The 55,815-nt window shown below is 70.6% G+C and carries 51 protein-coding genes and 4 pseudogenes (1 of these 55 running past the window's edge); 29 read left to right on the top strand and 26 right to left on the bottom strand.

Annotated features, from left to right (window positions below; translation table 11 throughout):
• Window positions 1-1,040, bottom strand: the 5' portion of a protein-coding gene (locus tag ACFVHI_RS13020; protein ID WP_380338598.1) for a hypothetical protein. It extends 466 nt beyond the left edge of the window; 1,040 of the gene's 1,506 nt are visible here — the first part of the coding sequence; its start codon is at window positions 1,038-1,040; its stop codon lies beyond the left edge, outside the window.
• 2,701 nt (window positions 1,041-3,741) lie between these two features.
• On the opposite strand from ACFVHI_RS13020, the gene ACFVHI_RS13015 reads away from it, so the two are divergent.
• From ACFVHI_RS13015 to ACFVHI_RS13005, 3 genes and pseudogenes are all read left to right on the top strand, one after another.
• Window positions 3,742-4,023: a hypothetical protein gene (locus ACFVHI_RS13015; protein WP_063352811.1), complete on the top strand. Its 282-nt coding sequence runs from the start codon at window positions 3,742-3,744 to the stop codon at window positions 4,021-4,023.
• Between the two features lie 761 nt (window positions 4,024-4,784).
• Window positions 4,785-5,041: pseudogene (locus ACFVHI_RS13010) on the top strand (IS5/IS1182 family transposase); the annotation flags it as partial.
• Window positions 5,042-6,323: 1,282 nt separating this feature from the next.
• Entirely contained in the window at window positions 6,324-6,752 is a 429-nt protein-coding gene (locus tag ACFVHI_RS13005) for a hypothetical protein (RefSeq protein ID WP_380338595.1), read from the top strand.
• A gap of 321 nt (window positions 6,753-7,073) precedes the next feature.
• Here the strand turns inward: ACFVHI_RS13005 and ACFVHI_RS13000 are convergent, their stop codons facing one another.
• Both ACFVHI_RS13000 and ACFVHI_RS12995 read right to left on the bottom strand, forming a co-directional pair.
• Window positions 7,074-8,366 (bottom strand): MFS transporter, encoded by a 1,293-nt coding sequence (locus tag ACFVHI_RS13000; RefSeq protein ID WP_380338592.1) that lies wholly within the window; start codon window positions 8,364-8,366, stop codon window positions 7,074-7,076.
• A 79-nt stretch (window positions 8,367-8,445) separates the two neighbouring features.
• Complete coding sequence (locus ACFVHI_RS12995) at window positions 8,446-9,039, bottom strand: transcriptional regulator (protein WP_063352539.1); 594 nt, start codon at window positions 9,037-9,039, stop codon at window positions 8,446-8,448.
• A 545-nt stretch (window positions 9,040-9,584) separates the two neighbouring features.
• Here ACFVHI_RS12995 and ACFVHI_RS12990 point away from each other — a divergent pair.
• Window positions 9,585-10,004 (top strand): hypothetical protein, encoded by a 420-nt coding sequence (locus tag ACFVHI_RS12990; RefSeq protein ID WP_380338589.1) that lies wholly within the window; start codon window positions 9,585-9,587, stop codon window positions 10,002-10,004.
• 15 nt (window positions 10,005-10,019) lie between these two features.
• Window positions 10,020-10,439: pseudogene (locus ACFVHI_RS12985) on the top strand (M4 family metallopeptidase); the annotation flags it as partial.
• Window positions 10,440-10,723: 284 nt separating this feature from the next.
• Here the strand turns inward: ACFVHI_RS12985 and ACFVHI_RS12980 are convergent.
• Window positions 10,724-11,119 carry a hypothetical protein gene (locus ACFVHI_RS12980; RefSeq protein WP_380338587.1) on the bottom strand — a complete coding sequence of 132 codons (396 nt, stop codon included), beginning with the start codon at window positions 11,117-11,119 and terminating at the stop codon, window positions 10,724-10,726.
• A gap of 131 nt (window positions 11,120-11,250) precedes the next feature.
• Window positions 11,251-11,862, bottom strand: a complete 612-nt coding sequence (locus tag ACFVHI_RS12975) for a TetR/AcrR family transcriptional regulator (RefSeq protein ID WP_380338585.1) — start codon at window positions 11,860-11,862, stop codon at window positions 11,251-11,253.
• Between the two features lie 224 nt (window positions 11,863-12,086).
• On the opposite strand from ACFVHI_RS12975, the gene ACFVHI_RS12970 reads away from it, so the two are divergent.
• The 3 genes from ACFVHI_RS12970 to ACFVHI_RS12960 all read left to right on the top strand — a co-directional run bounded on the left by ACFVHI_RS12970 (window position 12,087) and on the right by ACFVHI_RS12960 (window position 15,509).
• Window positions 12,087-13,085 carry an alpha/beta fold hydrolase gene (locus ACFVHI_RS12970; RefSeq protein WP_380338582.1) on the top strand — a complete coding sequence of 333 codons (999 nt, stop codon included), beginning with the start codon at window positions 12,087-12,089 and terminating at the stop codon, window positions 13,083-13,085.
• A 499-nt stretch (window positions 13,086-13,584) separates the two neighbouring features.
• A complete protein-coding gene (locus ACFVHI_RS12965; protein WP_279634975.1) occupies window positions 13,585-14,223 on the top strand; it encodes a ParA family protein in 639 nt (212 codons plus the stop codon).
• A complete protein-coding gene (locus tag ACFVHI_RS12960; RefSeq protein WP_380338577.1) occupies window positions 14,223-15,509 on the top strand; it encodes a ParB N-terminal domain-containing protein in 1,287 nt (428 codons plus the stop codon). Before ACFVHI_RS12965 ends, ACFVHI_RS12960 begins: the two co-directional genes overlap by 1 nt.
• Window positions 15,510-15,624: 115 nt before the next feature.
• Here ACFVHI_RS12960 and ACFVHI_RS12955 read toward each other — a convergent pair whose 3' ends face one another.
• Window positions 15,625-16,305, bottom strand: coding sequence for a hypothetical protein (locus ACFVHI_RS12955; protein WP_380338574.1), 681 nt, complete (start codon window positions 16,303-16,305; stop codon window positions 15,625-15,627).
• A gap of 152 nt (window positions 16,306-16,457) precedes the next feature.
• Window positions 16,458-17,459: an RNA polymerase sigma factor SigJ gene (sigJ, locus tag ACFVHI_RS12950; RefSeq protein WP_380338572.1), complete on the bottom strand. Its 1,002-nt coding sequence runs from the start codon at window positions 17,457-17,459 to the stop codon at window positions 16,458-16,460.
• A gap of 168 nt (window positions 17,460-17,627) precedes the next feature.
• On the opposite strand from sigJ, the gene ACFVHI_RS12945 reads away from it, so the two are divergent.
• The 5 genes from ACFVHI_RS12945 (at window position 17,628) to ACFVHI_RS12925 (ending at window position 22,498) form a co-directional block, all read left to right on the top strand.
• Window positions 17,628-18,035 (top strand): hypothetical protein, encoded by a 408-nt coding sequence (locus tag ACFVHI_RS12945; RefSeq protein ID WP_380338569.1) that lies wholly within the window; start codon window positions 17,628-17,630, stop codon window positions 18,033-18,035.
• Window positions 18,036-18,439: 404 nt separating this feature from the next.
• Entirely contained in the window at window positions 18,440-18,664 is a 225-nt protein-coding gene (locus ACFVHI_RS12940; RefSeq protein WP_063352531.1) for a hypothetical protein, read from the top strand.
• Window positions 18,665-18,896: 232 nt separating this feature from the next.
• Window positions 18,897-20,702: an ABC transporter ATP-binding protein gene (locus ACFVHI_RS12935; protein ID WP_380338566.1), complete on the top strand. Its 1,806-nt coding sequence runs from the start codon at window positions 18,897-18,899 to the stop codon at window positions 20,700-20,702.
• Window positions 20,703-21,167: 465 nt separating this feature from the next.
• Window positions 21,168-21,728, top strand: a complete 561-nt coding sequence (locus ACFVHI_RS12930; RefSeq protein WP_380338563.1) for an SMI1/KNR4 family protein — start codon at window positions 21,168-21,170, stop codon at window positions 21,726-21,728.
• Between the two features lie 128 nt (window positions 21,729-21,856).
• Window positions 21,857-22,498, top strand: coding sequence for a nucleotidyltransferase domain-containing protein (locus ACFVHI_RS12925; RefSeq protein WP_380338560.1), 642 nt, complete (start codon window positions 21,857-21,859; stop codon window positions 22,496-22,498).
• Between the two features lie 100 nt (window positions 22,499-22,598).
• Here ACFVHI_RS12925 and ACFVHI_RS12920 read toward each other — a convergent pair whose 3' ends face one another.
• Both ACFVHI_RS12920 and ACFVHI_RS12915 read right to left on the bottom strand, forming a co-directional pair.
• A complete protein-coding gene (locus ACFVHI_RS12920) occupies window positions 22,599-23,171 on the bottom strand; it encodes a dihydrofolate reductase family protein (protein ID WP_331744967.1) in 573 nt (190 codons plus the stop codon).
• 146 nt (window positions 23,172-23,317) lie between these two features.
• Window positions 23,318-23,527 (bottom strand): annotated as a pseudogene (locus ACFVHI_RS12915) (SDR family oxidoreductase); the annotation flags it as partial.
• Between the two features lie 249 nt (window positions 23,528-23,776).
• On the opposite strand from ACFVHI_RS12915, the gene ACFVHI_RS12910 reads away from it, so the two are divergent.
• A complete protein-coding gene (locus ACFVHI_RS12910; protein ID WP_380338556.1) occupies window positions 23,777-25,915 on the top strand; it encodes a HelD family protein in 2,139 nt (712 codons plus the stop codon).
• 78 nt (window positions 25,916-25,993) lie between these two features.
• On the opposite strand, the gene ACFVHI_RS12905 is transcribed toward ACFVHI_RS12910, so the two are convergent.
• Window positions 25,994-28,075 carry a BTAD domain-containing putative transcriptional regulator gene (locus ACFVHI_RS12905; RefSeq protein ID WP_380338553.1) on the bottom strand — a complete coding sequence of 694 codons (2,082 nt, stop codon included), beginning with the start codon at window positions 28,073-28,075 and terminating at the stop codon, window positions 25,994-25,996.
• A gap of 163 nt (window positions 28,076-28,238) precedes the next feature.
• Between ACFVHI_RS12905 and ACFVHI_RS12900 the strand changes: the two genes are divergently transcribed.
• A complete protein-coding gene (locus tag ACFVHI_RS12900) occupies window positions 28,239-29,117 on the top strand; it encodes an alpha/beta fold hydrolase (RefSeq protein ID WP_380338550.1) in 879 nt (292 codons plus the stop codon).
• A 127-nt stretch (window positions 29,118-29,244) separates the two neighbouring features.
• On the opposite strand, the gene ACFVHI_RS12895 is transcribed toward ACFVHI_RS12900, so the two are convergent.
• The 9 genes from ACFVHI_RS12895 to ACFVHI_RS12855 form a co-directional block, all read right to left on the bottom strand.
• Window positions 29,245-30,552 (bottom strand): nucleotidyl transferase AbiEii/AbiGii toxin family protein, encoded by a 1,308-nt coding sequence (locus ACFVHI_RS12895; RefSeq protein ID WP_380338547.1) that lies wholly within the window; start codon window positions 30,550-30,552, stop codon window positions 29,245-29,247.
• Window positions 30,549-31,229, bottom strand: a complete 681-nt coding sequence (locus ACFVHI_RS12890; protein ID WP_380338544.1) for a hypothetical protein — start codon at window positions 31,227-31,229, stop codon at window positions 30,549-30,551. The genes ACFVHI_RS12895 and ACFVHI_RS12890 overlap by 4 nt, the downstream gene beginning before the upstream one ends.
• Window positions 31,230-31,550: 321 nt before the next feature.
• Complete coding sequence (locus ACFVHI_RS12885; RefSeq protein WP_380338541.1) at window positions 31,551-32,738, bottom strand: hypothetical protein; 1,188 nt, start codon at window positions 32,736-32,738, stop codon at window positions 31,551-31,553.
• A 187-nt stretch (window positions 32,739-32,925) separates the two neighbouring features.
• Window positions 32,926-33,738: a phosphotransferase gene (locus tag ACFVHI_RS12880; protein WP_380338538.1), complete on the bottom strand. Its 813-nt coding sequence runs from the start codon at window positions 33,736-33,738 to the stop codon at window positions 32,926-32,928.
• 193 nt (window positions 33,739-33,931) lie between these two features.
• Complete coding sequence (locus ACFVHI_RS12875) at window positions 33,932-34,858, bottom strand: hypothetical protein (protein WP_380338535.1); 927 nt, start codon at window positions 34,856-34,858, stop codon at window positions 33,932-33,934.
• Window positions 34,859-35,219: 361 nt separating this feature from the next.
• Entirely contained in the window at window positions 35,220-35,864 is a 645-nt protein-coding gene (locus ACFVHI_RS12870; RefSeq protein ID WP_244293826.1) for a restriction endonuclease, read from the bottom strand.
• Window positions 35,865-36,066: 202 nt separating this feature from the next.
• The gene (locus ACFVHI_RS12865; protein ID WP_380338633.1) at window positions 36,067-36,423 is read right to left on the bottom strand and encodes an arsenate reductase ArsC; all 357 of its coding nucleotides are present in this window, start codon (window positions 36,421-36,423) and stop codon (window positions 36,067-36,069) included.
• Between the two features lie 52 nt (window positions 36,424-36,475).
• Complete coding sequence (arsB, locus tag ACFVHI_RS12860; protein ID WP_380338630.1) at window positions 36,476-37,480, bottom strand: ACR3 family arsenite efflux transporter; 1,005 nt, start codon at window positions 37,478-37,480, stop codon at window positions 36,476-36,478.
• Between the two features lie 119 nt (window positions 37,481-37,599).
• Entirely contained in the window at window positions 37,600-37,998 is a 399-nt protein-coding gene (locus tag ACFVHI_RS12855) for an ArsR/SmtB family transcription factor (protein ID WP_380338532.1), read from the bottom strand.
• A gap of 80 nt (window positions 37,999-38,078) precedes the next feature.
• On the opposite strand from ACFVHI_RS12855, the gene ACFVHI_RS12850 reads away from it, so the two are divergent.
• Window positions 38,079-38,537 carry an ArsI/CadI family heavy metal resistance metalloenzyme gene (locus ACFVHI_RS12850; protein WP_380338529.1) on the top strand — a complete coding sequence of 153 codons (459 nt, stop codon included), beginning with the start codon at window positions 38,079-38,081 and terminating at the stop codon, window positions 38,535-38,537.
• A 312-nt stretch (window positions 38,538-38,849) separates the two neighbouring features.
• The gene (locus ACFVHI_RS12845) at window positions 38,850-39,302 is read left to right on the top strand and encodes a hypothetical protein (RefSeq protein ID WP_380338526.1); all 453 of its coding nucleotides are present in this window, start codon (window positions 38,850-38,852) and stop codon (window positions 39,300-39,302) included.
• A 403-nt stretch (window positions 39,303-39,705) separates the two neighbouring features.
• On the opposite strand, the gene ACFVHI_RS12840 is transcribed toward ACFVHI_RS12845, so the two are convergent.
• Window positions 39,706-41,055 carry an LGFP repeat-containing protein gene (locus ACFVHI_RS12840; RefSeq protein ID WP_380338523.1) on the bottom strand — a complete coding sequence of 450 codons (1,350 nt, stop codon included), beginning with the start codon at window positions 41,053-41,055 and terminating at the stop codon, window positions 39,706-39,708.
• Between the two features lie 209 nt (window positions 41,056-41,264).
• Here ACFVHI_RS12840 and ACFVHI_RS12835 point away from each other — a divergent pair, with 209 nt between their 5' ends.
• The 4 genes from ACFVHI_RS12835 to ACFVHI_RS12820 all read left to right on the top strand — a co-directional run bounded on the left by ACFVHI_RS12835 (window position 41,265) and on the right by ACFVHI_RS12820 (window position 44,276).
• The gene (locus ACFVHI_RS12835) at window positions 41,265-41,654 is read left to right on the top strand and encodes a hypothetical protein (RefSeq protein ID WP_380338520.1); all 390 of its coding nucleotides are present in this window, start codon (window positions 41,265-41,267) and stop codon (window positions 41,652-41,654) included.
• 47 nt (window positions 41,655-41,701) lie between these two features.
• Window positions 41,702-42,136: a hypothetical protein gene (locus ACFVHI_RS12830; RefSeq protein ID WP_380338517.1), complete on the top strand. Its 435-nt coding sequence runs from the start codon at window positions 41,702-41,704 to the stop codon at window positions 42,134-42,136.
• Between the two features lie 171 nt (window positions 42,137-42,307).
• Window positions 42,308-42,910 carry a hypothetical protein gene (locus ACFVHI_RS12825; protein WP_380338514.1) on the top strand — a complete coding sequence of 201 codons (603 nt, stop codon included), beginning with the start codon at window positions 42,308-42,310 and terminating at the stop codon, window positions 42,908-42,910.
• 382 nt (window positions 42,911-43,292) lie between these two features.
• The gene (locus ACFVHI_RS12820; protein ID WP_380338511.1) at window positions 43,293-44,276 is read left to right on the top strand and encodes an alpha/beta fold hydrolase; all 984 of its coding nucleotides are present in this window, start codon (window positions 43,293-43,295) and stop codon (window positions 44,274-44,276) included.
• 84 nt (window positions 44,277-44,360) lie between these two features.
• Here ACFVHI_RS12820 and ACFVHI_RS12815 read toward each other — a convergent pair whose 3' ends face one another.
• The gene (locus tag ACFVHI_RS12815) at window positions 44,361-45,107 is read right to left on the bottom strand and encodes an SDR family NAD(P)-dependent oxidoreductase (protein WP_380338508.1); all 747 of its coding nucleotides are present in this window, start codon (window positions 45,105-45,107) and stop codon (window positions 44,361-44,363) included.
• Window positions 45,108-45,224: 117 nt separating this feature from the next.
• Window positions 45,225-45,530 (bottom strand): GNAT family N-acetyltransferase, encoded by a 306-nt coding sequence (locus tag ACFVHI_RS12810; protein ID WP_063352507.1) that lies wholly within the window; start codon window positions 45,528-45,530, stop codon window positions 45,225-45,227.
• A gap of 199 nt (window positions 45,531-45,729) precedes the next feature.
• On the opposite strand from ACFVHI_RS12810, the gene ACFVHI_RS12805 reads away from it, so the two are divergent.
• On the top strand, window positions 45,730-46,500 hold the full coding sequence (locus ACFVHI_RS12805; protein ID WP_380338505.1) for a maleylpyruvate isomerase N-terminal domain-containing protein: 771 nt from the start codon (window positions 45,730-45,732) through the stop codon (window positions 46,498-46,500).
• A gap of 4 nt (window positions 46,501-46,504) precedes the next feature.
• Here the strand turns inward: ACFVHI_RS12805 and ACFVHI_RS12800 are convergent, their stop codons facing one another.
• Complete coding sequence (locus tag ACFVHI_RS12800; RefSeq protein WP_380338502.1) at window positions 46,505-47,581, bottom strand: mechanosensitive ion channel family protein; 1,077 nt, start codon at window positions 47,579-47,581, stop codon at window positions 46,505-46,507.
• A 298-nt stretch (window positions 47,582-47,879) separates the two neighbouring features.
• On the opposite strand from ACFVHI_RS12800, the gene ACFVHI_RS12795 reads away from it, so the two are divergent.
• On the top strand, window positions 47,880-48,332 hold the full coding sequence (locus ACFVHI_RS12795; RefSeq protein WP_380338499.1) for an SRPBCC family protein: 453 nt from the start codon (window positions 47,880-47,882) through the stop codon (window positions 48,330-48,332).
• 129 nt (window positions 48,333-48,461) lie between these two features.
• A complete protein-coding gene (locus ACFVHI_RS12790; RefSeq protein ID WP_063352503.1) occupies window positions 48,462-48,830 on the top strand; it encodes a hypothetical protein in 369 nt (122 codons plus the stop codon).
• A 286-nt stretch (window positions 48,831-49,116) separates the two neighbouring features.
• On the opposite strand, the gene ACFVHI_RS12785 is transcribed toward ACFVHI_RS12790, so the two are convergent.
• Both ACFVHI_RS12785 and ACFVHI_RS12780 read right to left on the bottom strand, forming a co-directional pair.
• On the bottom strand, window positions 49,117-49,590 hold the full coding sequence (locus tag ACFVHI_RS12785; RefSeq protein WP_363377016.1) for a nucleoside deaminase: 474 nt from the start codon (window positions 49,588-49,590) through the stop codon (window positions 49,117-49,119).
• A 182-nt stretch (window positions 49,591-49,772) separates the two neighbouring features.
• Window positions 49,773-50,171: a VOC family protein gene (locus ACFVHI_RS12780; protein WP_380338495.1), complete on the bottom strand. Its 399-nt coding sequence runs from the start codon at window positions 50,169-50,171 to the stop codon at window positions 49,773-49,775.
• Window positions 50,172-50,267: 96 nt separating this feature from the next.
• On the opposite strand from ACFVHI_RS12780, the gene ACFVHI_RS12775 reads away from it, so the two are divergent.
• Together ACFVHI_RS12775 and ACFVHI_RS12770 are read left to right on the top strand one after the other, a co-directional pair.
• Entirely contained in the window at window positions 50,268-51,335 is a 1,068-nt protein-coding gene (locus ACFVHI_RS12775) for a helix-turn-helix transcriptional regulator (protein WP_380338492.1), read from the top strand.
• A 118-nt stretch (window positions 51,336-51,453) separates the two neighbouring features.
• Window positions 51,454-52,368, top strand: coding sequence for an NAD(P)H-binding protein (locus tag ACFVHI_RS12770; protein WP_380338490.1), 915 nt, complete (start codon window positions 51,454-51,456; stop codon window positions 52,366-52,368).
• Window positions 52,369-52,395: 27 nt separating this feature from the next.
• On the opposite strand, the gene ACFVHI_RS12765 is transcribed toward ACFVHI_RS12770, so the two are convergent.
• A complete protein-coding gene (locus ACFVHI_RS12765) occupies window positions 52,396-53,382 on the bottom strand; it encodes a LuxR C-terminal-related transcriptional regulator (RefSeq protein WP_380338488.1) in 987 nt (328 codons plus the stop codon).
• Between the two features lie 293 nt (window positions 53,383-53,675).
• Here ACFVHI_RS12765 and ACFVHI_RS12760 point away from each other — a divergent pair, with 293 nt between their 5' ends.
• The 3 genes and pseudogenes from ACFVHI_RS12760 to ACFVHI_RS12750 all read left to right on the top strand — a co-directional run.
• Window positions 53,676-53,933, top strand: a complete 258-nt coding sequence (locus tag ACFVHI_RS12760) for a hypothetical protein (protein ID WP_380338485.1) — start codon at window positions 53,676-53,678, stop codon at window positions 53,931-53,933.
• Between the two features lie 5 nt (window positions 53,934-53,938).
• On the top strand, window positions 53,939-54,214 hold the full coding sequence (locus tag ACFVHI_RS12755; RefSeq protein ID WP_363377010.1) for a hypothetical protein: 276 nt from the start codon (window positions 53,939-53,941) through the stop codon (window positions 54,212-54,214).
• Window positions 54,215-54,249: 35 nt separating this feature from the next.
• Window positions 54,250-55,815 (top strand): annotated as a pseudogene (locus ACFVHI_RS12750) (hypothetical protein); the annotation flags it as partial.

Raw genomic sequence — 55,815 nt, 5'->3', positions numbered from 1 at the left:
ACTCGGCGCAGCTGAGGATCCGCGGACGCGGCGCACGCCTCGTACCAGCTCGTCCCCGGCTCGACGAACATCTCGCCGACAGCACCGACGTTCTCGACGGCGTGGCCGAAGACCCGGTCGATGGCGGCGCGCTGCGGCCAGGTCCGCGGCAGTGGGTGCAGCTGGGCCCGGGCCCGTACGGCGCTGTCCGGGTCCTGGGCCAGTTCCGCCAGGAGTGGCGGGTCCAGGTCGGCTCTGGCGGCCACCTGCTTGCGCACGTCCGGATCGGGGTCGTGGGCGAGGCGGGCGACGATGTCGCCGGGCGTGTGGGGGTTGCGGGCAAGCGACCACAAGTCGCGCCGTTCGGCGAGGCACTGCTCGGCCACGGCGTGGGAGACGGCGTAGCTGATGAGCAGAAGATTCCGGGCGTGGCAGTCGCGTTCCGGCAGCTCCGCTTCCATCGCCGCCGGGTCCAGGATCCGGCGGTGGTCACGGGCGGCCTCCGCGACGGTGGGATCCGGGTCGGCCAGGAGCGCGTCGCGTTGGCCAGGAGTCAGCCACAGCCACAGGCCGGCGGCCTGGGCCCGAAGTACGGGGTTCGGGTGGGCGAGCATCCTGCGGTGGAACGATGCACGGATCTGCCCGGAGAACGCCAGCTCCTGCCGGATCTCGTCCGCGCTGAGCAACTGGTCCCGATGGTGTTCGTCGCGGGTGGTCAGCAGGATTTCCAGGACGTCGTCGGGCAACGGCTCGGCCCTGCTCAGGCGCGGACGCGGACCTGCGGTAAGGCTCGCGCGGACGAAGGCATCGGGGTCGTCGACCAGCCGGCCGCGCTGTTCGGGAGCAGCGTGCCGGTTGCGGGCGAAGGCGCGGCGGACCGTCTGCTCGGGGTGTGCGAGCACCGCCTCGACGACCTCTGGGGGAAGGGTACGTTCCTGGCAGAGGGCCATCCAGGCTGCCCGCCCCTGCGGGGCCAGTAGACGCAGCAGAACCTCGGACGGCGCAGCCCGGTTGGCCGCGACGCCTCGCAGCCACGGTTCCGCGAGAAGAGAGGAGGACATCGGGACATCGTGGCAGCGAGTACGGCACCGCGTCGACAGGTTCGCTGAACCTGACGGCCCACCGAACCGAAGCTGCCGACTTTGATCGACCATTTGCTGCCTCCTGAATTTTCCGCGGAAAATTCAGGAGGCAGTGAGCGGGTGGGGCTGACGTGTCATCTGGATCGGGCTGCCGCTCCCCCGCTGGCTCAGCTCTCCACCGCTGAATTTTCTGCGGAAAATTCTGCGCCTTCGGACTGGGCGCTGCGGAATCGGAGGCCCGCTGGCGGACCTTCGGTCGTGCTTCGGCCGCAGTGGATCAGGTCGACTGACACGGCCTGGGGCAGTCGTTCTCGACGGCGCGGGCGAGGCGGGGGCTCGTGGTGATGAGCATCCGGCGGGCCGTGCGGAGTGAGTCACGGGAAGCCGATCAATCCCCCGGGCCGTCCCGGTGTCCTCTCTGAGGCTCCGAATTTTCTGCGGAAAATTCCGAGATGCGGTTCAGCAGTCCGGGCTGTCGAAGCGGCCGGTTTGGCGGAGGAGGAAACGGGATGTCTATCTCGACCCGGATGGCGCGGTTCAGGACGGATGGTCGTCATCCTGGCAGCGCCCGCCGTCGTCGCCTACCAGAACCAGTGCGGTGGGCGCTCCTGCCCTCGGCGCGGGCCTGCGGGCAATCGCTGCGCAGTGAGTTCGGAGCAGGCGATTTTCCGCAGAAAATTCTCCATGTCCAGGGCAGCAGCCAAGGGGCAGAAGCTTCTGCCGCTTCTTGCCCCGGCGGCGGATGATGGGCAGAGCAGCTGTGTGTCCTGGGGGTCATCGGTCTGGTGGATTCGCGCGCTTTCTGCCGTTGGCACAGCACGGCGGACACGCGCCGTTGGAGTGGGGTCCGGACGGCGTGTGACGTCATCACGGGGAACCTGTCAGTCCCCCGGGTCGTCCCGGTGTTCTCTTTGAGACCCCCGAATTTTCTGCAGAAAATTTCGTGGTGTGGTTCAGCAGTCCGGCTGTCTGGTCCATGGCGGTCTGAAGGGAGCGGCACTCGGCTAGCTGGCGAACGACCCCGAGGGCGAGCCCGAGCAGACCGTGTCGGTCCTTTCCGACGGAGGGTCCCGGTATCGGCTTGCGGTTGTGGTGGGGCTCAGCTGTGTGTGAGGGAACTGTCGAGGCTGCCGGTTCGGTGGCGAGGAAACGGGATGTGTGTTCCGACCTGGACGGGCGCGGTTCAGGATGGATGGTCGTCATCCTGGCAGCGCCCGCCGTCGCGGCCTACCAGAGCCAGTGCGGTGGGCAATCGCCGGGCAGTGAGCTCGGAGTAGGCGATTTTCCGCAGAAAATTCTCCATGCTCAGGACAGTCGTGGGGCAGAAGCTTCTGCCGCTCCTTCCCCCGCCAGCGGATGATGGGCAGAGCAGCTGTGTGTCCTGGCTGTCATCGGTCTGGTGGATTCGCACGCTCTCTGCCGTTGGCACAGCACGGCGGACACACGCCGTTGGAGTGGGGTCCGGACGGCGTGTGACGTCATCACGGGGAGTCGATCAATCCCCCAGGCCGTCCCGGTGTCCTTTCTGAGGCCCCGAATTTTCTGCGGAAAATTTCGCGACGCGGTTCTGTAGTCCGGCTTCCTGGTCCACCGCGATCCGAAGAGAGCGGTACTCGGCCGGCTGGCGAACGACCCTGCGGGCGATCCCGGGCAGACCTGTCGGTTCTTTCTGGTGGAGCCGTACCATCGGCCTGCGGTCGTGATGGGCACTCAGCCACGTGTGGGGGAGTCGTTGAGGCGACTGATCCAGCCTGAAGTAGATGGCGCGTCTGTCTCGACCTGGACGGGTATGGCTCGGGATGGACGGTCGTCATTCTGCAGCGCCCGTCGGCGTCGTCTACCAGATGGCGCTTCTTCGCTTGGCGCTGGCAGGCAATCGTCGCGCAGCGAGCCTCGGAGGGCGCGTCGCGTCATCAGGGAGAACCCAGCAATTCCCCGGGCCACCCCAGCGCCCTACCTGAGGTCCGCCGAATTTTCTGCGGAAAATTTCGTAGCGCGGTCCACTGCAGTCCGAAGGGACTGGCACCCGGCCGGCTGGCGAACGATCCTGTGGGCTTGCTCGGCCGGACCGTGTGGGGCGGGCCTGCGAGTCGCATCATTGGCCTGCAGCTGTGACGGGGGCTCAGTCGTGTGTGGGGGAGCTGTTGAGGTGACTGATTCAGCATGGAGGAACAGCGCGTCTACCTCGGACTGGATGGGTGTGGCCCACGATGAATGTTCGTCATCGTGGCAGTGTCCATCGGCGTCGCCTACCAGAACCTGTGCGGTGAGCGCTCCTGCGCTTGGCATAAGCAGATGGGTAGTCGTCGCGCAGCGAGCTTTGGACGGCATGGCTGTGTCCGGGGCCAGGGGGTCGCGGCTCGGTGATTTTCCGCAGAAAATTCGGCGGCGGTCGGGCAGGGGCAGAGCCGCTGTTGGTCTTCGCCTCGGTAGCGGATGACTGGGTACGCGTCCTGCCACGGCCCGCGTCGACAGGCTCTACGACTCCGGCGAACCGGCCTACCTGTGCAGGCGCGGCATCCGTCGCACCATCCTGGAGAAGACCTACCAGATCCGTAGCCGAAAGAAGCTCGGCGGCGGCGACGGGGTACGACGAGTTGGCTGTCCGCTACGAGGCAACCGTGTTGATCGCCGCCATATCCGAGTAGCTGCGAAACGCCCCCGCTGCGATCATGTGGCGGTGAACGATGGACTGCCCGACGGCTGGACGATCGAGCGAGTGCGCTCCGCATCAGAGGATCCTGAAGCCGCCTTGCTCACCCTCGAACGACTGGTCGTGGTCGAGGAGCACGGCCGCGCGGACTATGTCTCACTCCGACCCGACGTCATCCTGTCCCTCCACGGCCTGTGCCTCGTGCGAGCGGACGACGACTGGTACATGGGCGAGCTCGACTCCGACGGCTCAGTCATCTGCTGGGTCGCCTACGGTCCGGACCTGGGCGAAGTCATCCAGGGGTTGTGACGTATCAGGCGATCGGCTTGATCACTTTCACAGCGTGCCTCAGTGGGGGAGAGGACCACCCCGACTTGCCGTGATAGGCGCTCCCCCGTAGGAGGCCGCAGGGGAGTCGAAGCCGTCGGCAATTCCTGTGTCGCGAGGGTGGGGGGCCGCTTGCTGGGAACCGGCACACAGCGCTCACGCCAATCGGAGCCCGATCTGTCTAGCAGTCAGCCGACGGATTTTCCGCAGAAAATTCGAGGGCTTCGATGGGGGAGCAGCATCAGCATCCGGACCAGCCGACTGGCAAGCGCACGCTCACGTGCTGCACAGCCACGACTCGGACCCGGGTTCGGGTTCGGGTTCCGGCTCATCAAGGGGCTTCCGTGCCGCCGATCCATGCCGTCCGGGCTGGCTCTTCCGAGCTTCTCCGTGAAGGCCGGCCATAGTTCTCGACGGACATCCATCGTGCCCACGGCAATGGCAACGAAAGAGGCTGGCAACGGACGATGCCGGGGACGGCCGATCCATGGGCCTTCGTCGAGGGACTCTGAATTTTCCGCGGAAAATCCGATGCGCCATCGGCCAAAGCGATGCTCTGGACATCCACGGCGGCGTCGAGTTCGCCACCTCTACGTCCGCCGTTTGACCTGCTCTACGGTGCCTCTGCCTTCACGATCGAACCAGCAGCTCGTATCCGACCGGACCGATGGTCCCGGAAGTGCTCACCGGGACAGGACCGCCACCTCCCGATCTCGACCGTACGGCTCATACCTCGGAGAGAACCCGGCCAGTGGGGCAGCGGGCCACAGCTGATGCCGGTCGTCGAACGCATTGGGGTCAAGGGCCCCGGCATGGTCATCCGCGCACACCCCCGACTGCCGCGGCAACTGTCGCTACCTGCGAAGGCGCCAGATTCAAGCACACCATTCCGGAGAAGCAGGATCAGCGGGCCAACCGTCGGCGACGAGGCAGCTGAGGAGATTGGCCGGGCTTCGACAAGGAGATGTACAAGCGCCGGAACGAGGTCGAGCGCACGGTCAAATCGGCTCGGTGTCCTAGATCCGCCTGTGGCCCAGGTCGAGGGTCGGTTCGATTTCAGGACGTGGGCCCGTTCGGTCAGGCCCGTCGCGATGTCGTCCCAACCCGGGCAGTGCAGCCACAGGGCTCTGCGTTGCCTTCCGCATCAGTGCCGGCTCGCCCGGCCGTGGCAGAGGTATGAGCCGGTACGCCAGACTCCGTATTTGCACCGGCAGGCAGCTCCGTCAGCTGGGTGCGGGCACAGCTCCCGCAGCATGGCGAGGATTGCATTCGCGTCGGCGAAGGCCAGCTCCCCGGCGAAGTAGTGCTCGTCATCGCCGTAGCCACTGAAGCGATGCCTCGTGACGGGCTTTCCGACGGCGGCGGCAGCCGTGGCCAGCCTGGCGATGGCGCCGACGGCCGGTATCTCGGTGCTGCCACGAACCCTGGCCTACCGTGAGGCGGAGGACCGGAGGGGAAGGGCAGAGGGTGAAGGTCCAACTTGCCGCGCTGCCGCGGCGAGCTGCGGTACGCCTGAGGTCGAGCTGGCCGGCCAGGAGACGGCGGAGCCGGGGGCAGGCTTCCGGCGGAAGGAGAAGCGAGCGCGATGTTCGGCACCCGTCCGGCGTGGGTGTGAGAGCGAGTGGCCTCTTCGAGGCCTCGGAAGCCGACTCCTCAGCGGTCAGAGGCGATTTTCATGCCGTAGGCCACTTCACGTTCAAGGGCCTGAACACAAAAGACATCAGAAGACCCCTAATAAACAAATCCCGATACAGCGCTGTTCTCGGACGACGTGGTGCTAGGTATGTCGACCCGTAGCCTTCCGGTAGCGCCCGAGCCCTTCGATATTTAGTTCGCACACACAAGAGAGGAGGCGGTCGTCCGGATGAGTGGTGCGGACGCGGTGGCCGAGGTGAGCCACGTCGACGGTCGAGACTTCGCGACGTGTCAGGTGATCGACCCGACGAGTCCGGATGTGGGGGAGAGGGCAGGACGCGGCCTGGGGGAGTGGCGGAGCGTCGTCCACCAGAGCCGGACGCCTCGCGCGGACGGGAGCCCGGTGCGCGGGGATGACTCCCGTCGTCGTGGTGTCACGGGACTCTGTGAGTCGGTGACCGAGTCCTGGAACCTCATCGACGCTTGGCTGGCGAAGAACGTACCGGCCAGCCTGCCGAGCTTCGTTCGCCCGCATCGCCCGAAGCCGTCGGGCGCACCGAGGAGCGGCACGAGCTCGGGATCCCCGCTGATCTGCGCGCGTCGCTGCTATGCCATGACGGAGACGACGCCTACATCGCTGTCCTTCCGTGCGGCCCCTGTACTCCACGGAGGGGATCGTCGAGATCCGCACCATGCGGATGAGGATCTGGGGCACCGATGATCCGGACCAGCGGGACGACCCGTGGTGGGGAGCGCCGTGGGTCCCGTTCGCCGGCCGCGACGGCGACGAGCACTTCATCGACGTCGGGCCCGGCCTGTGGCACAACCACCTCGGAAGGGCCGCCCACGACGACTCCGCCCACTTCACCGGCTGGCCGAGCCTTGCCACCTGGCTCCATGCCGTCACCCAGGCGATGCTGCACCACGACGACCGCGACCACGTCGAACCAGTCAGGTCGCCAATTCGCTTTTGTGTCAGGGTAGTTGAACGTAGATCTCGCCGAATGAACGGAACTCGGTTGAACGACAAGCCCTTTGTGAGAGTCCCGCTCGGGCGTCGGGAACCCAACAACTGAACTGGGCGGGCCGGTCTTCGGTGTTGCCCACTACCTGGTTGAAGAGCCCGCGATGCGGTGTGTCATCACATCCCGCACGAGGCCCGCCGTGAAAGCCAGTTGCAGGTGTCTGGTCATCGGACGCGACATGACCGTGGCGAGTGCGGTGCCGGACACCGGCCGAACTCCGCTGCCTACACGAGAAGTTCGGAGCCTGTCGGCTGGAAGTCGCCTACGAATGGCTCCCGATAGCGGAGGCCTTCGCGAAGCCGTCCACGGTGCCCGGAGGGCAGTGCCGTCAGTGGCGCCGCAGGTGACGTGAGTGGGTCGCTGCCCGGCCGGTCACACCTGGTGCCGTCGGGGCAGTTCGGCGTGCCTGACCGGGGCGGAGGCCAGGGCGAGGGCCGCGCCCAGGCCGGCGACGGCGCCACAGCCGAGGAACACCGGTGCGGCGCCCCAGGTGCCGATGGCGGCGCCGACCAGCGGGTAACACAGGGGCGCGAGACCGACCATGGTGAGCATGACGACGGAGGTGACCCGGCCGAGATAGGCGGGGTCCGCGGCGGCCTGGATGAGGGCGTTGTCCAGGGCGCCGGAGACGCCCAGGCTCAAGCCGACAACTGCGGCCAGCACCGCGGCGGTCCACAAGGTCGGGACCAGTGCCATGGCGGCCGCTCCCGTGCAGCCCACGAGCAGTGTCGCGGCCAACACGAGGCCCGCGCGCGGCAGCCACCCGACGACGGCGAGCAGCGCGGCGCTGACCGCCGCTCCGGCGCCGAAGGAACCGACGATCCACCCGTAGCCGGAAGGCCCCCAGCCGCGTTCGGCGTTGAGCAGCACCATGCCGACGTTGAGGGTGCCGGTGAGGCCGAGTTCGCAGACGGCTCCGGCGGCGACGAGCGGGCCGATGAGGCGGTGGCGGCGGATGTAGCGCAGCCCGTCGAGGAGATCGGTGCGCGCGCTGCCGGGTTGCGGAGCGTCCTCGCCGCGTGTTCCGAGGGGACGTATTCGTACCGTCAGCAGAAGCGGCAGGGAGAGGGCGAAGAGCAGGCCGGCGGTGGCGAAGGCGGCGGCCGCACCGCCGAGGCCCATGGCGAGGCCGCCGATCGGCGGGCCCGCGATCTGGCCGAGGCGCATCGACAGGGACCGCAGACCGGTGACGCGGGCAAGCTGGTCGGGGCCGGTGATCCGCGGCGGGAGGGCCCCGACGGCGGGGATGAACAGCGCGTCCACGGCGCCGAAGACGAGCGCCACCGCGACCAGGACCCACAGGACCGGCGCGGTCAGCGAGATGCCGGCGGCCACCGCGAGGATGAGCAGGCAGCGCAGGGCGTCGCTGCCGAGGATCACCCGACGGGGGTCGGTCCGGTCGGCCAGCACGCCCCCGCCGAGCATGAGCAGCGCCCGCGGGAGCGCCCCGGCGGCCATGACGAGGCCCACCTCGGTCGGGCCGCCTGCCTTCTGGGCGGACCAGCCGAGGGCGACGAAGTACACGCTGTCGCCGACGAGCGAGGCGGTGTACGCGGCGAGCCAGCGCAGCATGTTGCCGTCACGGAAGGCCGGGATGCCGACGCGTTCGGGCGGGGCCGTTTCGGGCGGGGCCGTCTCGGGTGGTGCTGTCTCCGCGGTGGCCATGATGGGCTCCAGCAGGTCGGGACACATCCGTGTCAGGTGCGGGACGGGAAGAGGCGGAAGGGGCACAGAGGAGGAGGCGTCAGGGGCGGAAGGGGAAGCCGTAGAGGTGCACGGACACGTGCTCGCGGTCCTCGGTGTCGCCGGCTGCCTTGGCGGCCTTGCCGCGCTCCCGCCAGCGTCGCCCCAGCGCCACGAGTTCGCCGTTAAGCTCGGCGAGTTCGGCCGGCGTCAGGTCGAGCATCCACTCGGAGCTGAACGCAGAGTCCGTCCACACCTTGCCCCAGGCGGCGCCCTGGTCCAGGTAGGCGCGGTACTGGGAGGCCCGGGTCTCGACGATGCCGCGGGTGACCGCGCCGACTGCGGCGGCTCCCTCGGGCGTGCCCGCGAAGTTCGAGTCCTGAAAACCCCAGCCCTCCTCGGAAGCCACCTGCCACCACCGTTCGCGGCCGTCCGCACTGCGGCCGCTCGCCGCGGTCACGAAACCGTGTTCGGCCAGCTTGCGCAGGTGGTAGCTGACCAGCGACGGGGCCGCGTCGACCTGTTCGGCGAGCTGGGAGGCGGTCGCGGTGCCTGCGGCGTACAGCAGCCGGTAGAGCTGCATCCGTAGCGGGTTCGTGAACGCCTTCAAGCGGGACAGGTCGGTGATCTGGTCGGGCTCGCGCTCGGGTTGCATGTCCCGACCGTAGGTCTGAAGGGAAAATTGCGCAATAAAGTTTTCAGATCTTCGGAGGAGCGATTCCCCAGAGGGGTGATGCCGCCACCGCGTGGCCCGCTTCGGCGGTCGCCAGCCGACCACCCCGTCGGCGCGCGCAGTTCGGCGATCTCACAGTGGAAGCGCCGCGCGACCTGGACTCGGCCGCTCTCGCTCCGGCCGGCGCCGACGGCGGGGCGGGGGTGGGTGCCGGGCAACGGCCTGGTCCAGATCGTGCTGCTGGCATCGGCGGTGACGTCCGGGCGTTGGTGCCTGACGCTGTCGGAGATCTCGGAAATCAAGTGTCGGGGCATGATCCGATCGGCCTGATGACAGAGCGTCTCCCCCAGCGCGGGATCTGTCCGTCCGGCGGGACCTCCGGGTGGGATCGCCGAGCCTGTCGCTCAGGGGCAGTTAGCCCCAGCATCTGTCACGAATACTCAGGAAACGGCTCGGAACTGCTGAAAGCGCCGCAGCCGGGATGGCCGGTGATCATACTGGATTGCATGGATGCATAAGACACGCCCGTGCCCCGCCGTGAGATCTACGACGCCAGGAACAAAGAGAGCCTCCCGGGCGCCCTGGTGCGCTCCGAGGGCGAGGCTGCGAGCAAGGACGAACTGGTCAACAGCGTCTACGACGCGCTCGGCACCACCTTCGACTTCTTCCTCACCGCGTACGGCAGGAACTCCCTCGACGGCGAGGGCGGCCCACTTCGGGCGACCGTCCACTACGGTGACAAGTTCGCCAACGTGTTCTGGAAGGGCGGGCGGCTGGTTCTCGGCGACGGCGACGGCGAGTTCGTCCAGCTGCGTCCACGCGACCTCCTCGACGTCGTCGCGCCCAGCGTGAGCGGGCAGATCCTGAACCCGCAGCTCATGTACTTCGGTCAGTCGGGGGCGCTCTCCGAGTCCATCAGCGACGTCTTCGCCTCCCTCGTCAAGTAGTACTCGCTCGGCCAGAGCGCCGACCGGGCCAACTGGCTCCTCGGCGCCGGAATGCTCTCCCCTGGTCTCAAGGCCAAGGCGCTGCGCTCGCTGGCCGCACCCGGCACCGCCTACGACGATCCCCGGCTGGGCAAGGACCCCCAGCAGGCCCACATGGGCGGCTACATCGAGACCCAGCAGGACAACGGTGGGGTGCACATCAACTCGGGCATCCCCAACCACGCCTTCTACCTCACGGCCACCGCCATCGGCGGAAACGCCTGGGAGAAGGCCGGCCGGATCTGGTACGACGCCGCGACCGGCGGCAAGCTCGCCGCCGACGCCACGTTCGCCGACTTCGCCAAACTGACCGCGACCATCGCCGAGGACCTCTACGGCACTGGGACCGAACTGGACGCCGTCAACAACGCCTGGAAGTCGGTCGGCGTCCTCTGACCCCTTCCTCACTAACAGGTCGTCCGGCGGGGCCCACAGCACAGGGCCCCGCTGGCCGAACGCGCAGAGCCGTTCGGTGCCCTCCGTCGCGCCGCTGAGTTTTCCTCGGCCGGGGTCCCCCCGGTGGCTTCGAGGACGATCAAGTCAGCCCGCAGGGTGGGTGGCGGGGCGCCAGGACCACGGCCCTTGGACGCCCTGCCAGTTGAGGAGGTCCTGCAAGGCCATCGGCTGCGGCCCGGGCACAGGTGCCGGTGCGGTTGGGGGAGTGGCCGGGGATGGGCCGGTCAGGCCAGCCAGCGCAGCACGGTCCAGGGGCCGGCGGGCAACGGGGAGAAGACGAGCGTGGGTACCAGGAGCAGTCCGGCACTCACCCACCAGTAACGCCGGCCCCGTAGGCCGGTCAGGCTGCGGAGCCCGAGGTTGACCAGCCACCACAGCAGGCCGAAGACCGTCCAGACGACGACGCCGGCCACCACCCACACCATCGGGCCGTCGTTCTCGGTGGGTTCGCGATGCCCGAGCCCGAGCCAGACCAGGGGGTAGTTGAGGAAGAACACCAGCGTGAACATCAGCGGGACCATGGCGGCGAACCCCAGCGTGACGTTGACCAGCACCGGGGCCGCCCACGCCGCCCACAACGCCCGCCTCGTCCGGGCCTCAGGCGCTGCGCAGGGGTGCATGATGCTTCTCCAATGCCCGGTAGAGCTCGGTCAGTTCGACGCCGTGTTTGCCGCGCGGCCGGGCCCGTGACCGGGCCGTCGTAGCGTCGGGAAGTCGATGGTGGGGGTGTTGCATTCGTCCTGCGCGCTGGTCAGCCGCGGGCGAGGTCCTCGGGCGCCGACCGGGCGAGGGTGTCGGCCACCGTCGTGCAGGCGAGCCGGGCCACGGAGCGCAGTTCGGCGTCGGGGGTGCCTGCCCGGCTCAGTACGGCCAGCGACTGGTTGACGGCGACGACGAATACGGCGAGCTCGTCGAGCGTCCGGGGGTCGGCCGAGGAGTCCGCCAGTGCTGTGCGCACCCGTTGGCGCTGCGCGTCGAGCAGACGGCGCACCTGCGCGTTGTTCTCCTCCTTCAGCGTCGGCGACTGTGCGGCGGACTGGGCGATGAGGCACCCCGCAGGGACCGACGGGTCGGCGATGCGGTCCAGGACGACGCCGAGGAACGCCTCGACCGCGCGCACCGGATCACCGGGGTGCGCCGCGAGCGCCTGCTCGTACTGCGTGCCGTAGATGGACGCGTAGCGGTCGAGGCACTGGCCGAAGAGGGCGTCCTTGTTGCCGAAGGCGCCGTAGAGGGAGCCGCGGCCCAGGCCGGTGGCCGAACCGAGGGCATCGAGTGAGGCGTCGGCGTACCCGCGCTGCCAGAACACCTGCATGGCCTGGTCCAGTGCCGCGCTGATATCGAACTGCTTCCGGCCGGACACGGCGTGCACCTCTCCTGCTTCTCTGCTGTCCCACGTCTGTGGCGAGCCTACCCGCATCTTGGACCGATCGGTCAGTTCATCTTTGACTGATCAGTCCAAGATGGCTAGCGTGCAGGCAGGCGGTTCCCGGACCCGAAGGCCTGCCGGCGGCCGGCCGCCAGTCGAACCGGGCGGTTCCCGCCGTCTCGGCGAACCCGTCAACCCTGTGCCTCCGAAGGATGATCATGAGTCTGTCGCCGACCCGCCCGCCCACGCCTGAAGGCCGCGGTTCCGTCTCCCGGGTGCCGAACCTCCCGGCCGGCTTCACCGACACCTTCACCAGCCGCTACGTCGACACCGGCGAACTGCGCCTGCACGCCGTCACCGGCGGCGAAGGGCCTGCGCTGCTGCTGGTCGCCGGCTGGCCCCAGACGTGGTACGCCTGGCGCCTCCTGATGCCGGCGCTGGCACAGGACTTCCAGGTCGTCGCGGTCGACCCGCGCGGCGTCGGACTGTCCGACAAACCCCTGGGCGGGTACGACACCGGCACGCTCGCCCGCGACCTGGTGGCGCTGATGGACGCGCTCGGGCACCGGCGGTTCGCCCTGGTCGGCCACGACGTCGGGATGTGGACCGGTTACGCCCTGGCCGCAGACCACCCCGACCGGCTCAACCGCCTGGCCGTCGCCGAGGCCGCGATCCCGGGGTTGTCCCCCGCGCCGCCCCTCCTCGGCAGCCGGGAAGTCAACGACCGCCTCTGGCACTTCGCCTTCAACCGCCTCGCCGACGTCAACGAAAAGTTGGTCAGCGGGCGCGAACACCTCTACTTCGGCCACCAGTTCGCCACGAAGTCCGCGAAGGCACTGCCCGACTACGCCGTCCAGCACTACATCGACACCCTCGCCGCCGACCCGGCAGCCCTGCGGGCCAGCTTCGAGTTCTACCGCGCACTCGACACGACCATCGCTCAGAACCAGGAGCGCAGGACTCGACGGCTGGCCCTGCCCGTTCTGGCGATCGGAGGAGCGGAGAACCTGGGCGCCTCCGTCAGCGAGACGATGGAGCTCGCCGCCGACGACGTGCAGGGCCTCGTCCTCCCCGACTGCGGCCACTACCCGGCCGAGGAGGCCCCACAGGCGATGCTGGCCGCCCTGACCGCGTTCCTGGCCCCGTACCGGGACGGGGAGACCGCAGAGGGCGCCCCCACGGCCCGCGTCGGCCCCACCACCCCGGTCTGTGACTGACCCCCGTGCTGGCGGGGGAGGGGCTTCTTTCTGGCCTGCGCGGAGCAGTGATGCCTTTGCCGTTTCTTGATCAGGGCTCACGCTGCCGGATATAGCGAACTATGGTGATCTGTTGAACTGTCAGGAAACGGCAGGGAGGTGTTCCATGCACCAGGGCTGCGTGTGGGCGCACGGCTGTTCGGGGCGGCCGGTGAAGGCGAATGCTTCCCGGTAGCGGTGCCGTCCCTATGCCGCTGCCCGTGCGTCATGCCCTCTCGCGATGGCGGGATTCGGGGCCGGGTCGTCGGGGATATCCGGGGGTTCTCGGAAATCAGGGGCTCAGAGAAACGGACATTGTGCTTCATGACACGCGGGTCGTGTCGGCATCAGGCCTGATCATCTGGAATGCTGTTCCAGTCCGCCGTCACCGGCTTTGATCGGCGGGCATCCGCAGTACCGGGCAAGCGGCCCGGGAAGCCCACGGAGAGAACGGAACATCATGAAGCCATCTGTACTTGTCGTGTCCACTGACCCTCAGGGATCGGCCGTCGTCTGGGCGGAGCGGGTGGGGGACAACCTGCCCTTCGATTTCATGGCGGCGCACGACCAGGCCGATCAGCTGCTCCACCTCAAGAACACCGGTGCCAAGGTCCACGTCATCGCCAACCAGAAGGGCGGCGTCGGCAAGACCACGACCACGGTGAACCTCGCGGCGTGCACCTTCGACGTCCTCGGCGAGAAGGACGAGTACGAGCACATCTTCATCGACACGCCGGGCACCCTGGCCGATGAGGAGATCCTGCGCAGTGCTCTGGAGATAGCGGATGACGTCCTGGTCCCGATGATCACCGAGCCGTTGTGCTTCGACCCGACGGCGCGGACGATCCAGAAGGTCATCGAGCCGATGGACATCCCCTTCCGGGTCGTCATCAACAACTGGGACCCCCGGGACGGCCGCGCCGACCTGGAGGACACCGAGGCGTACATCGCCGCGAAGGGGTGGCCGCGGGCCAAGACGGTCCTGCGGCGTTACAAGATCCACTCCCGGGCGGTGGCCGAGGGAACGGTCGTCACCCAGTACAAGGAGAGCGGCACCGCCTACCGGGCCCGCGAGGACTTCTTCCGGCTGTCCCTCGAGCTCGGATACGGGGGTCGCTGATGGCCGGCCGTCGTGTTTCCTTCGCCTCGATGGCGGCCGACCCGGTCGTCGACGCCCCCGGGGTGGTCAGCAACCAGGAGACTCCGGCCCGGTGGGTCCCCACGGGGCCGGACTCTCCGGCCCGGTGGGTTCCCACCGCCAACTGCCTCCCCAACCCGCGCAACCCGCGCGACGACCTGGGTGACCTGTCGGACCTGGCGAGCATCAAGGACCGCCAGCTGCAGAGCTGCCTCGCCGTCACCCCGGACGCGTACCTCCGGCTCTGGCCGGAGGACGAGGGCCTGCTCGCTGCGGGCCCGCAGGACGTGGTCATCGTCAACGGCAACCGGCGCCGGGCCGCTGCCGCGCTGTACGGGCGCGAGCAGCTGCTCGTCGTCGTCGACGACTCGGTGGCGGACTCCAAGGCGACCCTGCTGCGTGCGGCGCTCGACGAGAACATGGCGCGCAAGGACTTCGACCCGATCGAGGAGGCCAACGCGGTCCTGCTCATCGTGGCGCAGTACGCCACCGCCAAGGAGGCCGCCGAGGCGGAGGGCTGGTCGCAGAGCTGGATCTCGCACCGCAAGAACCTGCTCAAGCTCCACCCCGAGCTGCAGCGGCAGGTGCGGGCCAAGGCGCGGGGCGAGGAGGGCGTCTCCATCAACGTCGCCCGCCGTCTGGGATCGGTCAAGGGCATCGAGGCGATGTCCCTGGCCGAGCAGACGGAGCAGCTGGAGCAGCTGCTCCAGGCCGACGCCGACGCCGTCGCGGCCAAGCGGGCGGCGAAGCTGGGGGCCCGGGCGGCGGCGGCTCAGGCCTCCGCGGACGGGGCGACTCCTCAGCCCGCGCCGCAGCGACCCGTCGCATCCGCGAGTGGGCCTGCGGAGAGCGCGACCGCGACCGCGGCTGTGAGCGCGGCTGCGTCCACGGCCACGGTCACGCCGTCGCCGGTGGATCCGTCGCCAGCGGAACCGTCGGCCTCGGCTACCCGGTCGAAGCCCGCCAGTTCCGGCGCGGGTGAGAGCTCTGCTTCGGCTCCGGGCACCGAGCCTGCTTCGAGCACGGAGTCCGCTCCGAGCGCCGAGCGATTTTCCGCGGAAAATTCCGAGCCTCTCCCGATGCCGGAACAGCGAGCCGAGGCCTCCCCGGCCGAGCAGTCGTCGGCCACGCCGTCCGCGGAACTCGGTGATGTCGACTGGCACGACGTCGAGGAACTCGCCGACGCCATCTGCCGCACCCTCTCGGCCGACGAGGCCTACCGCCTCGCCGACGCCCTGGCCAACCGTCTGCTGACGACCAACAGCTGACGCGTCCTCCGGTGCCCGCCCCGTCGTTCGCACGGGGCGGGCACCGGATCGGCTTCCCCCGCCGGTGCCTGCGGGAGGGAGGCGTGGGCTTCTTCGGCCGTCCGAACGGTGCCGCTCACAGTCCGGCTTCGTACGTCCCGGGCGGCACGGGCGTCCTGTCGTACGGGAGATAACACCTCATGCGGTACGACAGCAGGTGCTGTACGAGGTCGCTCGCCAGGAACGGCTCTTCCCACTCCCACTGGGCACCGCCGCGGCAGGCGGTGCAGGCGGCGTCCCGGTGGCTGCGGCACACCGCGCGGCGGGCGACGTGCTGGGTGCGCATCTGGAGTCGCCCGGACAGCCAGATCTCCGTATGGGCTCTCGCCTTCTGCGGCTTGCAGCGCAGCAGAACGCAGACCTCTTCGACGCTGAGCACCCGCAGAGCAACGCCCAGGCGGGCGTGCTGGCTGACCTGTGAGGTCGCCAGGCCGGGCAGGAGTTGCTCGGTCAGGCTCGGCTCAAGCCTCTTGATGAGCTGGTAGCTCGCTCTCTTGCTGTCCTCCCCTGCGGGGAGATCGTGGATCAGCCAGATGAGCGGGCTGTGCACCACGCTGGTCGCCTTCCGGTTCGCCCGCAGGAGGCGCGCGGCGTCCTTGAAGTCCTGGCAGGACTTCTCATCCTCAAGGCGCTCCAGGAGGTTGCGACGTGCCTCGGCGTACTTTCCGAACGGCCGGTGTCCGTAGTCGACGACCTTGATCTTCGTCTCGGGAGCCGTCAACAGCTTGGCTGCTATCCAGGCCCACTCCGTCAGCATGGGACCGACCATAGCCCACCCCGGTGCTCCCGGAGGAGGCCTCGTTGCGGACTCGGGTGGTGACGGAGAGCGGTTCCGGCCGCCCGAAAGTTCGCGTGGGGAAGGTGATTTGACGCTGCGTCGACTGAGGTGCCCTGCCGCGGTGTGTCGGGTCAGGTCTGTTCGCTCCCGGTCCATGCGCGGAGCTTTTCCGGGTTGCGGACGGCCCAGACGCGGGTGACGTGATCGCCGCTGGTCTCGAACGCGGCGACGGTCACGGTGACGCCGGAGTGCTGGGCGACCAGGCCGGGGCGGCCGTTGACCGTCCGTTCCAGGAGCGTCAGGCCGGGGGCTTTGCCGGCGATGTGGATCAGGTACTGGGCGATGCTCCTGCCGCCTTCGAGCGGGCGCAGGACAGCGCCGACCAGGCCGCCGCCGTCGGCGGTCATCGTGGCGTCGGGGTCGAGGAGGGCGATAAGGGCCTCGATGTCCTTGGACTCCCAGGCGTCCTTGAAGTGCCGTACCAGAACGGCCTGGGCGGCCGGTGAAGCCTGCACGGCCGCCGGAGCCGGTAGAGCCGGTGGAGCTGCCGGAGGCCGTGCGGCGCGGATGCGGCGACGGCCCGAGGATGCCAGCTGCCGGCACGCCGCGGGCGTCCGGTCGACGATCTCGGCGACCTCGGCGAAGGGGTAGCGGAAGACGTCGTGCAGGACGAACGCGACGCGTTCGGCCGGCGTCATCGACTCCAGTACGACGAGGAAGGCCATGCTCACCGACTCGTCCAAGGTGATCCGATCGGCGGGGTCGGCCGGCTCGGACCTGCCGGTGCCCGCCAGCCCGCCGATCCACTCCGAAGGGTCGGGCAGCGGTTCGGGTATCCAGGCACCGACGTAGCGTTCGCGCCGGACCCGCGCCGAGCCGAGCACGTCCAGGCAGACGCGACTGGCCACCGTCGTCAGCCATGCGCCGGGTGACGCGACGGCCGCCTGCTGCTCCCGCGACATCGCGTACCAGCGGGTGTAGGTCTCCTGTACGGCGTCCTCGGCCTCGGACAGCGAACCGAGGAGCCGGTAGGCGAGATTGATGAGCTGGCGCCGCTCGCCGACGATCGTGCTCAGGTCCGGCTCGCGGTCCGGCTCGGACCGGTCGTGCGCTGACTCGGATGGGGTGCTCATGGTCGCTCCCTGGTTCTTCGTCGTCCGCTTCTGCTCTCGCCCCTTCGACGAAACCCGGCGCCGGACTGTGAGGTCGGCGCCGCACCTCACGTTTCACGGGCCTGCGTCGTCGGACTGCCGAGACCCTACCGATCCGCCGCCGCGAGGCAGAAGAGACGGGACCACATCATGGCCGTACAGACGACGACAGCACCGGGCGGAATCACGTTCCTGCGCGTCGCGATCGCCGTGCAGACCTTGGCGATCCTCTTCCAGGCGGTCACCGCCGGACTGCTGTTGTCCTCGGCCCACGGCGAGGTGCTGCACAGCGTCGGAGCGCGCGTGATGTACGGCGCGTCGATGTTGTACGTGCTCGCCGCGATCCTGGCATGGCGGCCGGGCGGCGGGTCTCCCCGCCCCATCCTGTACGCGCCGTGCTTCCTCGCACTCGCCTCGGTGCAGGTGGTCCTCGGCGTCGCGCACAAGCCGGCGTTCCACATCCCCCTGGGCGTCCTGATGTTCAGCCTGAGCGTGCTGGCGTTGCGACAGGCGTTGCCCGGCGCCTCTGGTGCCGACCCGCTGCGACGCACCCCGTGACGCCCGCCGAGTTTCGAGGGCCCTATCCGGCCGTTCTCGCCCACGAGCCATACCTCGCAGCGTCGCGCCCGCCATGCCGTGCCGGTCGACGGGCAGATCCCCGAGCCGTACCGTCAGCGACCCGCTGCCGCCACGACTGGATGATCGGCCGTAGCTGAATGGCTACTACCTGAGGTGAATGATTGCTCGGGAGCAATGATTCATCCTGAAATCGGCAAGTTGGGTGGCGGCTCGTCACGCACGGTTTCTTGGGGGATTCTTGACCGGGAAGTCGAAGCGTGCGCCCGTCGAGTTGGACAATCCGGAAAAGTCATCAAATTTTCACATTTTGCACAATCGATGCTTGTGCATTGCGGAGGTGAGGATGACGATGGACCGAGGGGGACTTCGAAAGAAGGTTGATCATGTCATTCCTCGGACAGTTCCAGTCCTTCGGGCGGTTCCGTGACGACTGGGGCGGCGGTGGTCGCGGTGGCGACTACGGCGGCGACTTCGGTGGCGACGGTGGCGGCTACGGCGGCTACGGCGGCTACGACGACTTCGGCGGCGACTTCGGTGGCGACCGTGGCGGCTACGGCGGCTACGGAGGCGACCGCGGCGGCTACGGAGGCTACGGAGGCCGGTGGTAAGGATCGCTTCCCTGTGAGAGCGGGCCGGGCACGTGTGCCCGGCTTTGCCGTGTCGGCCGGGAGCGACCCCATGCGGCCCCGCGCCGGCAGTGCGTGTGGAGATCTTCCATTCCCGGAGCAGGGTCTCTTTGATCGGGAGTTCCTCTCAATCCGGGAGTGATCTGGGCTCGGGGACGAGCGAGAAGACCGTGAGATGACGAGGAAACACAGGCTTCGGTCGGCTCTGCGACGCTTGCTCACGGTCGCCGAGACCTCCGATGTGGTCGCCGCGGCACCGCCGGTCCCGCTCCAGGCGATCTTCCGGCGGTTCTGGCCTTACACCAAGGGCGGCCGCCGATGGCTGGTGGTGCTGCTGGCCCTGGTCGCGGTGGGCCCGGCGATCGAGGCGATGGAGATCTGGCTGTTCAAGATTGTCATCGACGACATGCTCATTCCGCACCGGCTGGACCTGTTCCTGCCGATCGCCCTCGCCTATGTGGGGCTGACCCTGCTCTCCGGAGTCCTGGGCTTCGCCCGCCGGGTGATCTCCACCTGGGTCAGCGAACGCTTCCTGCTCATCCTGCGGTCGGACGTGTTCCGGCACATCCAGGGCCTGTCACTGGGCTTTTTCGAGCGCCGGCGGCTCGGCGACGTGCTGTCCCGGGTGACCGGCGACGTGGACGCGGTCGAGACCTTCCTGCTCTCCGGCATCGTCAACGCGCTCGGCCAGGTGGCGAGGCTCGGCATCTACGTCGGCCTGCTGCTGGTGCTGCGCTGGGAGCTGACCCTGGTCGCGTTGGTCGCCGCGCCGCTGTTCTTCCTCACCGCCCGCCGCTTCGCCAAGCTGATCCGGGCGGCCTCGCGCGAACGCCGCCAGCGCAGCGGCTCGATCAGCGCGGTCGCCGAGGAGACGCTCGGCAACATCGCGCTCGTCCAGGCGTACAACCGCCAGGGCTGGGAGCACGCCCGATTCCAGCGCGAGAGCGTCGGCCGGTACCACGCGGCGATGGCCTCGACCAGGATCGGAGCGCTCTACGGGCCGGCGGTCGACTTCGTCGAACTGCTCGGCGGCCTGGTGGTCATGGGCCTCGGGGCCTGGGAACTCGTGCACGGCCGGCTCACCTTCGGTGGCCTCATCGTCTTCCTCACCCTGCTGAGCAGGCTCTACGGCCCGATCCAGAGCATGTCCGGACTCGGCAACACCTTCTACGCGGCCTCCGCCGCCGCCGAGCGGATCATCGAACTGCTCGACCAGCGTCCACAGGTGACCGATCCCGTCACCCCCCGGTCGCTCGGTCGCGCCCGGGGCGGCATCGAGTTCGACGACGTCACCTTCCGTTACCCGGAGGTGGAGGCGCCCGCGCTGGCGGGGGTGTCCTTCGAGGTGGCACCGGGGGCGACGCTGGCCCTGGTCGGCGCCAGCGGCGCGGGCAAGTCCACCGTCGCCAAGTTGCTGCTGCGCTTCTACGACCCGGACGACGGCGCGGTACGGCTCGACGGCCTCGACCTGCGCGACCTCGCCCTCACCGACCTGCGCGAGAACGTCGCGGTGGTGCTCCAGGAGACCCTGGTCTTCCACGGCACCGTCCGGGAGAACATCGCCTACGGGCGCCCCGAGGCGAGTGAGGCCGAGATCTTGGCGGCGGCCCGGGCGGCGGACGCCCACGAGTTCATCACCCGGCTCCCGGACGGCTACGACACCCTGGTCGGCCAGCGCGGCCGGCTGCTCTCCGGCGGCCAGCGCCAGCGCCTCGCGATCGCCCGCGCGATGGTCCGGGACGCCCCCGTCCTCATCCTCGACGAGCCCACCACGGCCCTGGACGCGGAGTCGAGCCAACGGATCATGGGCCCGCTGCGTCTGCTCATGGCCGATCGCACGACGATCATCATTTCGCACAACCTGCTGACCGTTCGCGACGCCGACCAGATCGTCCTGCTCGACCAGGGCCGGATCGTCGCCCACGGCACCCACACCGAGCTCCTCCTCCGCAGCTCCGTCTACGCGGGCCTGCACCGGTTGCACCACCCGCCGGGCGAGTCCGTGGAGGCCGTCCCCTGAGTCGTCGCCGGGGCGTACCGATCTCGGTACGGCGCTGGCTGAGGCCTCGGTGCGGGCCTGGCCGAAGCCTCGGCCGGGCCCGGCTGGGGCGTACCGGTGGGGGAGCAGAAGGTCCGCGCCGGAAATCAGCTGACCGGCGCTGCCCCGGCGGGCTCTCGCCCTGCCTGCCGATGTTCGGAGCACTACGTGGCGAATCCGGTTGAGCAGTACCGGTCGCCTGGCACTAGATGATCTTCGCGTTCGAGGAGTGACGATGAGGGTCGGGCCGTGGGCCGGGGGGGTCTCGGGGCTCGTCGCGGAAATCGGGTTCTGGCTCAGGTTCTGTTCTGTGGCTGGTGACAATAGGTCACGGAGTTCGCCTCGCGGAGACGTGATCAATAGGGTGTCTCAGGCCGCGGTGACGGGCCGCGCGCACATGTGAACGCTCGGCAGGGCCTTGTCCGAGCTCTCCGAGAGGCACTGCTGATGCACCCGGGTGTTACCCGACTGGCTGGGATTCTGCCGCCGCACTCCGGAGCCGGCGATCCCGTCGACTGGGACGAGGCGGTTCGTAGGTGGGGCACTTCGTTCCCGGCGGACTACCGCGACTTCGTCTCCACTTACGGTGGTGGGTCGATCAATTGCTCGCTCTCCATAGGGCTGCCGCTGGAGGTTGCCCAAGGCCCTCGCGGTCCCCTGAGCTTCGAAGAGCTGATCGAGTGCGGGTATGAGCTGCTCGACCTGGAACCCGACGATGGCCCGGCCCTGCGGGGGAGGATCTCGTGGGCCGTGGATTGCAGCGCCAGCCAGGCGTTCTGGGACACCACGGATCCGGATCCCGACAGATGGACCACCCTCGTACTCACCCGCGGTGGTGACTGGGTCGCGTACGACTGCGGCATGGTCGACTTCCTCGTGGGGTTCCTGACCGGCGAGATCAGTCCTCAGCCCATGGGCATGTTCTCCCCGGACCAGCCGGTCTTCCTGAACTGGCGGGAGGAACGACGCCTCAAGGAGGCGGGCATCGATCCCTGGCCTCACCTCTGACTGTCCGAGCCGGCACAAGGAGTTCCTCGCCCCCGACCTGACGGGTGCCCTGTCGGCTGCTGCGAAGCCGGGTGCTCCAGTGGTCGATCACCGTCACGGCGCTGCTGGGCTGTTGGTAGATTCCTGGGGTGAGTGAGCAACTGCCCGGCGGTGGGATCGAGCTGTCGGCCGACGAGATCGCGGCCCTCGACGACAGGTGGTCGTCGTGCTGGACGCCGGAGGAGGTCGCGCGGCGGTTGGCGGGGGTCGGCACGCCGTGGTGTGTGGCCGCGGGGTGGGCGTTGGACCTCTTCCGGGGCGGGCAGGCGCGTGCGCACGGGGACATCGAGATCGCGATTCCGGCCGCGAGCTTTCCCGAGGTCCGCAGCCGCTTCCCCGGGTACGTCTTCGACGCGGTGGGCAGCGGCCGGATCTGGGAGGATGCCGCACCGGAGGTGCTGGCCGCCACCCATCAGACCTGGCTGCGCGATCCGGCCACCGGTGACTACCTGCTCGATGTGTTCCGCGAACCGCACGACGGCGACGTCTGGATCTGCCGGCGCGATGAGAGGATCCGCTTTCCCTACAGCGAGATCATCCGCCACACGGCAGATGGCATCCCGTACCTGGCGCCCGAGCTGGTCCTGCTGTTCAAGGCCAAGCACCTCCGCCGGAAGGACCAGGCGGACTTTGACACGACCGTCCCGCTGATGACCCCGGCGCAGCGCGAGACCCTGGCCGAGCTGCTCGCCTGCGTCCACCCCGGGCATCCCTGGCTCGCGGACCTGTAGCCCCCGCGCCGGCGGCTCGCAACGGCGGGACGTGGCCCCTGCGGCGGGGCCGGCGCCGCGCGGTGGTCGGCGCGGGGGCTTTCCGGGTCTGCGGGGAACGTCAGCGGACGACGTCGAAGACCTGCTTCTGCAGACCGTTGGGGTAGACCTCGTGCTCGACGAGCGTCAGCTTCTGGGTGTCCTTGTCCGTCGTGCTGAACAGGCGCTTGCCCGCGCCGAGCAGGAGCGGGAAGACGAGCAGGTGGTAGCGGTCGACCAGACCGGCGTCGGAGAGGGCCTGGTTCAGGGTCGCGCTGCCGTGCACGATGATCGGGCCGCCCTCGGTCCGCTTCAGCGCGGCAACCTCGTCGAGTGAGCGCAGGATCGTGGTCTCGCCCCAGTTCGACACCAGGTCGTCCTCGGTGAGGGTGGTGGAGACGACGTACTTCGGCATCACCTTGTAGTCGGCGAAGTCCGCCATGTCGGGCCACACCGAGCTGAAGGCCTCGTAGCTGACCCGGCCCAGCAGCATCGCGGTGGCCTCCTGCTGCTCCCGCCCCTTGATCTCGAAGGCCTCGGGAAGGAACTCGATGTCCTTGAAGGTCCAGCCGGAGTTCCGGTAGCCGGGCTCCCCGCCCGGGCCTTCCACAACGCCGTCGAGCGAGATGAAGGCGGTGCTGATCAGGGTGCGCATCTCTGGTTCCTCGGTGTCTCGGATCTGGATTCTTCCGGGTCTGCCGACCTGGTCGGCATCGGACGCCCTGCTGCCGGCCGCCGATGTGATCAAGGTAGCCGGGCCGGTCGAACCAGGCCACCAGCCGGGGCCGCGGTGCGTTGCCGTCAGCCCCTGGGGAATTCGCCGCCGTCCACGACGAGATTGCTCCCCGTCAGCCAGCCAGCCAGCCAGCCAGCCGGCCAACTCGCCCGGCCGGACAGGAGGAACAGGATCGCGTCGGCGATGTCGTCGGGCTGACCGTCGCGCCCCAGCGGGGGAGCGGTGGTGTCCTGGCCCGGCCCCGCGTCGAGGCGCGCCCACTGCTCGCGCGTCGCTAGGCGCTATAGGGGCGTCCTATGGCGTGCCGGTTCCGTCGTACGCCGTCGCCAGCCGCTCACCCTGCGGCCCCGACGTGCTCAGCGGCCACCCGTGCGTGACTGTTTGACGTTACGTCAGATGTGGTGTGTGGGTTGAGAGTTGGGGAAGTGAGGCGCCGAGGGCGCAACGGCGGCGCGTTCGTCAACTTTTACTTTCCCCCGCCCGCCCCCGCATAGTGACGGCCCGAACCCGAGAGGAGGCCCGTCGTGCCGTACAGCGATGACCGTGCCGAGTGCCAGGTGCAGGCGGAAAACGTGCAGGTGGGGGCTGTGTGCGCCGAGTACGACCGGCGCCTGGAGCAGGCGCGCGCCGAACTGGCCCGTACCCTCGCCGCGCCCGCCGACGGCGCCGGGGCCGTGTACGAGCGGGACGTGGCGGCCGCGCGGTGGGCCGGGGAGGTACGCCGCCTGGAAGGCGCCGGCCACGGGCTGGTGTTCGGCCGCCTCGACACCGCCGACGGCACCGCGCTGCGGATCGGGCGCCTGGGCCTGCACACCGAGACGGACGAACTGCCGCTGCTGGTGGACTGGCGGGCCGAGGCCGCCAGGCCCTTCTACGAGGCCACGCCCGTCCACCCGATGGGCCTGCGGCGCCGGCGCCACCTGCGTCTGGACGGCCGCACCGTCGCCGCCGTCAGCGACGAACTGCTGGACGGCTCCGACCCCACCCGCGAGGACGTGATCGGCGACGGCCCGCTGCTGGAGGCCCTGTCGGCCCGGCGCACCGGACGCATGGGCGCCGCGGTCGCCACCCTCCAGGCCGAGCAGGACGCGATCGTCCGCTCCCGCCACCGGGGAGTGACGGTGGTGCAGGGCGGCCCCGGCACCGGAAAGACGGTGGTGGCCCTGCACCGCGCCGCTTACGTGCTGTACGCCTTCCCGCGCGCCGCCGAACGCGGCGTCCTCGTGCTGGGCCCCAACGCCCGCTTCCTGGACTACATCTGTCAGGTGCTGCCCTCGCTCGGCGAGAACGACGTCGCCCTGGCGACCTGCGCCGACCTCGCCCCCGCCACCCCCGGCCCGGCGGCGCCCGAGGAGCCGCAGACCGCCCGCCTCAAGGGTGACCCCGCTCTCGCCGACGCCCTGGCCGCCGTGGTCCGCGCCCGCCAGGCCCCGGCGGCGGACGGCCTGGCCATACGGGTCGGCCAGGAGGAGGTGCACCTGCCGCAGTCCGACCTCGCCGCCGCCGCCCGCGCCGCCACCGCCGACGGCCTCGCCCACAATCGCGCCCGGAGCCTGTTCAAGGACCTGCTGGCCGACGCCCTCACCCGCGCCCTCGAACGCGACACCGCCGACACCCTCGACCAGCTCGACGCCGAGGTCGCCCAGCTCACCGGCCTCAACCTCGACCGCGTCGCCGCCGCCGACCTGCGCCGGCTCGGTCTCGACGGCTCATGTGCTCGCAGCGCCCCGGGTACCGATGGCGCTGTGGAAACCGGCGGCACCGCGGGAACCGACGGCACCTTCGACGCCGAGGCTGTCCGCGCGGCCCTGCTGGACGACCCGCACCTCGACCGCGTCCTCGACACCCACTGGCCCACCCTCACCCCGCACGACGCCGTCCGCGCCCTGCTCACCGACCCCGCCGCCCTCGCCGCCCACCTGCCCCACCTCTCCGACGACCAGCGCGCCCGCCTGCTGCGCGCCCCCGACGCCCCGTGGACCGACGCCGACCTTCCGCTGCTGGACGAGGCCGCCGCCCTGCTCGACGGCCCCCCGCAGCGCAGTTGGGGCCACGTCGTCGTCGACGAGGCCCAGGAACTCACCGCGATGCAGTGGCGCGCCGTGCTGCGCCGCTGCCCCACCCGCTCGATGACCGTCGTCGGCGACTTCGCCCAGGCCGGCCCCGCCGCCCAGGCCCGCGACTGGCACGAGGCCCTCCACCCGCACACCGGGAGCCGCTTCGACCTGCACACCCTGACCGTCAGCTACCGCACCACGCAGGAGATCCTCGCCGCCACCACCGACCTGCTCGCCCGCATCGCCCCCGGCCAGGCCCACGCCCGCGCCATCCGCCACGGCGAACCCCCGCGCACCCTCACCGCCCCGGCCCACGGCCTCGCCGCCGCCGTCCTGGCCGAACTGCGCGCCCAGACGGCCGCCCACCCCGGCGACCTCCTCGCCGTGGTCTGCGCAGACGCCCGCCTGCCGGAGCTGGAGGCCGCCGGCCTGCCCGGACACGTCCGCCTCGTCCCCGCCTCCGAGGCGCGCGGCCTGGAGTTCGACGCCGTCCTCGTCGTCGACCCCGACCAGATCACCGCCGCCCGCCCGGCCGGCGAACGCGACCTGTACGTCGCCCTCACCCGTGCCACCCGCCGCCTGTGCGTGCTCAGGACCGCGGGGTAGGCCGGGGGGCGGGGGCGGGTTCGGCTCGGTAGACGGTGAGGTGCCGGCCGGGGGCGCCGTGTACCCGGGCAGCACCGCCTACCCCGCTCCGGCGCATGCCTCCGCCTCCGCCAGGTACCGCGCCACCGGGCCCAGCGTCAGCATTCCACTGGCGGCGCCGGCATGTTCCGCACGGGCACCGCGCAGGGCAGCCCCGGCGCGTGCGGCGATTCCGGGCTCGCCGAGGCGTACGGCGGCGCGGGCGGTCAGGCACCACATGGCCTCCTGCATGTGGTCACGCGCCGGTTCGGGCACCGCGGCGAGCGCGGTACGGGCCTCCTCGACCCGGTCCTGGGCCAGCAGCACGAGGGGGCGCGCCCAAGCCCGGTACGGGCCCCAGTCGAGGTGCGGGTCGGTGGGCGCGGGCCGGTCGTGCAGCAGACGCAGCCCGAGGAGCGCGAGCGCGAACAGGCCGCGGTGCAACCCCGGCATTCCGGCCTGCTGGAGGGCGTTCTCGGCGGCCCGGTAGTGCGCTGCGGCCGTGGCGGCGGTCGGCCCGCCCGGTTCGGTGCTGCGGGCGGCCGTGGCCCGGGCCCGGAACCACCCGGTGAGGACGGGGACGAGGGGCGCCTCGGTGGTGGCGGCGAGCCGCTCGGCGGCCTCGGCGTGCGAGGCCGCGGCGTCGAGGTCGCCGAGGGCCGAGGCGGACTGGAGGCGGACGAGTCGGCCGAGTACGGCGAAGTTCGGCAGCTCGTGCCGGGCGGCCAGATCGAGGATCTCGGCGCCGATCCCGTCCCGTACCGCCGCGAGCCCGGGGCGGGTGAAGGACTGCAGGAACACCCCGTTGAGGGCGAAGACCAGCAGGGCGGGATCGGCCAGGCCCCGTGCCAGCGCCTCCGCCCGTTGTGCCGCCTGCCGCGCGCGCCCCAGCTCGGCCGCGGACAGGTCGGCGCTGCGGCTCTCGACGGCGACCGTGGCCAGGAGGCGGGCCGCCAGGTCGGCGGGGCCGTCGGTGCCGTCGGTGCCGTCGGTGCTGCCGGGGCTGCCGGTGCCGCCGGTGCCGCCGGTGCCGAGCGCGGTGAGCGTGCGCTCGGCAGCCGCGACGACCGCGCGGGACTGCTCGGGGTCGTCGGCCCGGCTCCAGATGGCGGGCACGTCGTAGGCGCCGATGATCCGGGCGGTCAGGAAGAGGTCTCCCGTGCGTTCCGCCGCCTGAATGGCGGCGAGGCGGTCGCGTCGCGAGTGGACGAGGGCGTCGCCACCCGCCAGTGCGAGGGTGCGGGCCAGATCCACGGTGGTGCGCGGGCCGAGCCGGACGCCCGGGCCGCGCCACCCGGTACGGGCGCCTTCGAGGTTCACGGCCCCGTTGAGGATGTCCGTCTCCAGACGCCGGAGTTCGGCGCCAGGGTCGAGTCCGAGTTGATCGACGAGCATCGCGCGGGCGCGGCGGAGGGTGGCCAGCGCGTCGGCCTGGCGGCCCGCGCGGTACAGCGCGCGGGCCAGCAGCCCCCAGGCCGGCTCGCGCCACGGGTGTTCGGCGACGTGGGCGCCCAGTTCGGCGACGAGACCGGCCCCTTCACCGGAGTCACCGGAGTCACCGGAGTCACCGGAGTCACCGGAGTCATAGGAGTCACCGGAGTCGAGGAGGAGGCGGGCGCGCAGTTCCACCGCCTCCAGCCGCAATTCCTCCAGCCGGGTCCGCTCGCGTTGCGCCCATGCGGCGCCGGTCACGTCGGCGTACGCGGGGCCGCGCCAGTCCTTGAGTGCCGCGCTGAGGCCGGCCGCCCTGGCGAGGTAGGTCACCGTGTCGGGTCCGGTCACTGTGTTAGGGCGGCGGCGGGCGCGGGCCAGGGTGTCCTGGAAGCGGTGGGCGTCCACGTCCTCACGCGGCAGGCGCAGCGCGTAGCCGGGCCCTTCGGTGACGATGACGCGCGGCGCATCGCGGGGCGGCCGGTCGGGTTCGAGGGCGCGGCGCAGCGCGGCGACGAACGTACGTAGAGCGCCCACGGCGCGGGCCGGTGGATCGGTCCACAGGTCGTCGACGAGGGTGTCGGTGGTGACCATCCGCCCCTCGGCGGCGACGAGCCGGGCGAGCACCTCACGATGGCGGGGGCCGCCCAGGTCGATCGGGCTGCCGTCGTCGCGGAAGGCTCGCACGGCACCGAGCACGTCGATTCGCATGCCCCCATCCTCCGTGCCGGGGGTCGGCTGCGCTTGACCGTACTGATCAGCTGCTGATCGGCCCGTAGTGACCGGTCTGTGCTGGCGGCCGGTACTGATCCGTTGCTGATCGCCGTCGCCCAGGTTGGTCCGGTCAGCCCCCGACCGACAAGGATGGCCCTTCATGACGCTCACCATTCCCGGCTTCGATCACGTCCGCCTGCCCGGTGCGGACGGGGTGGAGCTGGCTGCTGCCGTCGGCGGCAGCGGGAGCCCGGTCGTGCTGTTGCACGGTTTCCCCCAGACCCACCTGATGTGGCGCCACGTTGCCGAGCGGCTCGCCGACGAACACACGGTGATCTGCCCTGACCTGCGGGGCTACGGCGCCAGCGACAAGCCGGCGGCCACCGACCCCGAGGTGTACGCCAAGCGCACCATGGCCGCCGACGTCGTGACCTTGGCGGCCGCCCTCGGCCACGAGCGCTTCGCCCTCGTCGGCCACGACCGGGGCGCCCTGGTCGCCTTCCGGGCGGGGCTGGACCACCCTGAGACCGTCACGCACCTGGGCATCCTCGACGTCGTGCCGACCCTCGACATGTGGAACGTCCTGCACGGCGCTCCGGCGGCGGTCGGCTACCACCTCTTCCTGATGGCGCAGCCGCCGGGCCTGCCGGAGACGATGATCGCCAACAGCGCGGACGCGTTCTTCGGCTCGTTCCTCGACTCCTGGGCCAACGACGCGACCGCCGTTCCCGAGGATGTCCGTGCCGAATACCTGCGGGCGAGCGCGGCGGCGGTGACGTCGATCGTCGCGGACTACCGGGCCTCGGCGGGCATCGACGTCACGCACGACCGAGCGGACCTGGACGCGGGGTCGCAGCTGGCCATGCCCGTGACGGTGGTCCAGCAGGACTGGGGCGCGCAACTGGGCTACGACGCGGCCGCGGTGTGGAAGGCGTGGGCGCCGGACCTCGACCACCGGCTGACCCGGGCGGGGCACTTCATGGCCGAGGAGGCTCCCGACGAGATCGCGGAGGCGATCCGGGAGCTGCTGGCCCGCTGAACCTCCCCTTCCCGGCTCGCCGACTGACTGACCGACCGACCGGGCCACGGTCGGTCGGTCGGCGAGCCTTGGGCTTTCTCGGTGGTCGGGAACCTCTTCCCGTGTCGGGTACCCGCCCGGGTCGGTATCAGGTGTGGGTGCCGTCCGCCGGGGGCTCGTCGGCGAGCTCGGCGGCGTAGCGGGCGGCGGCCTCCGCCAGCTTGCGGGTCTTCCGGTCCGGTTTGTCGCCGAGGTGGGCGGCGACCGCGCGGCGGGCGTCTTCGAGGGTGCCGCCGAGGCCGCCGCGCAGTAGTTCGCGGGTGATCACCAGGGAGTTGTCCGCGGCCATGTGCTGCCGGGACATCCGTAGCTGGACCTCGTCCATGCCCTCGCGCGCGAGCACCTCCCGAAGTTCCTCGATCAGCGGGGCCAGCCACTGGGCGCGCAGTGCGTACTCGCCGTGGTCGGCGAAGGTCGCGCGGAGCCCGGCGAGCAGCTGCGCCGGGTACTCCTCCACGGGTCCGGTGAACTGCGGGTAGTCCTTGGCGAATTCGTCCCAGTCGACGTAGAGCCCGGAGATCTGCTCCGGGAGGAGCGGGCAGCGCGACCAGGTCTCGTCGGATTGGGTGAAGACCTGCCGCAGTAGGTCGTAGGGCACCCCGTCGGTGCGCGAGAGCAGGATCGCGTCGTAGAGGTCCTTGCCCTGGGGGTGGTCGTCCGAGGCCAGCCAGAGGATCTTCCACGCGAGGGAGAGCTGTGGCGTGGCGGCGAACAACCGGCCCGTGACGCCGGGGAGCTGGTAGGACTCCGGGGGGACGGGCAGGTGTTCGGTGAAGACGAAGTCCAACTGGACGGTCCCGCCGGGGATGCCGGGTGCCGACCACGGAAGGACGAGCCGGCGCCCGGGAATCCGGCTGTACGTCCAGATCTCGTCGCTGACCGCCTGGTCCGCGTGCAGCCGCACCGCGCCCGAGCGCCGTTCGGCGTCGGCGGCAAGCTCCTCGAACATGCGGTCCGTGCGCTCGTCCTCCAGCTGCCAGTCCGTCGGGCGGACCACGAAGTCCAAGTCCCCCGGCTCCCGCGCCTGCTCGCCGTACCAGGCCCGCAGCAGGACGCTTCCGCGCAGGACCAGGTGCTCGGCCCACTGCGAGCCGGCGACGGCGGACAGCACGGTGTTCAGCGCCTCGCGCCGCGCGGCGAGCCACGGTTGGGCGAGCTGCGGGTCGGTGAAGGCGGGTTCACTGGGCCGCAGGGCCCGGGTGTACCCGGCGAGGGCGGGGTCGAAGACCGGCTGCTGGCTCACCGCCTCGTCGTCGATCGGCCGGACGCTCCTGGGCAGGCCCCGATCCTCGCGGACGTCCTCCGGCGGTGGCTGCCGGGGAAGCAGGACGCCCTGCCACGGCCCGTATTGCAGTTCCTCCCACGCCACTGGCGACTGGGGCTGGTCCTCGGTCATCGCGGGTCTCCCTCTTGCTCGTGCTTCTGTTCGCGTTCGTGGTTCTGCTCGTGCTCGTGCTCGCTGATCCATCCGTCGTCCAGGGCCTCGTCGCTGTCCACGGCGACGAACTCGCGTTCCACCGACACCACCTCGCGACCGTCGGCGGCAAGGCCTCGGAGCAGCGCGTCCAGGCGGTGGCCCGCGGTGCTCAGGCCGACCAGGCGGCACCGCTGGGTCACGAACCACTCGCGCCGGCCGTCGTCGCGTATTCGGCGGGGGTTGTGCGATAGGTGCGCGCCGTGGCGGACGGCCAACTCGGCGAGGTCCGCGAGGCGGGCGGGGTCGGCGAGGTCGGTCGTGGGAAGCGGGTCCGGGAGCAGCAGCTTGACGTGGTGTTCGAAGTACCGGCGCTCCCCGTGCGGCACGGCGTCCTCGTCCGAGACCGGCACGCCCTCCGCCCACGGCGTGGCCTCGATCTTCGTCCGCAGGACCGTGAACCCGGCCCGAGCCAGCCGGCCCGTGGTGCGGGACGTCGCCGCAGTGACCTCGTCCAACGAGCCGTTGGCGCGCAGGGTGAGCATCGGCTGCGAGGGCGCCGCACCGCGCGCCAGCAGGATGTGGGTGAACTTCAGGCCATGACCGTCGGCCCACCCGGCCAGCGCCTCGGCGGCGCCGGGCTCCACGGTCAGGTGCACCTCGAAGTCACCCCGGAGGTCGGGGTGATCTGACTGATCGTCATGGTGTTGGTCAGGACGGATGGCGAGCATGGGAGCATCCTGCCAAGCCCCTGTGACAACGCCTCGCGCGCCCGGGTGCGCAGCGAGCTGATCCCCTCCGCGCGAGTCCGTGACCTTCTGTTCTTGTTGCCGAAGCTCCGCTGGCCAGCCGGACCGGCCTTCGGTGGTTGATGCTGGTCAGCGGCGTTCTTGGCCCTCATGCGCCGTGGATGTGCCTTCGTCGTTTCCGCATCGGTCTCCAGCGCCGTCCGCCGAGGGCGGGGTTGCTGTGTCGGTGGGTCAGTTGGTGGCGGGCGAGTTGTTGGTGCTGCGGTCGTCGAGGACGATGTGCGGCTGGTGCAGGCGGTCGGTGCCGGCCTGCTCGTCGGCGGGCCGGGTGCTGTTGATGACGGCGGCGATGCGCTCGTAGCTGGTGACGGCGAGGGCCCACGTTCCGATGCTGGTGCAGCTGCCGTTGCCGCTGCCGACTCCGCTGTAGGCGGTTTCCCGGAGCGCGTTGAGGAGGGCGATGGTGCTGGGGCCGGACAGGATCGTGTCCTCGTTGCCGTCGTTGACCGGCTTCGAGAAGTGGTCGGCGCCCTCGGCCTGGGCGGCCAGGAAGTCCCAGGTCTCGGGGTGGCAGGAGATCGCGACGGTCTTCACGGCTGCGGCCTTGAGAAGGGTGTTGACGTGGTTCTCCCAGAGGAAGGGCTCCGGGATGAGACCGGACACGTCGTCGGCACGGCCGCTCGGAAGGTCGTCGATCACGGCTTGGTCCGGCGTGACTGCTTCCGTGTTCTCCAGATCGACCTTCGTGTCCTGCTCCGTGAGGCCGGAGGGACGGAGCAGGTCTACGAGTTGGGCGGCGACCTCGGCGGCGACCTCGGTCGCGATCTGGCTGAGCTGGTCCTCGGCGAGGACGTGCGGGGCGGTCGGCGCGTCGTCAGCAGGGGTGGTCTCGGACACGGTTGTCTCCTCGCTGTCGGATTCCGCGGCCTCGCCGGTCACGGAGGGGGAGGCCGGCTCTGTGGCCCGCTGTGCGGCCTGCTCGGATGCCGGGGGCTCGGCGCCGGGGAGTTCGTTGGTACCGGGGGAGTTGCTGCTGGCATCACCGCCGGGCGGGTGAGCGGCTTCCGTCGGCTGGCCCGCGGCCTCGGGGGAGTCGACGGCGGGCAGGGGCGCCTCGGCGGGGCCGCCGTCCAGGGAGGCGCGGCCGCTGCTCTGCCGAGTGCTGAGTTCGTTGCGCAGGTTGCCCAACTGGCGGTGGAGGCTGCGGTTGTCCTGGTGGGCGCGGCTGGTTTCCTGCTGCCCTCTGGCGATCGCCTCGAAGAACTCGTCGCGGTGTTCGCTCAGGCCGGCCGCCAGTGTCGCGGTGAGTTCGGCTCGCAGGCTGTCGGTGTGGTTGCGGATCTCCTCCAGGCCGGCCTGAAGGGCCGTCCCGACTTCTGCGCGTAGCAGTTCGACCTGGTGGGCGGTGCCCCTCGCCATGTCCCCTCCTGATCTCGCGCACCCGTAGGGGTGGCGGCGGGTACAGCGTGGCGGCAAGGGCCCGTGCGCGATGAGCGGATCGGTGGGACTGTCGAGAACGCGTCGATCACCGTCTGAAATCGGATCATCACGCAGATGTGTCACATTGTCGGTTGATAGACCGAATGGAGCGTCACGCTGCTCTTCGTCACGGTGCGGACTCCTTGTCGGAGTTCCGGAGGATGTCGGTGGTCCAGGCCGGCCTGATCGCGTGCCAGCTGTACCGGTAGCCGTTGGTGCCGTGGTGGGGCGTGGTGAGGATGTGGTGGAACTCGCACCATGCGGCGAACTCCCGCCAGGAGCAGCCGGGAAGACCGCGTTGCTCGGGATGGCGGTTGTAGGCGGCTACGGTCCGCCGGATGGTGTCCTCGGGTAGGGGGCCGGCGGTCATGGCGATGGTGACGATGATCTTGGCGAGGTCGTAGCCGAAAGGGGCGAGGGTGAGGGAGTCGAAGTCGATGACGGCGACCGTGGTGTCGGTGATGAGGAAGTTGCGCGGGTTGGCGTCCTTGTAGAAGGCGGCGGGCATGGTGGCGGCCTGCTCCAGCCAGCCGTCGATCGCGCCGGGGGTCAGGAGCGGGGCCGGTACGGTGCCGGTGGCCAGAAGCCGGTGGAGGCGCTCGCGGCGGCTGTCGGCGAAGTCGGCGATGGTGACGTCGTTGTTGGTGTGGTCGTGGCTGGTGTGGTCGGCGCTGGTGTGGGGTGTGTTCAGGTGGGCGGCGTGCAGGTCGTGGGTGTGGGCGGTGGTGTGCTGGTGGCCGAGGAGGTCGGCCAGGGTCAGCAGGTCGTCGGGGGTGCCGTGGTGGCCGTCGAGGTGTTCGAAGTCGATCGCGGTGGGGTGGATGTGGACGACTTGGGGGATGCGCACGTCGGGGTTGGCGCGGGCGATCCAGCGGTGGTGGGCCAGGGAGCGCTGCTGGGTGTGGGGCTCCGTGAACGTCTTGGTGAAGATCCGCATCATCGTGTGTGCTCCTCCTCAAACGTGGCCACACCGGCCCCGCAGGCCCGCGCTGCTACAAGGACGGTACCGGCGCACGGTGGACGTTCACAGGTGGCCTCGGCACGGTATGAACAGCTGCGAGTCGCTCATTTGAAGTGTTCTGGGGCCGGCGCTGGGCTGCGGCCGCGCGCCTGAACTCGGCGCTGGGGAAGGGCTATCCGACAGTGGCCAGTCTCCCCAGGTTCATGCCGGCGGTCTTCGCGGCCCGCAGGGCCGTCCTGGCGCAGGCCACACCGCGGCGGGTGGCCGCCTCGCCCCCACCGACGGCGAGCGTTCGTGCACCGAGGCCTGCGCATGTGCGGCAGATGCCGGGGTGGGGGACTGGGTCGTGGCATTTGGTGCACTCGGTGTAGCGGGTTGCTGTGGGTCGTTCGGCGGGTTGGTCGGGTGGCATCTTGTGCTGCAGGCGGTAGCGGAGTACGGCGGTTGCCGAGTGCATCGGGGTGGGCAGGCCCGGCAGCAGGGCTTGGGCGAGGTCGGCGGCTGTGCTGCCGCGTTCGAGCCATTGGGCGACCAGGGGTGCGAGTTCGTGTGCTTCGGCCTCGCCCAGGTGTAGGCGTGGTTCGGGGCGGATGACTCGGAACAGGGTGGCGACCGCGTCGCGGAGTTGTTCGTCCGGCGCGTCGTCTTCGGCGGCTTCCTCCCGTACTTCCGTCCCTGGGGTGGTGACGGGCTTTCGGGACTGCCGGGAGGGGTGGGTGGGTTCTTTCGCCGGGTTCTTTACCAGGGCGTCAGTGCCGCCGGTGGTCGCTTCACCGGGCGCCGGGCGGGTGGCACCCGGCGGCATCGGCTGTGGGGTGTCGTAGACGTGGGTCTCGGTGATGATCGTGCCGTCGGGCATGCGGATCTTCTCGACCCGGTAGAAGCCCGCCTCGGTCAGTTCCTTCAGCGCCTTGCGGATGGCGCCGCGCCCCTGGGGGCTGGTGTCGGCCATGTGCCGGCCGTCCTCGCGCCAGCCGTCCGGGCGGGAGAGGAGATCGGCGAGCAGACCGCGAGCGGTGTAGGACAGCCGCCGGTACTGCAGCATGGTGTTGGGCAGCACGGTGAAATCGCGCACGTGGGCGCTACGATGGACACGCATCGGGAGGTTTGGTCTCCTGTTGCCGGACCCCGGAGCGTTGGCGCGCTGCCGGGGTCGCCTATTTGTGGTTAGGGCACGGAACGTAGCACGCACACCGATCGAAGGTCGACACGGTCGGCGAGCGCTCACGTTCACACGTCAGTCGGTCAAGAACGGCCTCTCCCCGATCGCTGATTGGCAGTCAAATTCTCCGAGGCTGCCGACAGAAAGCGATGGCCTGCACCGCGTGGTGCAGGCCATCGCCCACATGCACAACCCCGGCCCGAACCGCATGAACCAACAGGTCAGAGCACACACCGATCTGCCCTCCGGCCTTCTGTAAAAAGCTTCAGGGCCGGTGCGGGCCCGGGGGTTCGGGCGGTCAGGCCCAGGGGGGTTTGCCGGTTCCCTCGGCCCACAGGGCCAGTGCCCGGCGGTCGATGGCGTGGATGCCGACGTTCGCGCAGAACGCGGCGGCGGCCTTGGTGAACGAGCTGGTCGTCACCACGGCCGCCAGGTCGCAGCGGTGGACGTCGCGGTAGGTGCCGTTGACCTTCTGGACGTCCTGGGAGCCGACGGAGGTCCGTGGCCCGTACCGCTTGGCCTGGATGAGGAGCCGCTGTCCGGACGGGGTGGTGGCCAGGACGTCCGCCGCGAGGTCGCCGGCCCCGCCGACCACCGTCACCTTCGTGCACCCGTCCCGCCTGCACAGGTCCGCCAGCGCGTGCTCGAACGCCTTCGGACTCATGGTCAGGAACGGGCCGATGTGCCGCAGCTGCGCCGTACGCGCAGCCAGCTCCCGCCGTCGGGCCAGCTGCCGCAGGCGCAGCACGACGGCGCACACCACCAGGCCGACGGCCAGCAGCGCGGCGACCAGGAGCAGGTGGTGGGCCAGCCACGTCAGCACGAACGACACCACGGCGACCGCGACCAGCGCCGCGATGCCCAGCGTCAGCGCGTTGTCCCGGGCCTGTTGTGCGCGGCGGGCGGCAGTGGACCGGCGTCGTCGTACGGGCCTACGGGCCACGGCGTTCCCCCCCCTCGGACCATGGTGTGGACGCGAGCGTAGAAGCAGTCGCCGCCCGGCCGCCGACGGTCCCGGCGAATTCGGACGGCTGTGGGCCCGAGTTGTCCGGATCTCGGTGGCCGGTGGCCGGTGGCTGGCGGCCGAACGCCCGGTGTCGGGGTGCGCCCGGCGTGTAGGGCTGCCCCGGGCTACCGATGGGCTCTCACGCGCTGGGCTGGATGCCGAGGTCGGTGAGCAGGCCGCGGATCCGGGTTTCGATCTGGTCGCGGATCGGGCGGACGGCATTCACACCCTGGCCGGCCGGGTCGTCCAGCTTCCAGTCGAGGTAGCGCTTGCCTGGGAAGTACGGGCAGGCGTCGCCGCAGCCCATGGTGATCACCACGTCGGAGGCCTGCACGGCCTCGGCGGTGAGGACCTTCGGAACCTCGGCGGAGAGGTCGATGCCGACCTCGGCCATGGCCTCGACCACGGCGGGGTTCACGGTGTCGGCGGGGGCGGAGCCGGCGGAACGGACCTCGACCCGGCTGCCTCCGAGGTGGGTGAGGAAGGCGGCGGCCATCTGGGAGCGTCCGGCGTTGTGGACGCAGACGAAGAGCACGGACGGCTTGGGCTCAGGCACGGGCGGAACCTCCGGGAGCGGCGGGCTGGGGGAACAGGCGGCGGGCGGCGAGGGCGACGTGGACGAGGCCAATGAGGACGGGCACCTCGATGAGAGGGCCGACGACTCCGGCGAGGGCCTGGCCGCTGGTGGCGCCGAAGGTGGCGATGGCGACGGCGATGGCCAGTTCGAAGTTGTTGCCCGCGGCGGTGAACGCGAGTGTGGTGGCCCGCGGATGGTCCAGGCCCACCGCGCGGCCGAGGAACAAGGAACCGGTCCACATGAGCGCGAAGTAGACCAGCAGGGGCAGCGCGATCCGGGCGACGTCCCACGGCCGGGAGGTGACGGCCTCGCCCTGGAGGGCGAACAGGATGACGATCGTGAACAGCAGTCCGTACAGGGCGAAGGGGCCGATGCGCGGGAGGAGCGTGCCCTCGTACCAGGTGCGGCCCTTGGCCTTCTCGCCCAGGCGGCGGGTGAGGTAGCCGGCGGCGAGGGGGATGCCGAGGAAGATCAGCACGCTGCGGGCGATCTCCCACACCGACACGTCGAGGGCGGTCTGTTCCAGGCCGAGCCAGCCGGGCAGGACGGACAGGTAGAACCAGCCCAGCGCACCGAAGGTGACGACCTGGAAGACGGAGTTGAGGGCGACGAGGACGGCGGCGGCCTCCCGGTCGCCGCAGGCCAGATCGTTCCAGATGATCACCATGGCGATGCAGCGGGCGAGGCCGACGATGATCAGCCCGGTGCGGTACTCCGGCAGGTCGGGCAGGAGAAGCCAGGCGAGGGCGAACATCAGCGCCGGGCCGACGATCCAGTTCAGCAGCAGGGAGGGGACGAGGAGGCGGCGGTCGCGGGTGACGGTGTCGAGGCGGTCGTAGCGGACCTTGGCGAGCACCGGGTACATCATCACCAGCAGGCCGAGCGCGATCGGCAGCGAGACGCCGGAGACGGTCACCTTCGCCAGTGCACCCCCGAGGCCGGGCACCAGGCGGCCCAGCCCGATGCCGAGGCCCATCGCGGCCAGGATCCACAGGGCGAGGTAGCGGTCCGTGAACGACAGCCGGGCCGCCACCGGAGCGTTCGGCGTGGTCGGTGCGGCTGGTGCGTTCGGCGTGTTCGGCGCGTTTTGGGTGCTCACGAGGTGGCCCCGGCGGGTGCGGGCAGGGGCTCGGCCGCCGGGCGGGTCAGGATGCCGGCGAGGCGGTCGGTCATCTCGGGGACCAGCCGGTAGTACACCCAGGTGCCCCGGCGCTCGCAGTCGATCAGCCCGGCCTGCCGCAGCAGCTTCAGGTGGTGGGAGATCGTCGGCTGGGACAGGTCGAAGGCCGGGGTCAGGTCACACACGCACACCTCGCCCCCGGCCCGGGAGGCGATCATCGACAGCAGCCGCAGCCGCACCGGATCGCCCAGCGCCTTGAACACCCGCGCCAGTTCCACGGCCTGGTCCTCGTCCAGCGGGGCGGTCAGCAGCCCGGGGTAGCATCCGTCCGCGTCGTCGTCCTGGCCGAGCACCCGAAGTTTCTGATTCGACATACGTCTATGTTGACGAACTTCGATCCAGAGCGCAAGGTTGCATTGACAGACATCAATCCAGCCTGTTGGGGAGAACCGCCATGTCCCGCGTCCAGCTCGCCCTGCGCGTCGCCGACCTCGAAGCCTCCATCGCCTTCTACTCCAAGCTCTTCAACGCCGAACCCGCCAAGCGCCGCCCCGGCTACGCCAACTTCGCCATCGCCGAGCCCCCGCTCAAGCTCGTCCTCATCGAAGGCGAGGCCGGCGAGGACACCCGCATCGACCATCTCGGCGTCGAAGTCGCCACCGCCGACCAGGTCACCGCGGCCACCGCCCGCCTCAAGGACTCCGGCCTCGCCACCTTCGAGGAGAACGACACCTCCTGCTGCTACGCCCTCCAGGACAAGGTCTGGGTCACCGGCCCCGGCAAGGAGCCCTGGGAGGTCTACGTCGTCAAGGCCGACGCCGACACCCTCGGCAAGAGCGCCGACGCCGCACCGCAGGGCTGTTGCACCGGTACCGAGGAGGCGGCTGCCGCAGACTGCGCCTGCGGCAGCTGACGACGCATCCGGACGTCCAGCCGGTCGGGCGGTCGGGCGGTCGGGCGGTCGGTGCGGTGGGGGAATCCGTGGCGGTGGCGGCGGAGGTGACAGTCAGGGCGGCGTCGACGAACCGTAGGGTTGTCATGAATCCGGCGCTGGCGCCGATGAGTTGGGCGGTGGGAGGAGAACGAGTCGCATGCGGCCGGCCGTGACGCGTGGTGCCCCTTTCTTCCTGCCGGGGAGGGAGGCGCACCGCCGTGCTTCCGCCGGCGCTTCCCGATTGTCCAACCCGCTCGGCCTGCCAGGGCCAGCTGTCTCGGAGTGGATCAGATGAGGGTTCTTCGCTGGGTACTCGCCGTGGCCGCCGCCGTACTGGTGCTGGCTGCGACGGCCTTCGTCGTCAGCGCCTTCAACGACCGGTCCGCGGCCGGGGACCGTCGCGTCCGGGCGCAGGCCGAGGCCGGGGCGGATGCCCATCGGTACGCGGCCGGGCTGGTACCGGCCTTCACCGCCGGGCCGCAGACGGCCATGTCGCTGGAGGCGCTCGCGGCGCGCACCGCGGTGCACGTCGTCACGCTGGGCAGGGACGGGGGCTCCGTCGTGGTGGGCGTGATGGCTGACGTGGTGTACCCGACGGGGTGGGGGGCCTCCGAAGTCGGGAGCGCCTGCCTCCGAGTCGTCCTCGCCCGCGTCGGCGAATTGGTCACCGAACGGGCATCCGACATCCCGTGCTCGGAGCTTCCCCCCGGCGGGTCCCTCACCGAGGCCTTCATCGTGCGCTGACCGAGGCCTGCCGGCCCCCGTCCGGGCAGGCCGGGCTCGGGTGTCGGCAGGGTGGGGCGGCATCGAGGCGCGGTATCGAGGCGCGGTATCGAGGCTGCCTGGTGTCCTGTCGCACCGGACCTTGAGCGGTCTCATCTCACCGTGAGCGCTCATCGGGGTGGCCGAGAACGCGAGAAGGCCCGACCGGTGCGGCGCTTTCCAGGGGGCCTCACTACTCGTGAAGTTCCGGCCAGTGGGACAACATGTCTCACCGGCCGGAACTTCACGAGTACAGGGCCTCCAAGGCGACGAGTCCCTCGCCCGGCCGCCTCCGCAGCGCCGGAATCGGCGCCCACTCCGCCAGGCCGTACGTCGTGCCGGTGGACTGAGCGGGAGACCGGACGGACCGGCCCTGCCGCGTTGATCAGTTGCAGGTCATGTTGACGGGTGCGTGGTCCGGGTCGTTCCGGTGGCACAGGTGCTGCGGGGCCTTCAGGTCCGTGATGGAACCCTGCCACACGGCGCCCTGCCACAGGGCCTGCGGGGAACCGGAGTTCTCCAGCAGGCGGGGGTAGCGCAGGACCTCCCAGGACGGGTACTTGTCCTTGTTCGTGTCGACGTCGAAGCCGGTGAAGTTCTTGTTCTTGTCGTCGTAGCGATGCGGGTAGATGTGGAACGTCGCGTTGATCCGGCCGAGGTCCGCGTACTGCGAGCCCGGGACGTCCACGAACGAGTTGACCGCCGACACGTCCACCCGGATGCCGCCGTCACCGTAGGGCTCCGCCCAGTACTCGTTCTGCGGGGTCCGGTCGTCCTGGACCACCTTGGCGTGCTCCGTGCGCACCAGAGGCTTGGCATTGCGGCACGTCAGATCCCCGACGCAGGACTGGTCGACGTAGATCCCGACCTGGCCCGTGGCGGTGTCCCAGGCGATGGCCACCTTGGAGCTGGCTTCGGGTTCGGTGCTCCACAGGCGGTGGTTGCCCAGGGAGTGGTTGATCGGGTTGCCGTCGTCGCCGATGTAGCCGCGCACAACGACGACGCCCCGGTCGGGGCCCTTGGGCAGCAGCGTGGCGCTCTCCTTCAGATCGCCCGGGGCCGGGCTGCCCTGGAAGAACTGGGCGTTCGCGCGGGGGATCAGCGGGTTCGCGGTCTCGTTCGGCGACCACCGGATGGGGCCGTGCTCGAACATCTGGGTGACGCCCTCCTGCTGGAGTTCGTCGGTGACGGGGTAGCCGTACACCCCGCCTTCCCAGCCCGCCTGTCCCCAGCGCTGGCCGATGAGGCCCCAGACGGGGTGGACGCCGTTGGAGCGCGTGGGATGCCAGTAGAGCGAGCCGCCCTGGAACACCTGGCGCTTCCCGGCCCCGTCAGGGAGGGAGAGTTCGTCGCTGGTGGGGTAGCCGAGGGAGCCCTTCTCCCAGCCCATGGCGGCCCACTTGTCGCGGATGAGGCCCCAGATGGCGTGGGCGTCGGTGGAGGGGCTCCAGTAGATCGAGCCGCCGTCGAACTCACTGAACCGGCCCACCCCGTCGGGAGCGGTCTGCTCGTTGTCCTTGGGGCAGCCGAGCGTGGTCCGGTACTCCCGGTACTTTTCCAGGATGCGGCCCTGGACCGTCTTGCCACAGATCTGCTCCGGGTCCTGCCCGGCGGCGGAGGCCGTCGCCGGGAGGAGGGTGGAGCCGGCGAGAAGGGCGGTGAGCAGGAGCGAGATCTTCGCTCCCCGTCGGCGGGTTCGTCCGCGGGGCGTTGAGTGTTCGCTGATGATGTCCACCGAATGATTCTCGCGTGCATGTCAACGGGCGGACAGTGTCCGGCGAGCCAAGGAGTGGGCAGGTCTGCGACAGAAGCACACAGGTAGGCCCGGTCGAGAGGTTCGCCGCGAAGGGGCACCGGTCGGTACTGTTTTCGGTGTTCGAATGTCATGTGAATTGGTCGATCAGGCATTCGATGGAGGATCGTGTGACGAGGGGACGGCGCGTCTTGTTCGGCGTGCTGGGTGGGGTTCTCGGTGTTCTCGGCGTGGGCGTGGTCGTGTGGCTGACGTTCCGGCCTTCCTGGTCTGAGGTGTCCGACCCGGTCGGACGGTGGAGCGGCGGTACGGCGGTGCTCGAGTTCCTCCCGGACGGGCGGATCGGGTCCGCGACGGTGCCGGCCTACGTGTGCGACAGCGGGGCGGCCGATCCGGCACAGCCGACGGAACTGGAGGGGAGTTGGAAGAAGTCCTATCTCGACGACGCCGGTCGGGGGGTGTATGTGACGGCGACCCGTAAGGACGGGGGAGGCAACTGCAGGATCTGGCTGACGGCCATGACCAACGAGAAGGACCTGTGGCTGCTGGCGAGCAAGGGGTTCGTCATGGAGAAGGGCTGAGGTGCCGCGGTGACTTCGAGTACGACGGCGTGGAGCGAGGAGGAGCTGTGGCTGGTCGATGGACGTACCTGAAGTCCCGGGAGGGCGCTGTCCTGTTGGCGGGTGTCCTGCTGATCGCGGGGCTGACGGGGTATCTGAAGATCCGGTCGGGCGGGCCGGATCCGAAGGACTATGTGGGGCGTTGGGTGTCGCGGGACGAGGTGATCGAGTTGCGGGAGGGGGGCCGGCTCGGCGAGGTGCGGCTCGACGGGTACTTCTGCGCGAAGGATCCCGTCGGGCAGGGTGCGGCGTTGGGGGAGTACCAGGGGAGTTGGCGGGCGGGGAGTGTGGACGACGCGGGGTCGGGGGTCTTCGTGGTGCTGCGGGACTACTACTCCGGGGGTGACTGCGAGATCTATCTGCAGGAGGAGCGAGAGGGGGCGGTGGCCAGCCTGGGCGGCCAGCCGCGGGGGAGCGCGCAGCGGGTCTTCTCCAGGGGGTAGGGGCGTCGGAGAACGATTGCACTCATGACCGGGTGGTCGTCCACGACGGCCCGGCCGGTTGGGGACGTCGACGAACCGGCGGCGATGTCACGGTAGAACCCCATACCCTGACAGTGCCCGGGCGGAGAGAAACAGCGGCACACCGCACCGCTCAGTGTGATCATCGTAGTCATGACCGGACCGAAGACCACAGCACGGCAACTGGAGCGAACCGTCGCCTCACTGCGCGGCCTGCTCATCGACCAGGTCGACTACGTCGTGCCGACCGGTGGGCCCGACGGGCTTGAGCCCGCGGAATGGGACCTGCGCCAGGGGCACGAGCCGACCTTCGGCTGCCAGTTCACCACGCACCTCGGCGTGGTGTTCACGCTGATCTGGAACGACAGCTTCGACGGCTATGGCATCGAAGTATTCGACCAGCCGATCGAGACGTTCCCGACCAGGCCCGGCAATTCCGGCTTCCCCGCGCTCATACCGGTCACCGACCACCCGCGCTGGTCCGGCCTGCTCCACCGCGAGATACTCCACACCGAGCTGGCCTGGGTCGAATGGGGTTCCGGAGGCGCCACCCCCGTCTGGATCCGGCTCGACTTCGCGCCCGTCCGCCATGACCAGGGCGATCCCCACCGGTCGGACTCGGTCTGGCTCGTCGCAGGACGTTGGGCGCAAGGGCGATTCACCATCCCCGCCGACGATCTGACCGTCATGTTCGACGAATCCGAGGCAGTACGGGCCAATCTCGTACGTCCACGCCCGGCCAGCATGAATCGGTGACCCGCAGCACGGACCTGTGCCATCTCGGCGCCACCTTGCACACCTTCGCGAGAACATGTGCGCTGTGCCGAACGACTCGTTGGGTTTGATGCCGCTGCGGCCGCCCGGCACTGGGCGTTTGCGTACGGAACACCTGGAACGGGCAGTTGAGCGCGCTGCTCGCGAGGGCGTAGCGGTGTGGCCATCGGTGTGACCGATCGGAGCATTGTCACGGGCGGGCCGCGGGTTGCTTTGCTGAAATGGCAACAGGCCTCGCCCTCCGCGGTACGCGCGCAGCATGATCGGCACTGCATCGGCATCACGCCGCCGAACAGCGGGTCGTCGAATGTCGGTTCGCCGAACCGAACTTGGCGTACGCCGGATCGAGATCCCAGGAGGACACATGTCACCGTCGCGGACCACGGGCCCCACTCACCGGCTGGTCCCCTCGCCTGCCGGCCGGATCCACCTGGTGGAGCAGGGTGCCGGGCCGCTGGTCCTGCTGCTGCACGGGTTCCCGGAGTCCTGGTACTCCTGGCGCCACCAGTTGCCGGTGCTGGCCGCTGCCGGATACCGCGCGGTCGCCATCGATGTCCGCGGGTACGGGCGCTCCTCCAGGCCCGAGGAGGTGACCGCGTACCGGATGTTCGACCTGGTCGAGGACAACGTCGCGGTGGTGCACGCCCTGGGTGAACGGTCCGCGGTGATCGTCGGCCACGACTGGGGCTCAACCATCGCCGCCAACTCCGCCCTGATCCGACCGGACGTCTTCCGTGCCGTGGGGCTGCTGAGCGTTCCCTACCTCCCGAGGGGCGGCCCGAGGCCCAGCGAGGCCTTCGCGCAACTGTGCGGCGACGAGGAGTTCTACGTCTCCTACTTCCAGAAGCCGGGCCGGGCCGAGGCCGAGATCGAACCGGACGTGCGCGGCTGGCTCGCGGGCTTCTACGCCGCGTTGTCCGCCGACACCATGCCGGCGGCCGGCGCACCCGACCCGCACTTCGTCAGCCGTGGCGGGACACTTCGCGACCGGTTCCCCGCCGGACGGCGGCCCGCCTGGCTCAGCGTGGAGGAACTCGACATCTACACCGGAGAGTTCGAGCGAACCGGCATGAGCGGAGCGCTGGGCCGCTACCGGAACATGGACCGGGACTGGGAGGACCTCGCCGACTTCGAGGGTGCCCCCGTCACCCAGCCGTCCCTGTTCATCGGCGGAAGCCGGGACGCCTCCACCACCTGGCTGGCCGACGCGATCGCGGCCTACCCCGCGACCCTGCCCGGCCTGCTCTCCAGCCACATCCTCGACGGCTGCGGGCACTGGGTCCAGCAGGAACGCCCCACCGAGGTCAACCGGATCCTGACCGATTGGCTCGCGGTCCTCCCCTCCTGAGCGGGGGAGCAGGGTGCTGCGCGGGCTCGACGGTCGGGTCGAACCCGCGGCCCATCAGCGCCGTGGTGTTCCGGAGCGTCGCGCTCACCAGGCCACGGTTCGGCCGAGGTAGTCGACGTAGTGCAGGCCCGGGCTGCTCCGGAGGGCGTCGAGCGTCCTGACCACGTTCGGGATGCTCTCGTCGATGCCGAGCAGGGCGTCCGAGCCGCCCATGTCGGTGCGCACCCAGCCGGGGGCCATCAGGACCAGGGGCCGGGGCTCGCCGCTGTGTCGGGCCGCGTAGCTGCGCATGAACGTGTTGAGCGCGGCCTTGCTGCCGCGGTACACCTCGTGGCCGCCGCGCTCGTTGTTGGCCACGCTGCCCTGGCCCGAGGACATCACCGCGATCGTGCCCGCTGGCTCGACGAGGTCCTGGAGGGCCTCGATGACGCGCAGCGGGCTCAGCGCGTTGGTGACCATGACCCGGACGAACTCCTCGGTGGAGGTCTGCGCCACCGTGCCCTCGGGCTGGTTCGTGACGCCGGCGTTCACGAAGAGCAGGTCGAACGTCCGGCCGGCCAGGCGACCGCTCAGCGCCGCGACCTGCTCGGGCTCGGTGATGTCGACGGTCTCGATCTCGACCTGCCCGGCGTGGGCGTCGGCATCGGCGAGCTCGTGCAGGCCGGTCCGGCCCGAGCCGCGCACGGTGGCCACGACCTGCCAGCCGGCCCGCGCCCATTCCTGGGCGAGCGCGAGGCCGAGGCCCCGGGACGCGCCGATCAGGAGCACGCGCCTGCCGGGGGCCGGGGCCGGGGACGGCGCGGAGTGGCTTTCCGAGGTGTTCGTCGACATGACAGCGATTGTGCGAGGCATCACTGCGCCCGGCAAGCCGCCTCCCCGGTAGGGAAGTTGGCAATCCGGGGCCGGGTGGCCTCCCGCTTGTCGCCGTGGCGCCGGCCGACGTGCGGCTCAGAGGCCGAAGCGGGCGCGGTGGGAGGCGGGGACCAGGTCGGTGTACTCGGGGTGCTTGGTGATCCAGCCGCGGATGAAGGGGCAGTAGGGGAGTACGGCGAGTGCCTGCTCGCGGGCCGTGTCCAGTGCCGCGCGTGCCAGGCGGCCGGCCAGGCCGCGGCCCTCGAAGCGGGGGTCGATCTCGGTGTGGATGAAGGCGATCTCGTCGCCGGAGCGGTGGTACTCGGCGAAGCCGGCGAGTTCTCCGCCGTCCTGGATCTCGAAGCGCGACTTCTCGGTGTTGTCGGTGACGAGCTGGTCCATGGTTCCTCCGCAAGGTGGGGGCGGCCTGGGAGGGCCGGTGGCGGGTGGCGCGACATCGCCACTGTAGTTGAAGAATCAACATTTGTCGTCCGGTCACCGATGAGGGCTCACGGCCCGCCGGTCCGGCCGGTGACCATCCGGCAGCCGAACTGTCGGGCGGCGGGTTTGCCCGGCGCGGCTGCCGGGATACCCATGGCGCATGATTCCCGCCGCGGTCAGTGACGTCCTGCCGGAACTCGTCCCGTTCGTGCGGGCGGTCCAGGAACGCAGGCCCGACGACGGGACGTGGTGCGAGGCGTGGACGGTGCGGGACGTCCTCGCCCACCAGACCGGCAACGCCGAGGAACTCGCCCGCGTCCTGCGCGCCTTCCACGCGGGCGAGCCCGTGGAGACCCGCGGCTTCGATCGGGAGGAGCCGTACCGGCGGATGTCCGACGCACAGCTGTGGGAGGCCTTCGCCGCCCGCTGTGCCGAACTGGCCGAGGTCGCCGTGGCCGCGGAGAGCGACCTGCCCCCGGACACCGAGGTGCGGTGGACCGGCCGGACCGTGACGGTGCCGTTCTTCGCCGAGCACCTGCGCGAGGAGCTGATCCTCCATCGGTGGGACCTCACCGGCGACGACCGTACGGCCCGGGAGGCGCTCGCCGAGCCGTGGATGACGTCGCACAGCGTGCGGCTGGTCGGCCGGCCGCTGCTGGCCCGGGGCGTGGCGGGCCTCGACCTCGGGCCCAGGGGGCGCGTCGAGGCCCGCCTGCGCGCGCCCGGGACCGACGACGTCCTGGTGACTGCGGACGCTGGTGGCGCGTCCATTACCCTGGCCCCGCCCGAGGGCCCGGCCACCATCGAGAGCGACGCCGCGGTGCGCGTCCTGCTGTTGTGGGGGCGGCGTCCGGCGGACCCGGGCCGCTGGCACAGCACGGCCGGTCCGGAGGAGCTGCGACGGGTGCGTGCTCTGCTGAGCGGCTACTGAGGGGCTACTGAGCGGGTGGCAGGTAGGGGGCGCGCGGGGTGTCCGGCTCGGTCCGGGGCGCCGGGGTGACGGACACCCGGGGGAGCGCCTCGGGGTGGTGTTCGCAGATGTGCGTCACCAGGTGCTCGCGGAGCTGGCAGCGGAGGGAGAACGCGTCGTCGGCGTTGGCGGCGGTCGCCAGGAGCCGGACCACGATGGTGGTGGGCGTGGTGTCGACGACCTGTAGGGCGCTGCCCTGGCCGTCCCAGAGGGGGCTGTCGGCGAGGAACGCGTCGAACTCCTTGCGCAGCAGGGGGACCGGGGCCCGGTGGTCGAGGTGGAGGAAGGCGGTGCCGGTGATCCGGCTGGAGCGGCGCGACCAGTTCTCGAACGGGCGGCCTGCGAAGTAGGACATCGGCATCACCAGGCGGCGCTGGTCCCAGGTGGCGATCACCACCGCGGTGAGGGTGATCTCCTCCACGGTGCCCCACTCGCCGGACACCACGACCACGTCGCCGATCCGGACCAGGTCGCCGAAGGCCAGCTGCACCCCGGCGAAGAGGTTGGCCAGCACGCTCTGCGCGGCGATGCCCGCAACCACACCGACCAGGCCCGCCGAGGCGAGCAGACTGGTCCCGATGCCGCGTACGGAGGGGAAGGTCATCAGCATCGCGCCCAGGGCAGCGATCGCGATGATCGCCTGGCAGATCCGGCCGAGCAGACCCGCCTGGGTGCGGGCGCGGCCGGCCGAGGAGGGGTCGCGGCGGTGGACGGCGAGGCGGACGGCGCCTTCGACGACGAGCCCGACCGCCCGGGCGCCGAGCCATCCACCGGAGGCGATCGCCAGCAGGACCAGGAGGTGGTGCAGCTGCTCCCGGGTCTCCGGCGAACCACCGACCCACGGCTGGACGGCGAGGGACAGGGAGGTGGCGAGCACGGTGACCAGGGGACGCCGGCAGCTGCGCAGCATCCCCGGCATGACGCTGCCGGGCCGGTGCGGGGCGAATCTGCGGACCAGCCGTTCGGCGGTCCGGTCCAGGACGTAGGTGGTCAGGGCCACCCCCGTACCTGCCAGGAGCAGACGGAACAGGCTCCACCACACGCTCGCTCTCCTCCCGCGACGGCCGCAGCGCGGCGCTGTTGGCCGGCCTTCCCCGGGCCCGCTTCCCGGACCCCGTTTTCCCGTTCGGCGGGATTCACACCTGCCGGAGGTGAGGTGAGGGTCCGGCAACGGCGATGGGCCGTTCGGGTGAGGGGGATGAGGCGGGGGAGATGGGTGAGGAGGACGGGCCGAAGGTCCGCGTCGAGGGTTCAGGCGGGGTGCATATCGGCCCGGGAACGGGGCAGCCGGGGCTTGAAGGCCCGCCGGCCGGGCGGGCACCGACATGTCAGGAGGAGCGATGCACCGGATCGAGGAGTCCGTCGAGGTGGCGGCGCCGCTCGGCACGGTCTACGAGAGCTGGGTCAGGTGTGAGGAGTTCCCGCAGTTCATGCGGGGTGTGGTCAGGGTCGACCGGTCGGGCCAGGACACCAGCTGGGTGGTCCGGACCGCCGCCGGCCCGCGCGAGTTCAGGGCCGTGACCACGGAGCTGGTGGAGAACGACCGCGTGGCGTGGGACAGCGGCCCTGGCCCGGTGCGGCACCAGGGTGTGGTCACCTTCCACGCCGTGGGCGACGCCGCCACCCGGGTGATGTTCCAGCTGGAGGTCGAACCGCACGGGCTCTGGGAGCACCTCGCGGAGGCGCTCGGGTTCGTCGACCGGCGGGTGATCGACGACCTGACCGACTTCAAGCGTCACGTCGAGGAGGGCGGCGGGCCGGTCGAGGCCATGGTCGACGACACGGCGGCATGAACCTCCGGATCGGGGGCAGCCGAAGCGTACCGACAGCCCGATCGGACAGACCGATCAGGCAGTCAGACCTGACAGCCAAACCTGACAGCCGGACCCGACAGCCAGACCCGACGACGGAAGGAGACGGTCGTGAGTGATCGCGTCAACATCTGGGAGTTCCGGGATACCGCCGGTCACACGGCGGGCACCGACCTCATCGGCTTCCACGTCGAGGCCACCGACGGAGCGATCGGCAAGATCGACAAGCTGTCCGAGGCCGTCGGCGCCCAGCACCTGGTCGTCGACACCGGTCCGTGGATCCTCGGCAGGCGGGTGCTCCTGCCCGCCGGCACCGTGATCCGGATCGAGATCGGCGAGCAGAAGGTGTACGTCGACCGGTCCAAGGACGACATCAGGAACGGTCCCGGCCTCGACGACGGCGCGGCCGACGTGTCGGCCGACGTCCGCGACCGCTACGGGCTCTACTACGACCCGTTCTACGGCGGTCGGATCTTCTGACGAAAGGGAGCAGCAGTCATGCCGTACGGTTCCACGCAGCTCCAGCCTCAGCCGCAGTCCCAGTCCGTCGGACCCGTCAGTCCGCCCCTGGTGCCGGACCCTCCGCTGCCGCCCGGTGTGCCCGAGCCGCCGCCGGATCCGGTGCTCCCGGGCCCCGCTACGCCGTCACCCGCGCCGCCTGGGCCTGAGCCCGAGCCTGAGCCCGGCGTGCCCCGCCCGCCCGAGCCGCCGGACTGAGCAGCCCTGAGCAGCCCGACCGAGGAGTCCCAAGAGGCGGGCCGGAGCGTTACCCCCAGTACCCCGTGTGCACCGCGGAGGCCTCCTCGAAGAGGTGCGGGCCGGACGCCTCCACGGTGCTGCCGCCGGCGGCGAAGACCTGGCGGCACGGCAGGTCGAGCACCGGTTCCTCCGGGTCCACCCCGGCGATGGCGTTCAGCTCCGCCCCGGCGAGCGCGTAGACGACCTTGCGGATGCCGCTCCAGTAGATCGCCCCGGCGCACATCGCGCACGGTTCGGTACTCGTGTACAGGACGGCGTCGACGAGCTGCGTCGGGGCCAGGGTGCGCGAGGCCTCCCGCACCAGATTGGTCTCCGCGTGGGCGGTGACGTCGCGGTCGGTGAGCACCGAGTTCTCGGCCGTGAGCAGGACGTTCCCGGCGGGGTCGGTCAGCAGCGCTCCGAAGGGGTGGTTGCCGTGCGCCCGGGCGTCGGCCGCGATCTCGATGGCCGCGAGCAGGTGCTCGCGGGTGCGGTCGGTCATGACGTGCTCCTCAGGGGATCGGCGGTGGGGCGGGCCCATGGTGTCGCGGTCGTGCGGGGTGGTGGTTCCAGGTTGCCGCACCCGCCCTCCGCCCGCGACCACCCCCGGCGGCGGCCCGGGCCCGCGGGCCGGTGCGGAGCCCGCCGCCGGGACCGGCTCCCGCCCGGGCGGCCGGGCTGTCGTCAGTGGGCGAACTTCTCGACGGCCGCCGGTGTGACGGGGGTGAAGAAGTTGACGAGGTTGCCGTCGGGGTCACGGAACAGGAGCGACCGGTTGCCCCAGGGCATCGTGGTGGGCTCGGTCACGAAGTCGGTGACGAAGCCGGTCAGGTTCCGGTACACGTCGTCCACGTCGGCGACGAGGAATTCGAAGATCACGCTGTTGTTGTCGGCCGGACGGGCGGAGCCGGGCGCGAACAGTGCCACCGTCCGGGTGCTGCCGATCGCGAGGGTCCCGCCGGCGGTCCGCAGTTCGGCGAAGTCCTCGGTGGACCAGTGCGCCTGTACCCCGGTGGCCCGCTCGTAGAAGCCGACGAGGCGTGCGATGTCGCCCGTGATGATCCGGATCGAAACGAAGTCCATGGTGCGCTCTCCTCAGGTCGGTGAAGCTGTTGCACCCCGGACGGTAGAGGAAATAGTGGACAGAATCGGTCCGGTATCAGCGCTAGGCTCGTGGACATGGGCCGACCTACCAGCCGCGTGCTCACCCTCCTGGAACTCCTGCAGTCGGGCGGCATCAGGACAGTGGCCGAACTCGCCGACCGGCTCGGCGTCGACGGGCGCACCGTGCGGCGGTACGTGGACCACCTGGTCGACCTCGACATCCCCGTCGAGGCGGTCCGCGGCCGCTACGGCGGGTACCGGCTCGCCCCCGGGTACCGCCTGCCTCCGCTCATGCTCAACGACGACGAGGCGCTCGCCGTGCTGCTCGGCCTCGTCGTCGGCCGCAGGGCGGGGCTGCTGACGGCGACCGGGACGCCGGGCGGGACCGGGACCGCGACTGGGACCGCGACCGGAACGGCGGGCGAGACGGCGGCGGCCAAGATCCGCCGGGTACTGCCCGAGCGCCTCGCCCGTCGGCTCGACGCCGTCCTGGAATCCCTCGCCTTCACGGCCGAGCCAGGCGAGGCGGCCACCCCGGAGACGGGCGTCCTGCTCGCCGTCGCCGACGCGGTGCGCCACCGCCGCCCGCTCTCGATCAGGTACACCGCCCGGGACGGCCGGCGGAGCGAACGCACGCTGCACCCGTACGGGATCGTCACCCACGCGGGGCGGTGGTACGTCACGGGCACCGATCCCGAGGTCGATCCCGAGATCGGCCAGGACCGGACCTTCCGGCTCGATCGCATCGCGGACGCGCGGCCCCTGCCGGGCTCGTTCGAGCCGCCCGCCGGGCTTGATCCGGCCCGGCGCGTCCTGTCCGGGCTCGCCAAGGCCGCGTACCGGTACGAGGTGACCCTGCGGATCCACGGGACGGTCGAGCAGATCCGCGCCCGGCTCCCCGCCAGCGTCGCGAGCATCGAGGAGCCCGTAGCCAAGGAAGGAACGGATCCGCACACCGAGCCGTGGCTGCACGTCGAACTGCGGGCGGAGCGGCTCGACTGGTTGCCCCCCGTACTCGCCTCGCTCGACCGGCCGTTCGTCATCGAGCGACCGGACGAACTCCGCGGCCTCGTCATCGCGCTCGCCGACCGGCTCGCCGCCTCCGCCCGCCAGGCCTGCGACCCGGACCGGACCGGACACTGAGGGGTCCCGCCCTGGCCTCACGGAAGCCGATGCGCCCGAGGACCCGCGGAACCTTCCCGGCGCGGGAGCGTTGGCAGTGCACCGGAGGTCCCGGTCAGGTAGGTAGGAGGAAGTCGCCGTGCTCGTAGAACCTGTCCTTGTCACCGGCGCCGGCGGAGGGGTCGGCGGAGTCGGACGCAGGATCCTGGAGCGGTTGCGGGCGCGGAACGTGCCCGTCAGGGCTCTCGTGCACCACGACGACGAGCGGGCCTCGGATCTGAGGACGATGGGCGGCGTGGAGGTGCTGGTCGGTGACCTCACCCGTGGTGCGGACGTGGTCGAGGCGCTGGCCGGCTGCCGCCGGGCCTACTTCGGGATGAGCGTGTCGTCCGCCTACCTGGAGGCCGCGGCGACGGTGGCGGCCGCCGCCCGGGAGAGCGCCGGCCTGGAACTGCTGGTCAGCATCTCGCAGATGACCGTCTCGCAGATGGACCTCACCAGCGACGCCGAGTCCCGGCAGCAGCGGCTGCACTACCTCGCCGAACACGTCCTCGACTGGTCCGGGGCGCCGGTCGTCCACGTCCGGCCCACCGTGTTCATGGAGAATCCGCTCTTCACCGAGGTGGCGGCCGCTTCGATCCGGCGGGACGGCACGATCCGCCTCCCCTTCGGCTCGGCTCGGACCTCACCGGTCGCGGCCGCCGACGTGGCCGAGGTCGTCACCGCACTCCTGCTCGATCCTGCTCCCCGGGCCCGCCGCGTCTACGAGCTGACCGGGGCTCGATCCCGCGACATGACGGCCATCGCGGCCGAGTTCTCCGCCGCCCTGGGCCGCGACGTGACGTACGTCGACGTGCCCTACCAGGAGTGGCTGGAGCACGACCTCAAGAGCCAGGGCCTGCCGGACCACGTGTTCGACCACATCGCCACGATGGCCAGGCTGCACGGCGAGAACCGGTACGACCGGGCGACGGACGACGTCGCCGACCTTCTCGGTCGCCCCCCGCGGGGGTTCGACACCGTGATCAAGAACCTGCTCACCCGGCAGCCGTAGTCGGCCGGGTGCCGGGGGAGCGGTCGCTCAGAGCCAGCCGCGCTGCGCCGCCTTGAGGCCGGCCTCGAAGCGGCTCGACGCGTCGAGGCGTTCCATCAGCCCGGCCATCTGGCGGCGGACGCTGCGTGCCGACAGGCCCAGGCTCCGGCCGGCGGTCTCGTCGGTGAGGCCGGACGCGAGCAGCCGCAGGAGTTCCTGCTCGGTGGCGCTGAGGCCGGTCCCGGTGTCCTTGCGCCGGTCGGCGCCGAGCGGGACGGCGGCCTGCCAGGTCCGCTCGAAGAGGGCGACCAGGGAGGCGACGATCCCGGGCTCGCGCGTGCACAGGGCGCCGAGCCGGGTGTGGGCCGGGTCGATCGGGACCACGGCGACCTGGCGGTCGAAGATGAGCATCCGGGGCGGCAGCGTCGGGCAGGTGCGGACCAGCCCGCTCTCCTCGGTCATCCAGCGGGCGTAGGCGAGCGTCGCCGGATCGTGCCGCACGCTGTCCTGGTAGAGCGTCAGCAGCGCCACCCCGCGCCGCATGGCCGCCTCGTCCAGCGGCCGGGAGGCGTCCAGGCTGGCCTGGGACTGCGCTCCGCCGGGCATCACGGACAGGCACTCCCCGGTGACCTCCTGGGCGAGGATCTCCAGCTTGGCCTGGATCGCGTCCAGGCCCACCAGGCGCTCGGCGGTCTCGGCCGGGGTGTTCGGCCGCAGGTCGGCGTACTCGGCGATCGCCCGGGCGGCCGCGGCCTTGCCGATCTCCAGCTCCTGCTGGCGGCGCAGCAGTTCCTGCTCCTGGCGGTGCAGGATCAGCTCCAGGCCGAGCGCCGGGCTCACCGGCAGCAGAACCCCGGGCGCCTCCCGGGAGGCGCGGAGCAGCTGTAGATCGGCCAGCCGGTCGAGGGCCTCCCGTACGGCGGGCTCGGGCAGGCCCAGCTGGTCGCACAACTCCCTGACGCCGCCCTGCGGATCGGCGAGCATGGCCCGGTAGACGTCCTCCGAGACACGGTCCAACCCCAGCATGTCCAGCATGCGCGCAGCCCCCCGGTGCGACGTCGAACGTGCCGTGCCGCCGTGCGACACATCGGGATCATCCCAGCCCGGCTTCGACTCCACAAGCAGCCCTGCCCCGGACGGGGCCCGGCAGGGCGTCGGGTCCTGAAGCGGCCAGGCCGGTTGCTGACGGGGCTCTCGCCTTCCGGGGCGCGGGCGGTGCCAGCAGGATGGTGGTCACCGGGAGGGCGGCGGGGCAACCGCCGCACAGCCTCCCGAACATCTGATTGTCGATCAGATCTCCTGCCACTCAAGCCGCCTGGGGTGCCGCCATGTCCAAGACCGCCCGCCTGCTCGCCACCGCCGTCGCAGCCGTCGCCCTGTCGGGGATCCTGGCGCCCGCGGCCTCCGCCACCGCCGCGACCACGGCGCCGGCGGGCATCGGCTGGGACGGTCCCACCGTCGTCCCCGCGGTCGTGGCGGGCGGGGCCGCGGACGGCATCGGCTGGGATGGCATCGGCTGGGACGGCTCCACCGTCGTGCCGCCGGTTGCGGCCGGCCCGTCCGCCAGCGGCATCGGCTGGGACTGATCGCGGTGCTCGCCGTCCGGGCCACCGTCGTGGACATCAGCGGTGCGCCCACCACGACCGCCGAGGCGCGGATCGTCGAGGACATCCTGTGGGCGCACGCCACCCCGGAGCACGGGCTCGAACACGTCCGCGCCGTACCGGACCGGGACGGCATCGCCCTGGTGCTCTTCGTCCGCGCGGACGGCCCGGCCACCGCGCACGCCCTCGCCGAGAACCTGCTGGCCCGGGCCCTCACCGCAGCAACGGCCGGCCGGTACGCCGCCGCCGTCCACCCGCACTGACCATCGCTCGCCTACCCATGTCCAAGGGGACCCCCATGCCCAGCACGCCCCGTCCTGCCCGTGCCCTGCGCCGCGTCTGCGTGCTTGCCGCGACCGCCGTGGCCGCCGGTCTTCTCACGGCCTCCCCCGCCTCCGCGGACGGCACCTACTACCCGGACGGCAACAAGGCGCCGACCTCCACCGGCACCCTCGGCACCGGTGTCGGGAACAAGCTCACCGGCGCCCAGATGGTCCAGCGCGCCCGGGACTGGGTCGCCCACGGGGTCACCTACAACGAGGGTCAGTCGTTCTCCGACAGCGCGGTCGGCGGCCCGTACCGCACCGACTGCGGCGGCCTCGTCGACATGGCCTGGCAACTCCCCGGCAGCCCGCCGGTCACGTACCCTGCACCCGGTATCGACGACCCGAAGTACAGTACCAAGCTCGGCAGTTGGTCCCAGCTCCAGCCCGGCGACGCCCTCGCCGTCGCCGGCAAGCACATCAACCTGTTCGCAGGCTGGACCAACCAGGCCGCCGGCGACTTCACGTACATCGCCGAGGACAACGGCAGCGTCCCGACCAAGGAGTACTCGGCCAACACCCACTGGTCCTCGATCGACGGCTACCCCACCTCCTCCTTCGAGCTGCTGCGCTCCAAGAACCTCGCTCCCGCCATCCCCGCCGACTTCAACGTCCTGCTGTGGGGCTTCAATTCGGGCCAGACCGTGTCCGGCACGCTGAACCTCACGGCACACCCGACGCAGAGCGGCGTCATCAACTGGCTCGACTACGTGGTCACCGGCCCGAACGGCTACTACAACCGCTTCCGCGCCACCAGCGGCGGCGCCACCAACTACCAAGTCCCCTTCGACACCGCTCCCTTGGCGGCGGGCACGTTCAACATCTCGATGATCGCCAACGAGATCGACGGCCAGGAGCACACCTACCAGGGCGGCGTCTTCACCATCGCGCCGCAGGCCCCGGACGCCCGGGGCACCGCCGACTCGACGGTGCTCACCAGCAACGGCACCATCGCCCTGTACCGGGTCGGTGCGGACGGCAACGTGTACGGCACCAACCAGAACACCCCCGGCGGTCCTTTCGTTCCGTGGGCGCAGCTTTCGACGGGTGGTGGGTTCGTCGGCAAGCCGGCCGCGCTCCAGACACCCAGTGGCCTCATGGTGGTCTACGCCCGGACTGCGGCCGGCACCATTCAGGGCACGAACCAGAGCACGCCGGGTGGTCCGTTCGGGTCGTGGGTCACGGTTGCTGATGCGGGTGATCCGACGGGTGTGGCGAGTGACCCGAGTGTGGTGTTCACTCAGTCCGGCACCATCGCGGTCTATGTGACGTCCGTCAGCGGCAATGTCGTCGGTGCCAGTCAGGGCACGCCGGGTGGTCCTTTCTCTCCCTGGCAGCAGCTTTCGACGGGTGGTGGGTTCGTCGGCAAGCCGGCTGCGCTTCAGGTGCCCAACGGCACGATGGTGCTCTACGCCCGGATTACGGGCGGCACCATCCAGGGCAGCAACCAGAGCACGCCGGGTGGTCCGTTCGGGTCGTGGGTCACGGTTGCTGATGCGGGTGATCCGACGGGTGTGGCGAGTGACCCGAGTGTGGTGTTC

It is taken from the genome of Kitasatospora sp. NPDC127121 (genome assembly GCF_042677305.1).
Taxonomy (GTDB): domain Bacteria; phylum Actinomycetota; class Actinomycetes; order Streptomycetales; family Streptomycetaceae; genus Kitasatospora.
The sequence above is the reverse complement of the archived record's forward strand: the minus strand, read 5'-3'. Positions and strand labels throughout refer to the sequence as shown.

Excerpts from the sequence above, each read along its gene's own strand:
- ACFVHI_RS13000 (WP_380338592.1), bottom strand. The coding sequence starts at position 8,366 with ATGGCCACCGCGGAGACAGCACCACCCGAGACGGCCCCGCCCGAAACG.
- ACFVHI_RS12995 (WP_063352539.1), bottom strand. The coding sequence starts at position 9,039 with ATGCAACCCGAGCGCGAGCCCGACCAGATCACCGACCTGTCCCGCTTG.
- ACFVHI_RS12980 (WP_380338587.1), bottom strand. The coding sequence starts at position 11,119 with ATGCACCCCTGCGCAGCGCCTGAGGCCCGGACGAGGCGGGCGTTGTGG.
- ACFVHI_RS12970 (WP_380338582.1), top strand. The coding sequence starts at position 12,087 with ATGAGTCTGTCGCCGACCCGCCCGCCCACGCCTGAAGGCCGCGGTTCC.
- ACFVHI_RS12960 (WP_380338577.1), top strand. The coding sequence starts at position 14,223 with ATGGCCGGCCGTCGTGTTTCCTTCGCCTCGATGGCGGCCGACCCGGTC.
- ACFVHI_RS12955 (WP_380338574.1), bottom strand. The coding sequence starts at position 16,305 with ATGCTGACGGAGTGGGCCTGGATAGCAGCCAAGCTGTTGACGGCTCCC.
- sigJ (WP_380338572.1), bottom strand. The coding sequence starts at position 17,459 with ATGAGCACCCCATCCGAGTCAGCGCACGACCGGTCCGAGCCGGACCGC.
- ACFVHI_RS12945 (WP_380338569.1), top strand. The coding sequence starts at position 17,628 with ATGGCCGTACAGACGACGACAGCACCGGGCGGAATCACGTTCCTGCGC.
- ACFVHI_RS12940 (WP_063352531.1), top strand. The coding sequence starts at position 18,440 with ATGTCATTCCTCGGACAGTTCCAGTCCTTCGGGCGGTTCCGTGACGAC.
- ACFVHI_RS12930 (WP_380338563.1), top strand. The coding sequence starts at position 21,168 with ATGCACCCGGGTGTTACCCGACTGGCTGGGATTCTGCCGCCGCACTCC.
- ACFVHI_RS12920 (WP_331744967.1), bottom strand. The coding sequence starts at position 23,171 with ATGCGCACCCTGATCAGCACCGCCTTCATCTCGCTCGACGGCGTTGTG.
- ACFVHI_RS12905 (WP_380338553.1), bottom strand. The coding sequence starts at position 28,075 with ATGCGAATCGACGTGCTCGGTGCCGTGCGAGCCTTCCGCGACGACGGC.
- ACFVHI_RS12900 (WP_380338550.1), top strand. The coding sequence starts at position 28,239 with ATGACGCTCACCATTCCCGGCTTCGATCACGTCCGCCTGCCCGGTGCG.
- ACFVHI_RS12895 (WP_380338547.1), bottom strand. The coding sequence starts at position 30,552 with ATGACCGAGGACCAGCCCCAGTCGCCAGTGGCGTGGGAGGAACTGCAA.
- ACFVHI_RS12885 (WP_380338541.1), bottom strand. The coding sequence starts at position 32,738 with ATGGCGAGGGGCACCGCCCACCAGGTCGAACTGCTACGCGCAGAAGTC.
- ACFVHI_RS12880 (WP_380338538.1), bottom strand. The coding sequence starts at position 33,738 with ATGATGCGGATCTTCACCAAGACGTTCACGGAGCCCCACACCCAGCAG.
- ACFVHI_RS12875 (WP_380338535.1), bottom strand. The coding sequence starts at position 34,858 with ATGCGTGTCCATCGTAGCGCCCACGTGCGCGATTTCACCGTGCTGCCC.
- ACFVHI_RS12865 (WP_380338633.1), bottom strand. The coding sequence starts at position 36,423 with ATGGCCGCCGCCTTCCTCACCCACCTCGGAGGCAGCCGGGTCGAGGTC.
- arsB (WP_380338630.1), bottom strand. The coding sequence starts at position 37,480 with ATGGGCCTCGGCATCGGGCTGGGCCGCCTGGTGCCCGGCCTCGGGGGT.
- ACFVHI_RS12855 (WP_380338532.1), bottom strand. The coding sequence starts at position 37,998 with ATGTCGAATCAGAAACTTCGGGTGCTCGGCCAGGACGACGACGCGGAC.
- ACFVHI_RS12850 (WP_380338529.1), top strand. The coding sequence starts at position 38,079 with ATGTCCCGCGTCCAGCTCGCCCTGCGCGTCGCCGACCTCGAAGCCTCC.
- ACFVHI_RS12845 (WP_380338526.1), top strand. The coding sequence starts at position 38,850 with ATGAGGGTTCTTCGCTGGGTACTCGCCGTGGCCGCCGCCGTACTGGTG.
- ACFVHI_RS12825 (WP_380338514.1), top strand. The coding sequence starts at position 42,308 with ATGACCGGACCGAAGACCACAGCACGGCAACTGGAGCGAACCGTCGCC.
- ACFVHI_RS12820 (WP_380338511.1), top strand. The coding sequence starts at position 43,293 with ATGTCACCGTCGCGGACCACGGGCCCCACTCACCGGCTGGTCCCCTCG.
- ACFVHI_RS12815 (WP_380338508.1), bottom strand. The coding sequence starts at position 45,107 with ATGTCGACGAACACCTCGGAAAGCCACTCCGCGCCGTCCCCGGCCCCG.
- ACFVHI_RS12810 (WP_063352507.1), bottom strand. The coding sequence starts at position 45,530 with ATGGACCAGCTCGTCACCGACAACACCGAGAAGTCGCGCTTCGAGATC.
- ACFVHI_RS12805 (WP_380338505.1), top strand. The coding sequence starts at position 45,730 with ATGATTCCCGCCGCGGTCAGTGACGTCCTGCCGGAACTCGTCCCGTTC.
- ACFVHI_RS12795 (WP_380338499.1), top strand. The coding sequence starts at position 47,880 with ATGCACCGGATCGAGGAGTCCGTCGAGGTGGCGGCGCCGCTCGGCACG.
- ACFVHI_RS12785 (WP_363377016.1), bottom strand. The coding sequence starts at position 49,590 with ATGACCGACCGCACCCGCGAGCACCTGCTCGCGGCCATCGAGATCGCG.
- ACFVHI_RS12780 (WP_380338495.1), bottom strand. The coding sequence starts at position 50,171 with ATGGACTTCGTTTCGATCCGGATCATCACGGGCGACATCGCACGCCTC.
- ACFVHI_RS12775 (WP_380338492.1), top strand. The coding sequence starts at position 50,268 with ATGGGCCGACCTACCAGCCGCGTGCTCACCCTCCTGGAACTCCTGCAG.
- ACFVHI_RS12765 (WP_380338488.1), bottom strand. The coding sequence starts at position 53,382 with ATGCTGGACATGCTGGGGTTGGACCGTGTCTCGGAGGACGTCTACCGG.
- ACFVHI_RS12760 (WP_380338485.1), top strand. The coding sequence starts at position 53,676 with ATGTCCAAGACCGCCCGCCTGCTCGCCACCGCCGTCGCAGCCGTCGCC.